This window comes from Methylobacterium sp. Leaf87 (genome assembly GCF_001422775.1).
In the GTDB taxonomy this organism is placed as follows: domain Bacteria; phylum Pseudomonadota; class Alphaproteobacteria; order Rhizobiales; family Beijerinckiaceae; genus Methylobacterium.
Genome location: NZ_LMMI01000002.1, coordinates 109,074 through 166,744 on the forward strand (window position 1 = coordinate 109,074; position 57,671 = coordinate 166,744).

At 69.6% G+C, this 57,671-nt stretch carries 47 protein-coding genes (2 of these 47 cut by a window edge); 28 read left to right on the forward strand and 19 right to left on the reverse strand.

Translation table 11 applies throughout. The annotated features are described in order from the left end of the window. Both ASF22_RS02425 and ASF22_RS02430 read left to right on the forward strand, forming a co-directional pair. Window positions 1-530, forward strand: the 3' portion of a protein-coding gene (locus ASF22_RS02425) for an MFS transporter (RefSeq protein WP_056167557.1). 946 nt of this gene lie to the left of the window's left edge; 530 of the gene's 1,476 nt are visible here — the last part of the coding sequence; its start codon lies off the left edge, out of view; it ends in the stop codon at window positions 528-530. A gap of 91 nt (window positions 531-621) precedes the next feature. After that, a complete protein-coding gene (locus tag ASF22_RS02430) occupies window positions 622-924 on the forward strand; it encodes a hypothetical protein (RefSeq protein ID WP_056261073.1) in 303 nt (100 codons plus the stop codon). A gap of 2 nt (window positions 925-926) precedes the next feature. Here the strand turns inward: ASF22_RS02430 and ASF22_RS02435 are convergent, their stop codons facing one another. Beyond that, window positions 927-1,403, reverse strand: coding sequence for a nucleoside deaminase (locus ASF22_RS02435; RefSeq protein WP_056261076.1), 477 nt, complete (start codon window positions 1,401-1,403; stop codon window positions 927-929). 194 nt (window positions 1,404-1,597) lie between these two features. Between ASF22_RS02435 and ASF22_RS02440 the strand changes: the two genes are divergently transcribed. The 3 genes from ASF22_RS02440 (at window position 1,598) to rsmD (ending at window position 4,763) form a co-directional block, all read left to right on the forward strand. Continuing rightward, window positions 1,598-1,801 (forward strand): CsbD family protein, encoded by a 204-nt coding sequence (locus ASF22_RS02440; RefSeq protein ID WP_056167761.1) that lies wholly within the window; start codon window positions 1,598-1,600, stop codon window positions 1,799-1,801. Window positions 1,802-1,962: 161 nt separating this feature from the next. Further along, entirely contained in the window at window positions 1,963-4,209 is a 2,247-nt protein-coding gene (locus ASF22_RS02445) for a pseudouridine synthase (RefSeq protein ID WP_056261078.1), read from the forward strand. Next, window positions 4,206-4,763, forward strand: coding sequence for a 16S rRNA (guanine(966)-N(2))-methyltransferase RsmD (rsmD, locus tag ASF22_RS02450; RefSeq protein ID WP_056261080.1), 558 nt, complete (start codon window positions 4,206-4,208; stop codon window positions 4,761-4,763). The genes ASF22_RS02445 and rsmD overlap by 4 nt, the downstream gene beginning before the upstream one ends. Before the next feature lie 54 nt (window positions 4,764-4,817). Here the strand turns inward: rsmD and mutL are convergent, their stop codons facing one another. Next, window positions 4,818-6,797: a DNA mismatch repair endonuclease MutL gene (mutL, locus tag ASF22_RS02455; RefSeq protein ID WP_056261084.1), complete on the reverse strand. Its 1,980-nt coding sequence runs from the start codon at window positions 6,795-6,797 to the stop codon at window positions 4,818-4,820. 107 nt (window positions 6,798-6,904) lie between these two features. Between mutL and ASF22_RS02460 the strand changes: the two genes are divergently transcribed. Next, window positions 6,905-7,966 carry a glycosyltransferase family 61 protein gene (locus ASF22_RS02460; RefSeq protein WP_162239519.1) on the forward strand — a complete coding sequence of 354 codons (1,062 nt, stop codon included), beginning with the start codon at window positions 6,905-6,907 and terminating at the stop codon, window positions 7,964-7,966. 101 nt (window positions 7,967-8,067) lie between these two features. Here ASF22_RS02460 and ASF22_RS02465 read toward each other — a convergent pair whose 3' ends face one another. After that, a complete protein-coding gene (locus tag ASF22_RS02465; RefSeq protein WP_244472918.1) occupies window positions 8,068-9,024 on the reverse strand; it encodes a KpsF/GutQ family sugar-phosphate isomerase in 957 nt (318 codons plus the stop codon). Between the two features lie 329 nt (window positions 9,025-9,353). Between ASF22_RS02465 and ASF22_RS02470 the strand changes: the two genes are divergently transcribed. Further along, window positions 9,354-11,075, forward strand: a complete 1,722-nt coding sequence (locus ASF22_RS02470) for an outer membrane beta-barrel protein (protein WP_056261092.1) — start codon at window positions 9,354-9,356, stop codon at window positions 11,073-11,075. Between the two features lie 10 nt (window positions 11,076-11,085). Here ASF22_RS02470 and ASF22_RS02475 read toward each other — a convergent pair whose 3' ends face one another. The 4 genes from ASF22_RS02475 to ASF22_RS02490 all read right to left on the reverse strand — a co-directional run bounded on the left by ASF22_RS02475 (window position 11,086) and on the right by ASF22_RS02490 (window position 14,584). Continuing rightward, window positions 11,086-11,688, reverse strand: a complete 603-nt coding sequence (locus tag ASF22_RS02475; RefSeq protein ID WP_056261258.1) for an AprI/Inh family metalloprotease inhibitor — start codon at window positions 11,686-11,688, stop codon at window positions 11,086-11,088. 168 nt (window positions 11,689-11,856) lie between these two features. Next, entirely contained in the window at window positions 11,857-13,104 is a 1,248-nt protein-coding gene (locus ASF22_RS02480) for a cytochrome P450 (protein WP_056261094.1), read from the reverse strand. Further along, window positions 13,101-14,381, reverse strand: a complete 1,281-nt coding sequence (locus ASF22_RS02485) for an FAD/NAD(P)-binding oxidoreductase (RefSeq protein WP_056167526.1) — start codon at window positions 14,379-14,381, stop codon at window positions 13,101-13,103. The genes ASF22_RS02480 and ASF22_RS02485 overlap by 4 nt, the downstream gene beginning before the upstream one ends. Then, window positions 14,378-14,584 (reverse strand): ferredoxin, encoded by a 207-nt coding sequence (locus ASF22_RS02490; RefSeq protein WP_244472917.1) that lies wholly within the window; start codon window positions 14,582-14,584, stop codon window positions 14,378-14,380. Before ASF22_RS02490 ends, ASF22_RS02485 begins: the two co-directional genes overlap by 4 nt. A 363-nt stretch (window positions 14,585-14,947) precedes the next feature. Between ASF22_RS02490 and ASF22_RS02495 the strand changes: the two genes are divergently transcribed. Next, the gene (locus tag ASF22_RS02495) at window positions 14,948-17,062 is read left to right on the forward strand and encodes a TonB-dependent receptor (RefSeq protein WP_056261261.1); all 2,115 of its coding nucleotides are present in this window, start codon (window positions 14,948-14,950) and stop codon (window positions 17,060-17,062) included. 4 nt (window positions 17,063-17,066) lie between these two features. Here ASF22_RS02495 and ASF22_RS02500 read toward each other — a convergent pair whose 3' ends face one another. Then, window positions 17,067-17,501 carry a hypothetical protein gene (locus ASF22_RS02500; protein WP_056261101.1) on the reverse strand — a complete coding sequence of 145 codons (435 nt, stop codon included), beginning with the start codon at window positions 17,499-17,501 and terminating at the stop codon, window positions 17,067-17,069. A 255-nt stretch (window positions 17,502-17,756) separates the two neighbouring features. Here ASF22_RS02500 and ASF22_RS02505 point away from each other — a divergent pair, with 255 nt between their 5' ends. Continuing rightward, entirely contained in the window at window positions 17,757-18,932 is a 1,176-nt protein-coding gene (locus ASF22_RS02505) for a VWA domain-containing protein (RefSeq protein ID WP_056261104.1), read from the forward strand. Further along, complete coding sequence (locus ASF22_RS02510) at window positions 18,929-19,381, forward strand: VOC family protein (RefSeq protein WP_082483467.1); 453 nt, start codon at window positions 18,929-18,931, stop codon at window positions 19,379-19,381. Before ASF22_RS02505 ends, ASF22_RS02510 begins: the two co-directional genes overlap by 4 nt. Here ASF22_RS02510 and ASF22_RS02515 read toward each other — a convergent pair. Both ASF22_RS02515 and ASF22_RS02520 read right to left on the reverse strand, forming a co-directional pair. After that, window positions 19,372-19,692, reverse strand: coding sequence for a 2Fe-2S iron-sulfur cluster-binding protein (locus ASF22_RS02515; protein ID WP_056167511.1), 321 nt, complete (start codon window positions 19,690-19,692; stop codon window positions 19,372-19,374). The two genes, ASF22_RS02510 and ASF22_RS02515, sit on opposite strands and share 10 nt — an antisense overlap. A gap of 196 nt (window positions 19,693-19,888) precedes the next feature. Further along, complete coding sequence (locus tag ASF22_RS02520; RefSeq protein ID WP_056261107.1) at window positions 19,889-20,200, reverse strand: Hpt domain-containing protein; 312 nt, start codon at window positions 20,198-20,200, stop codon at window positions 19,889-19,891. 286 nt (window positions 20,201-20,486) lie between these two features. Between ASF22_RS02520 and ASF22_RS02525 the strand changes: the two genes are divergently transcribed. After that, window positions 20,487-28,490 (forward strand): hypothetical protein, encoded by an 8,004-nt coding sequence (locus ASF22_RS02525; protein WP_056261110.1) that lies wholly within the window; start codon window positions 20,487-20,489, stop codon window positions 28,488-28,490. A 57-nt stretch (window positions 28,491-28,547) separates the two neighbouring features. On the opposite strand, the gene ASF22_RS02530 is transcribed toward ASF22_RS02525, so the two are convergent. Beyond that, window positions 28,548-28,988 carry a DUF1489 domain-containing protein gene (locus ASF22_RS02530; RefSeq protein WP_056261113.1) on the reverse strand — a complete coding sequence of 147 codons (441 nt, stop codon included), beginning with the start codon at window positions 28,986-28,988 and terminating at the stop codon, window positions 28,548-28,550. A gap of 78 nt (window positions 28,989-29,066) precedes the next feature. Then, entirely contained in the window at window positions 29,067-30,068 is a 1,002-nt protein-coding gene (locus ASF22_RS02535) for a hypothetical protein (RefSeq protein ID WP_056261115.1), read from the reverse strand. 139 nt (window positions 30,069-30,207) lie between these two features. Between ASF22_RS02535 and ASF22_RS02540 the strand changes: the two genes are divergently transcribed. The 5 genes from ASF22_RS02540 (at window position 30,208) to ASF22_RS02560 (ending at window position 35,301) form a co-directional block, all read left to right on the forward strand. Beyond that, the gene (locus ASF22_RS02540) at window positions 30,208-31,434 is read left to right on the forward strand and encodes an MFS transporter (protein WP_056261118.1); all 1,227 of its coding nucleotides are present in this window, start codon (window positions 30,208-30,210) and stop codon (window positions 31,432-31,434) included. A 65-nt stretch (window positions 31,435-31,499) separates the two neighbouring features. Then, entirely contained in the window at window positions 31,500-32,624 is a 1,125-nt protein-coding gene (locus ASF22_RS02545; RefSeq protein ID WP_244472916.1) for an MlaE family lipid ABC transporter permease subunit, read from the forward strand. 121 nt (window positions 32,625-32,745) lie between these two features. Next, a complete protein-coding gene (locus ASF22_RS02550; RefSeq protein ID WP_244474187.1) occupies window positions 32,746-33,468 on the forward strand; it encodes an ABC transporter ATP-binding protein in 723 nt (240 codons plus the stop codon). A gap of 62 nt (window positions 33,469-33,530) precedes the next feature. Next, the gene (locus ASF22_RS02555; RefSeq protein WP_056261123.1) at window positions 33,531-34,613 is read left to right on the forward strand and encodes an MlaD family protein; all 1,083 of its coding nucleotides are present in this window, start codon (window positions 33,531-33,533) and stop codon (window positions 34,611-34,613) included. Window positions 34,614-34,716: 103 nt separating this feature from the next. After that, entirely contained in the window at window positions 34,717-35,301 is a 585-nt protein-coding gene (locus ASF22_RS02560) for an ABC-type transport auxiliary lipoprotein family protein (protein ID WP_056167489.1), read from the forward strand. A gap of 68 nt (window positions 35,302-35,369) precedes the next feature. On the opposite strand, the gene ASF22_RS02565 is transcribed toward ASF22_RS02560, so the two are convergent. The 3 genes from ASF22_RS02565 to thiE all read right to left on the reverse strand — a co-directional run bounded on the left by ASF22_RS02565 (window position 35,370) and on the right by thiE (window position 37,637). Then, window positions 35,370-35,999, reverse strand: a complete 630-nt coding sequence (locus ASF22_RS02565) for an XRE family transcriptional regulator (protein ID WP_056167485.1) — start codon at window positions 35,997-35,999, stop codon at window positions 35,370-35,372. Window positions 36,000-36,092: 93 nt separating this feature from the next. Then, window positions 36,093-36,899, reverse strand: coding sequence for a bifunctional hydroxymethylpyrimidine kinase/phosphomethylpyrimidine kinase (thiD, locus tag ASF22_RS02570; protein ID WP_056261127.1), 807 nt, complete (start codon window positions 36,897-36,899; stop codon window positions 36,093-36,095). Between the two features lie 27 nt (window positions 36,900-36,926). Further along, on the reverse strand, window positions 36,927-37,637 hold the full coding sequence (gene thiE, locus ASF22_RS02575; RefSeq protein ID WP_056167479.1) for a thiamine phosphate synthase: 711 nt from the start codon (window positions 37,635-37,637) through the stop codon (window positions 36,927-36,929). A 136-nt stretch (window positions 37,638-37,773) separates the two neighbouring features. Here thiE and ASF22_RS02580 point away from each other — a divergent pair, with 136 nt between their 5' ends. From ASF22_RS02580 to ASF22_RS02605, 6 genes are all read left to right on the forward strand, one after another. Next, the gene (locus ASF22_RS02580; protein ID WP_056261128.1) at window positions 37,774-38,340 is read left to right on the forward strand and encodes a sugar O-acetyltransferase; all 567 of its coding nucleotides are present in this window, start codon (window positions 37,774-37,776) and stop codon (window positions 38,338-38,340) included. Between the two features lie 89 nt (window positions 38,341-38,429). Further along, a complete protein-coding gene (locus ASF22_RS02585) occupies window positions 38,430-39,443 on the forward strand; it encodes a hypothetical protein (protein ID WP_244472915.1) in 1,014 nt (337 codons plus the stop codon). 132 nt (window positions 39,444-39,575) lie between these two features. Beyond that, a complete protein-coding gene (gene nadA, locus ASF22_RS02590) occupies window positions 39,576-40,598 on the forward strand; it encodes a quinolinate synthase NadA (RefSeq protein ID WP_056261131.1) in 1,023 nt (340 codons plus the stop codon). After that, complete coding sequence (locus tag ASF22_RS02595; protein WP_056261134.1) at window positions 40,595-42,121, forward strand: L-aspartate oxidase; 1,527 nt, start codon at window positions 40,595-40,597, stop codon at window positions 42,119-42,121. Before nadA ends, ASF22_RS02595 begins: the two co-directional genes overlap by 4 nt. Before the next feature lie 37 nt (window positions 42,122-42,158). Then, entirely contained in the window at window positions 42,159-43,022 is an 864-nt protein-coding gene (gene nadC, locus ASF22_RS02600; protein WP_056261138.1) for a carboxylating nicotinate-nucleotide diphosphorylase, read from the forward strand. A gap of 199 nt (window positions 43,023-43,221) precedes the next feature. Further along, window positions 43,222-43,890, forward strand: a complete 669-nt coding sequence (locus ASF22_RS02605; RefSeq protein WP_056167464.1) for a L,D-transpeptidase — start codon at window positions 43,222-43,224, stop codon at window positions 43,888-43,890. 68 nt (window positions 43,891-43,958) lie between these two features. Here the strand turns inward: ASF22_RS02605 and ASF22_RS02610 are convergent, their stop codons facing one another. Then, the gene (locus ASF22_RS02610) at window positions 43,959-44,303 is read right to left on the reverse strand and encodes a DUF6460 domain-containing protein (protein ID WP_056167460.1); all 345 of its coding nucleotides are present in this window, start codon (window positions 44,301-44,303) and stop codon (window positions 43,959-43,961) included. Window positions 44,304-44,508: 205 nt separating this feature from the next. Here ASF22_RS02610 and ASF22_RS02615 point away from each other — a divergent pair, with 205 nt between their 5' ends. The 3 genes from ASF22_RS02615 to pdeM are packed head-to-tail and all read left to right on the forward strand — an operon-like array spanning window position 44,509 to window position 48,816. Then, window positions 44,509-45,471, forward strand: coding sequence for an alpha/beta hydrolase (locus ASF22_RS02615; protein ID WP_056167456.1), 963 nt, complete (start codon window positions 44,509-44,511; stop codon window positions 45,469-45,471). A gap of 23 nt (window positions 45,472-45,494) precedes the next feature. Beyond that, window positions 45,495-48,065, forward strand: a complete 2,571-nt coding sequence (locus tag ASF22_RS02620) for a ligase-associated DNA damage response DEXH box helicase (protein WP_056261274.1) — start codon at window positions 45,495-45,497, stop codon at window positions 48,063-48,065. 37 nt (window positions 48,066-48,102) lie between these two features. Further along, complete coding sequence (gene pdeM / locus ASF22_RS02625) at window positions 48,103-48,816, forward strand: ligase-associated DNA damage response endonuclease PdeM (RefSeq protein ID WP_056167453.1); 714 nt, start codon at window positions 48,103-48,105, stop codon at window positions 48,814-48,816. A gap of 75 nt (window positions 48,817-48,891) precedes the next feature. Here the strand turns inward: pdeM and ASF22_RS02630 are convergent, their stop codons facing one another. Further along, a complete protein-coding gene (locus ASF22_RS02630; protein ID WP_056261142.1) occupies window positions 48,892-49,344 on the reverse strand; it encodes a DUF3429 domain-containing protein in 453 nt (150 codons plus the stop codon). 129 nt (window positions 49,345-49,473) lie between these two features. Further along, a complete protein-coding gene (locus ASF22_RS02635; protein WP_056261144.1) occupies window positions 49,474-52,749 on the reverse strand; it encodes a tetratricopeptide repeat protein in 3,276 nt (1,091 codons plus the stop codon). A gap of 291 nt (window positions 52,750-53,040) precedes the next feature. Between ASF22_RS02635 and ASF22_RS02640 the strand changes: the two genes are divergently transcribed. The 3 genes from ASF22_RS02640 to ASF22_RS02650 all read left to right on the forward strand — a co-directional run bounded on the left by ASF22_RS02640 (window position 53,041) and on the right by ASF22_RS02650 (window position 56,796). After that, entirely contained in the window at window positions 53,041-54,828 is a 1,788-nt protein-coding gene (locus ASF22_RS02640; protein WP_056167443.1) for an acyl-CoA dehydrogenase C-terminal domain-containing protein, read from the forward strand. Between the two features lie 163 nt (window positions 54,829-54,991). Continuing rightward, window positions 54,992-56,200 (forward strand): acetyl-CoA C-acetyltransferase, encoded by a 1,209-nt coding sequence (locus tag ASF22_RS02645; protein ID WP_056261147.1) that lies wholly within the window; start codon window positions 54,992-54,994, stop codon window positions 56,198-56,200. Window positions 56,201-56,313: 113 nt separating this feature from the next. Beyond that, window positions 56,314-56,796: a hypothetical protein gene (locus tag ASF22_RS02650; RefSeq protein ID WP_056261150.1), complete on the forward strand. Its 483-nt coding sequence runs from the start codon at window positions 56,314-56,316 to the stop codon at window positions 56,794-56,796. Between the two features lie 93 nt (window positions 56,797-56,889). On the opposite strand, the gene ASF22_RS02655 is transcribed toward ASF22_RS02650, so the two are convergent. After that, window positions 56,890-57,671 carry the 3' portion of an EAL domain-containing protein gene (locus ASF22_RS02655; RefSeq protein ID WP_056261153.1) on the reverse strand. The gene runs 43 nt beyond the window's last position, so only the last 782 of its 825 coding nucleotides appear in the window; its start codon lies off the right edge, out of view; the stop codon is at window positions 56,890-56,892.

The following is a 57,671-nucleotide window of genomic DNA, read 5'->3' on the forward strand; positions in this document are numbered from 1 at the left end:
AGCGCTTTTACGGCGTTCCGGGCGATCATGTCGGTTGGTACCTGCTCCCCTTCGCGCTGGGCTCCTTCCTCGGCCCGCTGCTGCTGGGACGCCTGTTCGACACCTGGGGCCGCCGCCAGATGATCGCCTTCACCTACGGCATCTCGGCGGTGCTGCTGACCATCACCGGTTACCTGTTCAAGATCGAAGTGTTCGGCCCCGTCGGCCAGACGGCGGCCTGGATGGTGGTGTTCTTCTTCGCCTCCGCCGCCGCGAGCGCGGCCTACCTCACCGTGGCAGAGACCTTCCCCCTGGAGATCCGGGCGCTGGCCATCGCGGTGTTCTACGCGCTCGGCACCGGGATCGGTGGCGTTTCAGGGCCGCTCCTGTTCGGCGCCCTCGTGGAGACTGGGTCGCGGGACAACGTCCTCATCGGCTACGCCATCGGTGCAACGCTCATGGCGATCGCAGCCATCGTCGGGGGCATCTGGGGCACGGCCGCCGAAGGCAAGTCGCTGGAAGACGTCTCGAAGCCGCTTGCCGCGGCGTGAGGTTTCGTGATGCTGGGGGAGCTGCAACCGGAGCTCTCACACGGTGTTGGTGGAGTACGGATTTTCGGAACTCTGAGCAGGACCCCCATCGATGCGCAGCTTTCTCCTGACGTCCACAGCCCTCGTCTTCGCAACCTCGGCTCTCGCACAGGGCACCGGCCCCGCCGAGATCCGTCAGCCGGGGCCGCCCCGGATCACGACGCCCGGGACATCCGATACGCCGGTGGTGAAACCGGGTGGGATCGACAATGGCGGCCCGGGCTCGATCGGCTCGGTGGCCCCGGGCGCCACGGGCGCGGAGACCCGCTCGAACAATTCCGGCGCCAGCGGCAACGCCGAGCAGAACACGAAGCCGATCGGCAACACCGGCGGCGGTGGCGGCGGCGGAAGCTGAGGCTACCCTTCTCCGTCGCGGCGCGCCTGGAAGAACCCCCGCAGGAGTGCGGCGGCTTCGGCCTCGCGAAACCCGCCGTACACCTCCGGTGCGTGGTGGCAGGTCGGCTGGTTGAAGACCCTCGGGCCATGCTCGACACCGCCGCCTTTCGGGTCGTAAGCCCCAAAGTACAGGCGGCGAATCCGGGCGAACGATATCGCGCCCGCACACATCGGGCAGGGCTCGAGGGTCACGTAGAGATCGCAATCCGTCAGACGTTCCGTGCCGAGCGCCGTGCAGGCGGCGCGGATCGCAAGAATCTCCGCATGCGCCGTCGGGTCCTTGAGGGCACGGGGACGATTGTGCGCCTTGGCGACCACCCGACCGTCCAGGACCACCACCGCGCCCACTGGCACCTCCCCTTCCAGCGCCGCATGACGGGCAGCGTCGAAGGCGTGTCCCAAAGGATCATCGGTGTCGAAAGGAAAGCGCACAGACATCCATCCCGTACAGTCGGGTCGACGCGACCCGAACCAATGCATCCCGTCCAGTCGGGTCGCCGCGACCCGAACAAATGTTGGCTTTTATCGCGCCCCGTGTGGTTCTGCCGAGCGTGAGATGGGAACAACAGTCGAGCTGGTACCGTTTGATGTGCAACGCGGCCGAGCCGCCCGTTTCGAAAGAGGGTCTCACGATGAGCAGCACCACCGACAAGATCAAGGGCGTCGCCAACGAGGCCATCGGCAACATCAAGCAAGGTATCGGCAACGCGACCGATAATGACAAGCTCAAGGCCGAGGGAAAAGCCCAGGAACTGAAGGGTGAGACCCAGAAGACTGTGGGCGATGCCAAGGACGGCATCAAGAATGCCGCCGACACGGTGAAGAGCAAGATCTGAACCTTGTTTTGGCGTGAGCGTCCCAGCAGAGGTTGGTGACGCAGAAATCCGGAAGGGCGGCCTTTGGGCCGCCTTTTCGCGTTCGTGCGCCTGCACGGTCGGGAAGCGGCTGTCGATCGGGATATCTCGCAACGGCGCCCCTGCTCTGTTATGGGGGCACGATGAGCGACAACATCGACGACAAGACGGGCGGGTCCGACGACACGCCCGCCACACCTTCCGTATCGACGCAGGCCGAAGCAGCCCCCTGGTCACCCGCAACCGATGCCGGCGTACCGGGCCCCTCGGCCGAGGAACAGCCGAAGGTGCGCAAGGCCGCGATGCCTTCGCGCGGCGGCGACGCGCCCCTCCGGCGCAAGCCCGTGGCGCCTGCCGCGGCAAAGCCCGCCGGTAAGCCGGCTGCGGGAGAAGCCGACGAGCCGGAAGGTACGGCATCGACCCATGAGGGTGAGCGCATCGCCAAGGCCATCGCCAGGGCCGGCATCGCGTCGCGCCGGGACGTCGAGTTGATGATCGAGCAGGGCCGGGTGACTCTGAACGGCAAGATCCTGACCTCGCCAGCCATCAACGTGACCGCCGCCGACGAGATCACCGTCGACGGCGATCCGCTGCCCGAGCGCGAACGCACCCGCCTGTGGATCTACCATAAGCCGCGCGGTCTGGTGACGACGGCACGCGATCCGGAGGGGCGCCAGACGGTGTTCGAGGCGCTGCCGGAGGATCTGCCTCGGGTCGTGGCCATCGGCCGTCTCGACATCAACACCGAGGGCCTGCTGCTCCTCACCAACGACGGTGGTCTCGCGAAGGTCATCGCTCACCCTGATACGGGTTGGCTGCGCCGCTACCGCGTCCGGGCCCACGGCGACACGACCCAGGCCGAACTCGACAAGCTGCGGAAGGGGGTGACCATCGACGGGATGGATTACGGCCCCATCGACGCGGTGCTCGACCGGGCATCCGGGGACAATCTGTGGCTGACGCTGGGCCTTCGCGAGGGAAAGAATCGCGAAGTCAAACGGATCCTCGAGCACCTCGGGCTCGCCGTGAACCGGCTGATTCGCCTCTCCTTCGGGCCGTTTCAGCTCGGAGACCTCGAAGCCGGCCTGACCGAGGAAATTCGCACCAAGGTCCTGAAGGAACAGCTTGGCCCCGGCCTGTCCGAGCAGGCGGGTGTCGATTTCGAAAGCCCGGTTCGCGAGCCCATCGCGCCGTTCGGGTCGCCAAAACAGCAAGCGAAGCAGCCCGCGCGTAGCGCTTCGGCCGCCCAGCAGCGTGAACGCCGCGACTTCGACGACGGCGAGGCGCGGCCTCAGCGCAGCGCCGATCGTGGCGCATCGCGGGGGGGCGACCGCCCCATGTACAAGCCGACCGCACCCGCGCGCGTGCCCACCGGCGGCAACAGCGCCGGCCCGCGCCGCTCCGTCTGGCGCGCCGAGGAAGAGGCTCCGCAGGACGATGGCCCGCGCCGGGTGAAGATTCCCCGCCGGGGCGCCGATCCGAAGGCCGAGCGGGAGGCCGCTGCCGCACGGGGCCGCGAGCGTGTCGGTTCCATCGGCACGGGCGATCGCCGCGTGCTGGTCGAACGCCTGAAGGCCAGTCCGCAGGAGCCGGCGCCCGAGCCGCATCGCCGCGATCGCGGTGCCCGTCGCGACGATGCGGCAACCGGTGAACGTCCGGTGCGTACGGTTCGTCAGGCCGATGCCCGTGCCGCGCGCCAGAACGAAGCCGCCGAGCGCCCACAGCGCCGTTTCGACGCCGATGCCCGGCCCCAGCGCCGGGACGACGCTCCCCGCGGCCAGGGTGCGCCCCGTCCCTTCGCCCGACCGGACAATGCCGAGCGGCGTGGTCCTCCCCGGGGTAGCGACGAACGTCCGCGCACCTTCAAGCCACGCGATGGCGGAGGATTCGCCGAGAGAGGCGAGCACCCGGCGTTCAACCGAGGCGCGCCGCGAGGCGACAAGCCATCCGGTTTCCAAGGCGACAAGCCCGGCGGATTCCGGGGTGGCGACGATCGTCCCGGCGGGTTCCGCGCGGGTGGGGGCAAGCCTGACGGCTTCAAGCCCGGCGGCTTCAAGGCGGGTGGCTTCAAGGGGGGCGAACGCTCCGGCGGCGGGGATCGCGACATCGGTGGTGAGCGCTCCGGGGCCGATCGCGGCGGCTTCCGTCCCGGGGACAAGCCGGGTGGATTCAAGGCCGGCGGAAAACCCGGCGGTTTCGGCAAGCCTGGCGGTTTCGGCAAGCCCGGTGGCGGCAAGCCCGGCGGCAGCGGTGGCAAGCCGGGTGGGTTCAAGGCCGGCGGCGCGGGTCGCGTCGGCGGAGCCAAACCTGGTGGCTTTGGCGGTCGCGGTGGCTCGGCCGGCAAGCCCGGCGGCGGCGCGGGTCGCCCGCCGCGCGGCGGTAGCCGGTGAGGATCGTCGGCGGCGACCAGCGCGGTCGCCGCCTCGCCACCCCGAAAACCGAGGCCATCCGTCCGACATCGGACCGCCTGCGGGAAGCGGTCTTCAACGTGCTGACGCACGCCTACGACGACGCGGTCGTGGGCGCGCGAGTTCTCGATCTCTTCGCCGGGACGGGGGCACTCAGTTTCGAAGCCCTGTCACGGGGGGCCGCCTATGCGCTCCTCGTCGACGAGGGGGCGGAGGCACGCGGCTTGATCCGAGAGAATATCGAAGCGTTCGGCGCTGAGGGGCGGACCCGGCTGTTTCGCCGGGACGCGACCCGCCTCGGGCCCGTCGGCACCAGCGGCACTTTCGGGCTCGTCTTCTGCGATCCGCCGTACGGGCGTGATCTCGCTCCCGCGGCCTTGGCCTCGGCGGCCTCCGGGGGGTGGCTCGTCCCCAACGCCCTGGTGGTGGTCGAGGAGACCGCGAGCGTCACCATCACGCTGCCGCCGGATTTTCGCGAGCTGGAACGCCGGGTCTACGGCGACACCGCCGTGGCTTTCGTCCGCTTCACCGGCTGACGCTTTTTAGCGGGCCTCGGCTTGTTCGAAGGGCGGCATCCCCAAGCGGTGAGCTCAACGCCGGCCGAACAACCGCTCGATGTCGGCGAGCTTCAGAGCAACGTAAGTCGGGCGACCGTGGTTGCACGTGCCCGACAGGGGCGTCGCCTCCATCTCCCGCAGGAGCGCGTTCATCTCCTCCGGACGCAGGCGCCGGCCCGCGCGGATCGAGCCGTGGCAACTCATGCGGGACAGGATGGCATCAAGGCGTCGGCTGAGGGGACCACCGCCCTCGTCGCGTCCGTCGAGGCCGCCGTCCTCCAGTCCGCTGCCCGCCAGGGCGTCGAGGATATCGATGACGAGGGTTCGGGTCGAAGCGCCGGCGAGGGCCGCCGGCACTTCGCGGACGAGCACGGCTCCGGTGCCGAAGGCTTCGAGGGTGAGCCCGAGGCGCTCGAGGTCCGGCGCGGCGTCGAGGAGGCGGGCGGCATCGTCGGGCGCCATCTCGACCACATCGGGAATCAGCAGGCCTTGGCGGGCGATACCGCCACCCGCGCGCTCGCGCTTCAGCCGCTCGTAGACGAGGCGCTCATGCGCGGCGTGCTGATCGACCAGCACGAGGCCGTCCCGGGTCTGGGCGACGATGTAGGTTTCGTGAAGCTGAGCCCGCGCTGCGCCGAGCGGATGGTCGGCGGCGGCCTCCGCCTCTTCGAGATGTGCCGCGCCCTCACGGCGCAGATCGGCGCTCGGCGGGGCGAAATCGTGGGTGAAGGCAGCCTGGGGTGCCTCGTCGAAACCGGCCCGGAACGGCGTCCCGTCCCGGGCCGCTGGGAAGCGCCCCGGGGCACCGAACGACGGCAGGCCACGCGGCAGGGGCGGCGATGCGGACGGCCGCGCACCCCACCCCGTATGCGCCTGCAGCGAGCGCCCTTCGTTCGGCAGGCCGTGGGCCGCCTCGGAACCCGTCGGCAGTGGCTCCGATCGGAGGGCGTCGAGGGTGCGCGCCGCCGTCGTCGTCGCCGTACGGGCGCCGGCACGGCGCAGCGCCTCGTGGATCGCGCTGACGATGAGACCGCGCACGAGGGCCGCATCGCGAAACCGCACCTCGGTCTTGGCCGGATGGACGTTCACATCGACGAAGGCCGGGTCGCACGTGATCGACAGGGCGAGCACGGGATGGCGATCGGAACTCATGGTGTCGGCGTAGGCGCCCCGCACGGCACCGAGCAGCAGGCGGTCGCGCACGGGCCGGCCGTTCACGGTGAAATGGATCTGGTTCGCGTTGCCCCGGTGGAAGCTCGGCAGACCGACATGGCCGGAGAGCGCGAAACCCTCCCGCGCCATGTCGAGGGGGATCGCGTTAGCGCCGAACTCCAGACCGAGCACCGCCGTCAGGCGTCGCAGCACGGCGGCGGGTCCGCCTTCGCTCTCGGCTGGGAAGACAATGGGGCTGCCACCCTCCGCGCGGAGAACAAGGCGAATGCCGGGCTCGGCCACGGCGAGGCGCCGCAGGCCCTCGCTGATGGCCGCCGTCTCGGCCCGGTCGGATTTGAGAAACTTGAGGCGGGCCGGCGTCGCCGAGAAGAGGTCCGCGACTTCGATACGGGTCCCGCGCGGACTCGGCGCCGGTCGCACCTCACCGCGCACGCCCGCATCCACCGTGAGGCTGTGCCCGGTCTCGCCTTCCGCCGTGCGGCTCGTGAGGGTCAGCCGGGCCACCGCGCCGATGGAGGGCAGCGCTTCGCCGCGAAAGCCGAGGGTGTCGATCCGGGTGAGGTCGCCGTCTGGCAGCTTCGAGGTGGCGTGGCGCTCCACCGCCAGGGCGAGATCCTGGGCATCCATGCCGGCGCCGTCGTCGACCACCCGGATGAGGCGCCGACCCCCGCCCTCGATGGTGACTTCGATGCTCCTCGCGCCCGCATCGATGGCGTTCTCCACGAGTTCCTTCACGGCGGAGGCCGGACGCTCCACCACCTCGCCCGCCGCGATGCGATCAACGAGGATGGGATCGAGGCGGCGGACCGGTGCGAGGGGGCGGGATGGCGCGAGGGGCATGGCGGGACTATACGACCGCCTGCCGGCAGCCGGAAGGTGAACGGCCGACTCCCGGCGCGCTCTCCCGCATGGACCGAGAGAATGTCCTGACGGCGACGAGGCATGGGGTGACGGATACGCTGGAGCGCTGCCGTGTGGTTTGGGGGCGGACCGACCGCATCGCCGCCCCGCCGGCCCTACGTGTCGTGACCGATGCGATCTACCGTCCGGACATCGGGACAGCGCCCTGGAACCTGACCGGTCCGGATGGCGCTCTCCTCGAGGGCGCCGGCGGTTCGCAAGCGAAAGCGGAAGCCTGTGCCGACGCGGTTCCGCACCTCTATCTCGGCGCCCTCGCCGCGCATTACGGGCACTTCCTCGTCGGCACGCTCGGCCGACTCTGGCCTCTCCTCGACTGGCGCGGCCCGCCCCCGCGCTTGCTCTGCCACGCCACCGGCGATCCGGCCGCCCTACCCTTCCTGGCCCCGATCCTGGCAGCCTTCGGCCTGACCCCGGACGCTGTGATCCGTTTCGATCGGCCGACCCGCATCCCGCACCTCGTCCTGCCGGCACCGAGCCTGAAGGAACAGGCCTTCGCACACGCGGTCCATGCCGGCCTCGTCCAGGCCATCGGCCGCCCGTTCTGGCAAAATACCGTGGTGGATGGTACGGCGCGTCCCGCCTACCTGTCGAAGGCCAGGTTGGTCGTCGGTATCTCGCGCCTGCGCAACGAGGCGGCGCTGGAAGCGGCGCTCGCCCGGCGCGGTGTCGATATCGTCTATCCGGAGAAGCTCGAACTACCCGACCTCGTGCGGCTGTTCTCGGAGCGTCGGGTGGTGATGGGCACGACGGGCTCGGCCTTCCATACGGCGGCCTTCGCCGCGCCAGGCCGGCGCATCCTCGGCCTCAACTGGGCCCCGCACCTCAATGCGAACTTTCCCCTGCTCGACGCCCTGAACCACACGCGGGGGCGGTATTACCATCCCGTCGGCACCGAATCCGGTCCGGACGAGGGGTTCCATTTCGGATGGTGGGTGCCTGACCCGGACGCGGTCGCCGAGGATCTCGTGCACCGTGCCGCCCATTTCGACGATCTCGACGCCATCGATGCGGACCAGGACGCGGCCCGCCGCCGGATCGCACAGGGCCCGCTCGCCGAACGGGTCGCGCGCTGGCTCAGACGCCGCTAGGGCATCGTCCTGCTTACCGTCTCCGCGACGACGCCCGAACCTGTCGTTGTACCGGTTCCCCGGGTAGCCCGTTTCCACCCTGCGGGCCGATGCTCTCGCCGTCAGGCGACGCCGGCGCGCAGAAGGTCGTGGTAGTGAACGAGGCCCACGGGGCGACCGTCCTCGATCACCACCAGGGTGGTGATCTTCATCGATTCCTGGATCTCGAGGGCCTTCGCCAGAAGGGTTTCCGGCACCACCGTGCGCGGCGTCCCGCTCATCAGGGCTTCGACGGCGAGGCTGTCGAGGTCGCTGCGGAAGACATTGCGGCGCAGGTCGCCGTCGGTGACGATGCCGGCGAGTCGCCCTTCGTGATCGACCACGAGGACCGAGCCGAAGCCCTTGGCGTCGATTTCGCGGATGGCCGCGCGCATGGGCGTGCCGCGCGGAACCACGGGCAGGCGCTCTCCCGTGTGCATCACCTCCCGGACCTGACGCAGGGATGCGCCAAGGCGGCCGCCCGGATGGTAGATGCCGAATTCACGGGCCGAGAAGCCGCGGGCTTCGAGCAACGCGACGGCCAGCGCGTCGCCCAGTGCCAACTGCATGGCCGTCGACGTGGTGGGGGCGAGCCCATTGGGGCAGGCCTCGCGGGCTTTCGGCAGGGTCAGGCAGACATCGGCCTCCCGTCCGAGGGTTGAGCCCGGATTGGCCGTGATGGCGATGAGGCCGACACGGTAGCGACGGGCGTAGCCGATGATGTCGGCGAGTTCCGTGGTCTCGCCCGACCACGACAGCGCCACCACGACGTCCTCGGGCTGGATCATCCCGAGGTCCCCATGGCTCGCCTCCGCCGGATGAACGTAGAGGGCCGGCGTTCCGGTGGATGCGAAGGTCGCGGCGATCTTGCGTCCGATATGACCGGACTTGCCCATTCCCGTAAGGATCGCCCGGCCCTTGGCACGGCTGAGGCGAGCCACTGCCGCCGTGAACGGATCGCCGAGACCGTTGCCGATGGCCTCCATCAGGCACGCGAGCCCATCGCGCTCGGTTCCGATGGTGCGCAGGGCGGAAGCCATGGCCGGCGTCACACCGTCGATCGCACCATCAATCGCCGACGCCCCGTCCAGGGCCGTGTTCGCTGGCGGCATTCCACCCCGTCTCCTTGAACCCGAGGCCGTCCGGCGGTCCTCCATGCCGCGCCTATGGCGCGCGAATGTGGTCGCACGGCGGCCCGGGCGCCGAGGACGGCGCCCCGTCGGGAAGCACCGTTGACGCCGCATTAACCCTGTCGGTTGTAGCGGTTTTAACCATGATCCACCCGTTTCCAACGGGACGATCCCCCCGAGGCCGGGGCGCTCCCGGATGTGGGGACGTCCGGCTTCGCCTCGAAGGACGATGGTCCGTGATGCGTGTGCGGCCGACGGGTGAGTGGCGAAAGCGGAGCCTGCCCGGCCTCGCCCTGACGGCGGTGGCCGTCCTCGCCGGCACCGGCATCGTCGCGGCGCAGGTCTCGCGCGGCAACACGGCTCCGAGCTTCGGCACCACGGCCCAGACCGACCCCCTCGCCGACGCAACGGCAACCGACGCTGCCTCGCCACGCATCCCGCCGGCTTCCGATAGCGGTGCGGGTGTAGCGGGAAGCGGCGATGCAGCGGGGGGAGAGTCCGGAGCCGGACTGCGGATCCCGAACCGCGCGGCCGGCGGTACGCGGGTGTCCGGTGCGTCGAGCGGACCGAACAACCGTGACCTCGGCGCCGTGCTCCGTCGTCGAGCGGCGCCGGCCCGCCGTTTTGGATCGGCCACGACCCGGATCACGCGCCAGATCACTCAGACATCGCCCACCGATCTCCGGCTCACCCCGGTCATCCGGACGCCCGTGGTCGGCGTCCCCCTCCCGACCTCCCTTCCCACGCTTCTGCCGCTCGCCGGAATCCAGACCCCGGGCTTCCTTTTCGGCGGCAGCCTGCGCCAGCCGTTGGCCGTCGACCCGGCCTATGCCCCACTCGGGATCAAGCTCGGCACCTTCACGTTCCTGCCGGGCTTCGAGCAGAGCTTCGGCTACGACACCAACCCCGATCAAACCACGCGTCAGGCCGTCAGGCCGTCGGTGGCGCTCCGAACGGAAGCGGATCTCGCCTTTCGCAGCGACTGGTCGTCGAGCCAGTTGACCGGCGAGTTGCGCGGCTCGTACCTCGAGTTTCCGGACAACGACGCGGCGAGCCGGCCCAACGGCCTCGGCGTGACCCGATTGCGGATCGACGCCAACCGCGACACCCGCATCGACGTCGAAGGCCGCTTTCTCATCGAGACGCAACGCACCGGCACGCCCGACCTCAACATCGGCGCGGCGACGCGCCCCCTCGTCATGAGCTACGGAACCACGGTCGGCGTGACGGAGGTGTTCAATCGCGTCCAGGTCTCGCTGCGCGGCCTCCTCGATCGTTCGCAGTTCGAGGATGCCCGACTGACCGATGGCACGATCATCACCCAGAGCGACCGCAACCTGAACCAGTACGGCCTGCAGCTCCGGGCCGGCTACGAGATCTCGCCCAGTCTCACTCCGTTCGTCGATGTTCTCGCCGACACCCGCGTCTACGACCTGCGGGTCGATTCCACCGGCACGCGGCGCGATTCCGATGGGCTGACCCTCTCGGCGGGCAGCAGCATCGCACTGACGCGCTTCCTCGCGGGCGAGGTCTCGGCCGGGTTGCAGCACCGCACCTACAACGACCCGAACCTGCGCGACCTCACCGCTCCGGTCCTCAACGCATCCCTGCTGTGGACGGTCAGTCCCCTCACGGCGGTTCGTCTCAACGCGACGGCGGGGATCGTCGAGACGTCCGTCGCGGGCTCCAGCGGCGTGCGTACCCAGGCCGTCACACTGGAAGTCCAGCACGATCTCCTGCGCAACCTCTCGCTCATCGGCGGGCTCACCTTCGTGGCCAGCGACTACGACCGGGTGAACATCTCCGACCGTGGATTCTCCGGTACGGCGCGGATCGACTACCGCTTCAACCGGTGGCTGACCATGCGCGGCACCTACGTCTACCAGCAGGTCGACAGTTCGATCGCCACGTCGAGCTTCCACTCCAACACGTGGCTGCTCGGTCTGCGGGTGAACCCCTGACGCGCCGGCTTCAGCGCACCATCGCCAGGGACGCGCCGGACTTCGAAAGCGCCCCATCGAGGGCGCCGCCGCCCTGACGCAGGCGGGCCGTCACGGTGCCGCCCGGCTGATAGAGGTAGACCTCACCGTCGCGGTAATCCCAGGCGGTCACCTTGGACAGATCCTTGTTCGGACAGGCGGCGGCGCTGGCCTTGTAGAGATCGAGGGCCGGGGCGCTCGACAGGGACACCCTGCAGCTCGCGCCCGTCGCGTCCTTGGCGGTCCAGTTGCCGACCACGGAGGATCGCCCCGAAGCCACCACCACGGGCGGCGGAGCCGGCGGGGCGACGGACGCCACGCTCGGCTCGGGCGCGATGACGGGGGTCGCGGGTGCCACTGCGACGTCCGCACCGACGGGCGGAGGGGCGTCCACGGCGGCGGCTGCCCCCGGCGGGGGTGCCAGAGGCGCGGACGTGATGGGGGCGGAGGGCATGGCCGGCACCGACATGTCGAGGGCAGCCTGAGGCCCGAGCCCACGGTTGCGGGGCTGACCTTCCAGGCGCGACGAAGCGCAGGCGCCGAGGCCGGCAGTGAGCGCCAGGACGGCGACGGTCGACAGGAGCGGACGCGGCATCTTGTGGCAAATCCCGAACATCTCGGGGTCGTGGACACGGCCCCTGTGCTGGGTGCCTCACCGTCAAATGCGATGGCCGCAAGGCACGCCTATCTCGGTCGTGGGGATTCCCGTGCGGGGCGGCGAGTTTGCGCCCCGGTGTGGCCGGGACGCCTCAAGACTGTCGCCTCAGGACGGGGCGATGCCATCGATGGCGAGCCTGAGGTGTTTCGGCCCGCGCAGGGCCGAGCCGGGCCGGTATGGAGGCGGATCGGCCGAGAGGCGTGGGTTGCGGAGGCGGCGAGCCAGGGCTGTCAGAGCGGCCTCCGCTTCGAAGCGGGCGAGCGGTGCCCCGACGCAATAGTGCAGTCCCCCGCCGAAGCCGAGATGACGGACTCCGCTCCGATCGGGATCGAAGCGATCGGGCTCCGTGAACACCGCCGGATCGCGGTTGCCCGATGCGAGGAGAAGAACGATGTCAGCGCCCTCCGGGATCGTGACGCCGCCGATGGCGATATCCGTGAGGGCCCGTCGGGTTCGGAATTGCACGGGCGGATCGTAGCGCTGGACTTCCTCGATGAGGCGCGGCGCCCGGGCGGGGTCGTCGCGCAGGCGCACCAGCTCATCGGGGTTCCGCAGGAGCGCCAGCATGGCGTTGGTGATCAGGTTCACGGTGGTCTCGTGACCCGCCACGAGCATCAGGATCGACGTCGCGATGAGATCGTAATCCCCCATCTGCGGCACACCCTGAACGCCCGCGACGGCAAGCCCCGACAGCATGTCGTCCTTGGGATGCCGGCGCTTCTCCTTGATCAGGCCCGTCATGTAGTCGGAGATGGTCTCGAAGGTCCGGCTGTTCTCAGAGCGGGCCTCCTTGTCCGCCATGGTGTCGGGTTCGAGCGCCGTGGCGAGTTGCGTCGCCCAGCCGTGAAACTGCGGTTCGTCCTCCGTCGGGATCCCGAGCAATTCGCAGATGATGGTCACCGGCAGCGGATAGGCGAGATCGTCGACGATATCGAAGCTCCGCGACCCGGCATGCTTGTCCAGGATCTCATCGACGAGACCGTGCGACCGGTCGCGCAGCGCCTGGACGCGCGCCTGCGTGAACTCGTGCATCACCGCCCGGCGCAGGGTGTCGTGGTCGGGCGGATCGCGGAAGATGAACGGCCGGTGCGTATCGGTGATCCGATCGCGGATCGGCTTGACGATCCAGTCGGAGATCGGATTGCCGGTCTTCGGCCGGTCGGCCGGCGGCAGGGTCTCGGAGCTGACGCGCGGATCGTGCAGCAACCGGGTGATCGCCGCGTGTGTCGCGGCGACGTAGGTGCCGTCGGATTGACGCGATACGGGGGTCTCGCGCAGGCGGGCGAACAGCGGATAGGGATCGACGCGGTTGGCCTCGTCCTTGACCTGTTCGAACAGGGTCGCGTCGCTCATCGATCGTCCTCTCCGGGAAACCCCGGCGTCAGCATGGTCAGGCCACCCTGGTCCACCGCGCCCCCAGGGGGCGGAAACGGCGCCCGGGACGCCACCATCTCGGCATAGGCCGGAAGCCAGCGTACGGAATCGAAGGAGACGGCCGCGATGCAGCGACCTGCGCGGCCGTATAGGGCGAGAAACCGGCCGGTCTTCGGGTCGCCCTGGGCGATGACGAGGCCGTCCGCCCCCTCCGTCAGTCCGACGGACTTGATCGTCAGTCCGCCCTGAGAGGACCAGAAGGCCGGTACCTCGGCGTAGGCTTCGCCGGTCCCGCGTCCCACGAGCAGACGTGCGGCGTGGGCGCCTTGCGCCGCGGCATGCCCCCAATGCTCAAGGGCGACAAAGCGCCCGTCGTAGAGGGGGTGGGGAAAGCGCGCCACGTCGCCAGCGGCCGCGATCGCCCGGTCGGGGCGACCTTCCGCGTCGAGGACGTATCCGTCCGCGTCGCAATCGACTCCCCCCTCGTCGAAGGCGAGGCCCGAGCCGGCGAGCCATTCGGTGTTGCGGATGGCCCCCAAGGCCACCACCACGCACCCTGTCTCCAGCGTCCGTCCGTCCGCGAAGCGCGCACGCACCACATGGCCGGTGCCGTCGTCCTCGAACGCCTCGACCTCGCTGCCGAAGCGCAGATCGACACCGCGCGCCTCGTGCAGTGCCGCGACGACGGAGCCGAGGTGGACGCCGAGGATTGCCGCCAGGACCGTCGGGCCGGTCTCCACCAGGGTGACCGGCAGATCGAGGTCACGGCAGGCGGCGGCGACCTCACAGCCGATGAATCCGCCGCCGACGACCAGGACACGCTCGGGCCGTGCCGCGAGCGCGGAACGCAGGGCCGCCGCGTCGTCCCGCCCACGCAGGGTATGAATCCCTGCGAGATCGTTTTGCGCCGCGTCCGGCCAGGGTCGTGGCCGGGCGCCCGTGGCGATGAGGAGGCGATCGTAGGCGATGCGCTCACCGCCTTCGAGATCGATGGTCCGCCCAATCCTGTCGAGGCTGGTGACGGCCGATCCCAGACGCCACTCGGCATCGAGCGGTTCGAGGATCGGAAGGGTCGTGGCACCGGGCGCCACCGAACCGCCGAGGACCTGTTTCGACAGGGGTGGACGGTCGTACGGCCGGTGGGGCTCCGCGCCGACGATGGTGAGGCGGCCGGCAAAGCCTGCCTTGCGGGCGGCTTCCGCCCCGCGCAATCCGGCCAGCGACGCACCCACGACGACGAGGTGATCCTGGCTCACGAGCGGCCGCTTCCGGCATCCTCGACGAGGATCGCCTGGACCGGGCACGCGACGCGGGCGCGCTCGATGGATTGGCGCGCCGCCGCCGACGGCGCCGGATCGTAGTGAAGCGCCTCGGCCCCGTGCAGCACGAAATGCTCAGGCGCCGCGTAGCAGCACTGAGCATAGGCTTGGCACAGATTCAGATCGACGCTGACCCGCAGCCCGCCGGCTGCGCGCGAGGGATCGGGGCTCGGCGAGGTGCCGATGCGGTCGTGGTTCGAGTCGGGCATGCAGGCGCAATGCCCACGGTGGTTCACCGGTTCCGCACTGCACGCGCGTCACAGCGTCCGACGCATGATTCCGGCTACCGGCGCTTGTGCGGAAAGGGCCGAATCTACGATCTCGAGCCGGCATGCAGTGTCGAAAAGGACCCTGCCGCGTCGGCAGCTGATGCATCGGTGCAACAGATGGGCGACGCTCGCCGAGGGTGACCACGTTTCTCTTGTAACGTTATTCCGTTCGCGCAATGAAACAACATAACATTTGTCGTGCGGGGCGTGATGCGGTCCGGTTTCTCGAAGAGCATGCTCGCAGGAACGGTCATCGCCGGTGCTGGCCTCGCGTCCTCCGGTGCCATGGCCCAGCAGGCCGAGACGACGCTGTCCGAACTCAGCGTCACATCCCCGAGCCCCATCGTCCCCCTTCGCGGCAACGGCTTGGCTACCGCGCCGCCGGTCGGGATCCTGCCGGTGGCGACCAACACCTTCTCGCCCGTCACCGTGGTGACCGCCGACCAGATCGCCCGCGATCAGCCTCGGACCCTGGGCGACGCCCTCGCCGACCGGCCCGGGATCTCGGCCTCGACCTACGCGCCCGGCGCCGCGAGCCGTCCGATCATCCGCGGCCTCGACAACAACCGGGTCCGGATTCAGGAAAACGGCGTCGGCATCCAGGACGTCTCGGAACTCGGCGAGGATCACGGCGTCCCCATCAATCCGCTGGTGGCCAATCGGATCGAGGTGATCCGGGGGCCGGCGTCCCTCCGGTTCGGCTCCCAGGCCATCGGCGGGGTGGTCAGCGTCGAGAACAACCGCGTCCCGACCTTCGTCCCCGAGCGCGGCATCTCCGGGTCGGCAACCACGGGGTATTCCACCGTCGACAACGGTCGTCTCGGCGCCGTCACGGTGGATGCCGGAGCGGGCAACGTCGCGGTTCACGCCGACGGGTTCAGGACGGCGGCGGACAGCTACGCCACGCCGCTCGGCATCCAGCGCAACTCCGCCAACGAGTCCCAGGGCGGCTCCGTCGGAATGTCGTTCATCGGCGACCGTGGCTTCGTCGGCCTGTCCTACAGTCACTACGATGCGCTCTATCAGATCCCCGGCGGTTCGGCGGCGGAGAACCGCACGCGCCTCGATCCGCGGCAGGACCGCCTGCTGGCCCGCGGCGAGTTCCGCCCCCTCGACGGTCCCATCGCGGCGATCCGCTTCTGGGTCGGCGGGTCCGTCTATCGCCACGACGAAACCGGGATCGGCGAGGACGGCCGCGACGGCATCCAGGCCACCTTCAAGAACCGGGAAGCGGAGGCCCGGGTCGAGTTCCAGCACGTGCCGGTCTTCACCGCCCTCGGGACCCTGACGGGGGCGCTCGGTCTGCAAGCCGGACGCCGCACCCTCGGCACCGCCGGCGAGGCGGGTGGCCTGCTGGCGCCGACGGATTCACGCAGCAACGCCGTGTACCTCTTCGAGGAATTGGCCGTGGGCAACGGCCTGCGCTTCCAGGCCGCCGGCCGAATCGAGGGAGATCGCTCCGCGGGCACCGCCACCCAGTTTCCCGGCGACTATCAACCGATCGAGGGCGAGGACCCGCTGTCCTACGGTCGACGCCGCCGATTCGCACCGAAAAGCATCAGCTTCGGTGCGCTGCAGGATCTGCCGTACGGGTTCGTCGCCAGCCTGAATGGGAGCTTCGTCGAGCGTGCGCCGACGGCCTTCGAGCTCTATTCCCGCGGGGCCCACGATGCGACGGAGACCTTCGAGATCGGCAACGCCGCCCTGAAGAAGGAACGTGCCCGAACCGTGGAAGCCAGCCTTCGCCGGGCCGAGGGGCCGCTGCGTCTCGACGCCACCGGCTACTACACCCGCTACACCGGCTTCATCTACAAGGGCGACACGGGACGCCGCTGCGGCGACGATTTCGCCTCATGCGGCAGCGACGACGAGCTGCAGCAGATCGTCTATTCCCAGCGCAACGCGACCTTCTACGGCGCCGAGATCGGCGCGCAGCTCGACCTCCTGCCCGTGGGCAACGGCTGGGCCGGCCTCGACGCCCAGTACGATTTCGTCCGCGCCCGGTTCGACGACGGCACCTTCGTGCCGCGCATCCCGCCCCACCGTGTCGGCGGCGGCCTGTTCGTGCGCGCCGACGGTTGGTTCGCCCGGGTGAACCTGCTCCACGCCTTCGCTCACACGGAGGTCGCCCCCATCGAGACGATGACGCCGGGCTTCGACGACCTGCGCGCCGAAGTGAGCTACACCAAGCCCCTCGATCCCGTCCTCTACGGTGCCACCGAGGTGACCCTCGGCCTCCAGGGGCGCAACCTCCTCGACGATCGGATTCGCAACTCGGCCTCGTTCAAGAAAGACGAGATCCTGTTGCCGGGCCGCAACCTGCGGATCTTCCTGACGGCGCGCTTCTAATCGATCAGAGGAGTTGTCCCTGACCCTGGTCGGGCATCGTCGGCACCGGTGTCAGGGCTTGATGCGCCGGATCGTGTTCGGCCGGCGGGTCGGACACATCGTCGTCCGAAGTGTATCCGCAGCGATAGACGATCTCGTCGGGCGGACCGAGGCCGGTGTGGAGGGGGATCGCCACCGTGTCGTCGGAGAAGCGCCAGTGACGGGTGCCCCGATCCCAATAGAGCCAGATCGTCGTCGGGTGCCCTTGTACCCCGAACACCGCCGCCTTCTTCGACAGGGCCTGGACCGTGCGCGGCGCGTACATCCCCTTCTGACGATAGGCCTCCCGCAGGGCGGGGCCCTGACGGTCCATGAAGGTGTTGCGCACGACCTGAATGGTCGCGCCGGGCTCGGCGAGGAAGCGCTTGAAATCGCCGAGGGAGTGCAGGACGAGTGCCATGGCGGTCACCCTCGATGGAGCCGTGGAAGTTTCGCTCCGACACCGTGTCCGAACTCATCCGCGATGCTGCAGGGCAAGTGTTCCGTTCCTGTGACGCGACATGTCCCCCTGCATGGGGCCAGGTCCGGGTTACCCACAGAAATCGCTGGTTCTACCCATACTTCTCGGCCGGCTGTGGATGCCGCGCGCCGCCGACAATTCGTTCGACCGTAACCAAGCCTTGACCCGAACCAAGCCTTGCCGCGTTGTCGCGGCATGCTGCTCCAGTTCTTCACCGCCCTGCGCGAGGCCAAGGTTCCTGTCACCTTACGGGAATTCCTCACCCTCCTGGAGGCCCTCGACCGCGATCTCGCGGAGAAGCGGGTGGACGCGTTCTACCTGCTGGCCCGGACGGCCCTTGTGAAAGACGAACGCCATCTCGATCGGTTCGACCGGGTGTTCGGCACGGTCTTCCAGGGGCTGGAGACCGTAGGCGCCGCGACGGAGCCCTCCACGATTCCGGAGGAATGGCTGCGCAAGCTCGCGGAGAAATACCTCACCGACGACGAGAAAGCCGAGTTGAAGGCACTCGGCTGGGACAAGCTGTTCGAAACCCTGAAGCGGCGCCTCGCCGAGCAGAAGGAGCGTCACCAGGGCGGCTCGAAATGGATCGGCACCGGCGGGACCTCGCCGTTCGGCGCCTATGGCTACAATCCGGAAGGCATCCGCATCGGCCAGGACGGCAACCGCAACTTTCGCGCGGTCAAGGTCTGGGACAAGCGTGAATTCCGCGACCTCGACGACGGCGTCGAACTCGGCACCCGCAACATGCGGGTGGCCCTACGGCGTCTCCGGCGCTTCGCCCGCACCGGGGCGGCGGAGGAACTCGATCTCGACGGCACGATCCGGGAGACGGCCGCCAAGGGCTATCTCGATGTGAAGTTGCGGCCCGAGCGGCGCAACGCCGTGAAGGTGCTGCTCTTCCTCGACGTCGGTGGGTCGATGGATTGGCATATCGGTCTGGCCGAAGAACTGTTCTCGGCGGCCCGGTCCGAGTTCAAGCACGTGGAGCACTACTACTTCCACAATTGTCCCTACGAGCGGGTGTGGAAGGACAACCGCCGCCGCCACGACGAGACCCTGCCGCTGCTCGAAGTGCTGCGGACCTATCCGGCGGATTACCGGGTTGTGATCGTCGGCGACGCTTCCATGAGTCCCTATGAGATCGCGACGCCGGGCGGCTCCGTGGAGCACTGGAACGACGAATCCGGAGAGGTCTGGCTTGGGCGACTGCTGGAACGGTTTCCGAAGGCGGTGTGGCTGAATCCGGTGCCCGCGGAACATTGGGGCCACACTCAGTCCATCACCATGATCCGCCGGATCCTCGGCGGGCGCATGTACCCGCTGAACCTTGAGGGGATCGACGCCGCCATGCGCGAACTGGTGCGTTGACCCGCGATCGCCTTCCCCACGGCGGGTTCGCCGCACTGGTCCCGGAACTCGACGTTTTCGACCTCGGGCGGAGCCTCGCATTCTGGTGCGATGCCCTCGACTTCTCCGTTGTCTATACGAGGCCGGAGGATGGGTTCGCCTACCTGGAACGGGAGGGTGCCCAGGTCATGCTCAACCGGGTCAACGGCAACTGGTCGGTCGGCGACCTGAAGCGACCGCTCGGCCGAGGCCTCAACCTACAGATCACCGTCGCGGCCCTCGTCCCCGTGCTCGAACGGCTGGCGGCTCAGGACTGGCCGCTGTTCCGGGACGTCCATGACGCCTGGTACCGGGTCGGCGACGTCGAGGCGGGCCTCCGCCAGGTCTTGGTTCAGGACCCCGACGGTTATCTCGTGCGTCTGTGCGAAACCCTCGGGGTCCGGCCGATCGGCCCCATTGTTCAGCCCTGACGCGCCGGCGTCGTCACCGTGAGGCCGTCGAGTTCCGGCTTGATCCGGATCTGGCAGCACAGGCGCGAGGTCGCACGCACGTCCGAGGCGAAATCGAGCATGTCCTGCTCCATGTCCTCTGCCGGCCCGACGATGGCGGCCCATTCGCCGTCGACGTAGACGTGGCAGGTGGCGCACGCGCAGGCGCCGCCGCATTCCGCGTCGATCCCCGGCACGTTGTTTCGGATCGCCGCTTCCATCACGGTCGATCCCACGTCGGCTTCCACGGTCCGGGCCGTGCCGGCATGGTCGACGTAGGTGATCTTGGGCATCGATTGGGGCTCCGGGCTCGTACAACGCGTGTGTGGTCGGTTGTGCGGCGCGAGGTCTGCCTTGAAGGGGCAGGCCTCGGAATGCAAGCGTTCGCCGACACCCGGCGATCATTCCCTCGCTGGCGCCGGCGACCTTTCGCTTACGCGGGACACGCCGTGCCGTTCCATGCCGGACACTGCGGCGGGTTCGCTCGGCTCACACCTCGGCGATCGCCCGCAGGGCCGCGGCGACGGCTCCGGCCAGGGGCGCCAGTGCCGGATCGCAGTCGCTCCGCAACGCATCCTCGACCATCGCGCTCGCCGCCGCTACGGACACGGCGCCGATGCCGAGGGCCGAACCCTTCAGGGTGTGGGCGAGGTCCGCGCGCTCGGCCCGTGTGCGGGCCGGATCGCCGATCTCCGGCAGGAGGCGGTGACACTGACCGGCGAACAGCATCAGGAGTTCACGGGCGAGTTCCGCGTCGCCGAACGTCTGCCGGGTGAGGTGATCGTGATCGATGGGCGGCACGGGCACCTTTCGATTCGTCTGCGGCGGCGATGGCCGGGCTTCCCTATCCACAGGCGCGGACGCGGGTTTGGTTTGCGTTTAAGCATTGCGGGCCCATGGATAAAGCCGACGGCGGGAAGCCGGCCCCGGGGCTTGGTAACCATTCCGTTAAGGTTTTTGCGGCGGACGCAGGCGGTCGGGTATCGGCCCCCGGCGCCGGTGTCTAAAGTTCGTTTGATAAATTGGTAAAAGTGTCTCCTTCGCCGGGTGCGGCCGACGCGGGAGAATACGGGTAACGAGGCGTTGCATGGCCACGGAAAAGAAGCTCAAGGATCCGGCGGAGGCAGCCCTGTCCGCGATCGAGCAGGCCCTCAACCTGGACATGCTCACGCCCGACGCGTCCGAGAACCGCGTCGAACCGCGCCTGCCCGACGTCGGTGACGGCGATCCGCTCCTCGATCCGAGCGGACGTAACCGCCCGCCCCGCCTCGACGAGCCTCTGGCGTCCGACCTTCCGCCGCCGGACCGCGCCCGCCCGCGCCGCGAAGGTGGACTGCTGCCCCCGGACCGCTCGCTGGTCGCCAACGACGATCGCCAGAACATCGGCATCCTGCAGCAGACCCTGCGGGTTCGGCCTTCTCCGATGCCCTACGTCGTCGCGGCCGTCGCATCGGCCGTGTGGTTCGCGAGCCTTCTCGCCCTGGCTTGGATCCAGTCCGGCGGTGATCTGAAGACCTACGCGCAGGGCCTCACGGCGCTCCAGTCGGCGGTGGCGGCCACCGCCCTCGTCGGACCCGTGGTCTTGTTCTCGATCATGGCGATGCTGGCCGTGCGGGCGCAGGAGATGCGTCTCGTCGCTCGCGCCGTGGGTGAAGTCGCCATTCGCCTGGCCGAGCCGGAGAACTTCTCGACCGACGCCGTGCTGACCATGTCGCAGACCGTTCGCCGCGAAGTGGCGGCCGTGGGCGACGGTGTCGAGCGGGCGCTTGCCCGCGCCGGCGAACTCGAGACCCTGGTGCGTGGCGAGATCGCCACCCTGGAGCGTGCGTACTCGGAGAACGAGATCCGCATCCGGTCCCTGGTCGACGAGCTCGTCGCCCAGCGCGAATCCATCGTCGCCAACGCAGAGCGCGTCCGCGGAGCCATCACGGGCTCGCACCAGAACCTGACGCAGGAACTCGACGGGGCCGCAGAGCGCATCGTCGCCGCCGTCACCGGCGCCGGCGAGCGCGTCACCGGCGCCCTCGATGCGCGCGGGCACGCCATCACCACGGCACTCGGCGACCGCGGCGACGCCATCACGTCGGCGCTCGCCCTGGCCGGAGACCGCGTCGTCGGTCTCGTGACCGATCGGGGCGACGACCTCGTCCAACGCCTCGCCGCCACCAGCGAAGGCGTGCGCGGCAGCCTGACGGATGTCGGCAACACGCTGACCCAATCCCTGGAGAGCCGAGCCGAGGAAGTCACCCGCGCCTTCGAGCGCACCGGCGGGCTCCTCACCACGACGCTGGCCACCAACGCCGGCGATGTCGCACGCACCCTCGCCCAGACCGGTGCCGAGGTGATCGAAACCCTGAACCGCGAGGGCAGCGAGGTCCGCAGGACCTTCGAGGAATCCGCCCGCGGGCTCGAGAGCGCCTTCCTGGCGCGCGGCGGTGAGCTGACCGCTCAGTTCTCCACCACCGGCGGTGAGATCACCGCCCGCTTCGCCGAGACCGGCGACGCCTTGCGCGCACACTTCGCCGCCACGGGCTCGACCCTGACCCGGGACATCGCGACCATCGGCGATGGCGTGTCCGATGCCATCCTGGCGCGCGGCCGTGAGGCCGAGGAGCGTCTGGCCCAGGCGACCGGCGGCGTCATCGAGACGTTCGGAGCGCGGGCCGACGCCCTGCGCGACGGCCTGGTTCGTTCCATCGAGGAGGCGACCGCCCTCGTCGACCGCAACGGCGGCGCTCTGGCGGAGCGCATCGATACGGTCACGGGTCGGCTGCGAGAGACCTTGGCGGTCCAGGGCACCGGCATCGCGGACCTCATCGAGGCCCGCGGCCGCGATGCCGAGGCCGGGTTCGCCCTGACGGCCAGCGGCCTCATCGAAACCCTCGATTCCCGCGCCGGATCCGTGCGCGACAGCCTGGCCCGCGCGGTCGAAGGCATCACCGGCGACCTCGACGCGCGCGGCGGCGCCCTCGCCGAGCGCATCGAGACGGTGACGGGACGCCTGCACGAAACCCTGGCGGTCCAGGGCGTCGGCGTCGCCGAACTCATCGAGACGCGTGGTCGTGAGGCCGAAGCGAGCCTCAACCGGAGCACCGATGGCCTGATCGAGGTCTTCGATGCCCGCAGCGAGACCCTGCGCCAGCGTTTCGTCAGTTCCGTCGACGGCCTCGCGGCCGGCATCGACGCGAGCGGCGGCGCCCTGGCCTCCCGGATCGAGGCCGTGGCTGGCCGCCTGCACGACACCGTCACCGTTCAGGGTGGCAGCCTCGAGAGCGCCCTTGCCCTCGCCGGTGATCGGGCCGGCGGTCTCATCACCGAGCGGACCCACGCGGCGACGGCCGAAGTCGAGCGCCTCTTGGCCGAGCTCGGGCACGCCCTGGAGGCCCGCACCGGTCAGACGGTTTCGGCACTCCAAGCCACCGCCGCGACACTCGATGGCCAGTTCGGGGCCCAGACCCTGGAGGCGACCGAGACCCTGCGCCGCAGCGCCGAAGAGATCACCGTCGCGCTCGGCGCCTGCGCGGCCGAGGCCGCACAATCCCTGCGCCGCTCCGCTGCCGGCGCCACGGGCGAACTCGAAGCCCGCACCGTGGAGGCCGTCGAGATCTTCGAGCGCCGCCTCGCCGCCAATGCCAATGCGCTGTCGAGCCGGACCGAACAGGCCGCCGCCCTGCTCGGCCAGCTCGCCGAGGGCACCGGCGACACCGTCGCCGGCCGCACCGAAGCCTCCGTGGCGGCCCTGCGCCGGACCCTCGAGGAAATTAACGCCGAGTTGGCCGCGCGCGCCGACGAGGCCGCCGGCGTCATCGATCGCGCCGCTCAGGGAATCGGTGGCAGCCTCGACGCCCGCGTTCGCGACGTCGAAGTCGCCTTCGGCAACCACGGCCGAACCCTCGGCGAGCTCATCGCCGCCCACACGCACGACGCCCATTCGCAACTCACCCTGGCCGGCCGCGACATCACCCTCGCCATCACCGCCCAGAGCGCACGGGTCAGCGAGGCCCTCGGCGCATCGGGCGAGCGCTTCGACGAGACCACGAAGGCTCGGGCCGACGCCATCGAAACGGTCTTCACCGATCGCCTCGCCGCGCTTCAGGACACCATCGCGCGGGGTGACATCATTGCGGAGCGCATCGCCCGCGATACGACGTCCCTGTCGCAGAGCGTCGGCGGCCAGCTCGAGGAGATGGACCGGATCATCTCCGTGCGCGGCCAAGCCGTGGCCGAGACCATCGCCGAGCGCACCCGGGAGGCCCGCGAGGCAGTGGAGACCCAGCTCGGTGCCCTCGAGGAGCGCGGCATCAAGCGCACCGCCGAGATCGGCGAGACCTTCTCGCACCTCATCACCCATATCGACGGCCAGCTCGGCTCGCGTGCCACCGCCCTCAACGAAGCCTTGATCCTGCGCACGGCCGAGATGGCGCGGATCATGACCGAGGGTGGACGCGACCTCGTCGAGACCCTCGACGCCCGCGCCGATACCATGGCGCAGGACATCGCCGCCCGCAGCCTCAGCCTCGGTGATACCCTCGGCGCGCGCGCGACCGAGATCACCAGCCACCTCGACGTCCAGACCCGGGAACTGGTCCAGCGCCTCGATGACGGCGCGACGCGCTTCGATTCGGGCATTCTGACCCGCCTCGAAGTGATCAGCGCCACCCTGGAAGAGCGCGGCCGCCTCATCGACGAAGCCTTCGGCACCCAGGCCCTGGAGGCGATCCGCCTCATCGAGAGCCGCACCCGCGCCGTGGACGAAGACCTCGCCGCCCGCACCCGCGAACTCGTCGACATGATCGTCGAGCGCACGGGTGGAGCCAATGCGGCCCTGTCCCAGCAGGCCCAGAGCCTCCGCGACGCCTTCTCCGAGCGGACCGATCACCTCGTCAGCCTTATCGACGAGCGCACCGCCGCCATGGGCAGCGAGCTCGACGAGAAGGGCCGTGCCGTGTTCGGAGCCCTCGGGGGTCGCATCACCGAGCTCGCCCGCCTGCTCGATTCCGGCACCAACGCCCTCGGCACCCTCCTGGAGACCCGCGGCGAGACCATCCTCGCTCGCCTGCGCGAAGTCGTGGCGGAAGCGGACCGGCTTCTCGGCGAAGGCGAAAACCGTCTCGGGCGCACCCTCGACGGGCGCACCCTCGACATCAGCTCGCTCCTCGACGAGGGCGTGCGTACGGTCCACCAGCTCCTCGACGATCGCACGGGCGAGATCCGCGCGCTTCTCGACAGCCATGCCCAGGTCCTCGGCACGAGCTTCGAGGATCGCCTGGCGCCCTTGCAGGACAACCTCGACCAGCGCGGCCGCCGCCTCGTCGAGACCATCGAGGCGAGCCTCGGCAGCGCCGCGGGCGCCGTGGATGCCCGGACCCAGGCCATCGCGGCCCTTTTCGACGAGCGTATCGGCCATCTGGACGAGGTCGTGGAGCAGCGCGGCGCAGGCCTCGCCGATGCCGTCGAGGCCCGCACCCAGGCCCTCGCGACGACGTTCGACGCCCGTCTCGGCCAGCTCAACGCCATCGCGAACCAGGACGACTCGAGCCTGATCGCGGCCGTCGAGCAGCGCATCGCCGCCCTCGGCAGCCTGTTCGACAGCCGCATCGGTGAGCTCGACAGCCTGGTCGAGCGCCGCACCGGCGGCTTTGCCGAGTCGGTGGACGGCCGTGCCCGCGATCTCGCCGCGCTGTTCGATCACCGCATCGGTCTCCTCGGACAGATCGTCGAAGGACGTGGCGCCCAGGTCGCCGACGCCATCGACGCCCGTACGAAGACCATGGCCACGCTCCTGGACGAGCGTCTCAGCGGCCTTGATGCCCTGGTGGACGGACGCGGCGCGCAGGTGTCCCAGGCTCTCGACGAGCGCACCCGCGCCCTTGCGAGCCTGTTCGACGAGCACCTCGGCGGTCTCTCGGATCTCGTGGACGGTCGCGGCCGCCAGATCGGTCAGGCCCTCGATACCCGCACGGAGGCGCTCGCTGCTCTGTTCGACGGCCGGATCGAGCAGATCAACGCCCTGGTCGCACAGGATGCCGGCGGCTTCGCCACGGCACTCGAGGGGCGTGTTCAGTCCATCTCCGCCTTGTTCGACGCCCGGATCGGCGAGCTCGACACCCTCGTGGAGCGCCGCAGCGGCGGCCTCGCGGAGAGCGTGGACGGCCGGACCCGCAGCTTGGCAGCCATGTTCGATCACCGGATCGACCTCCTCGCCCAGATCGTGGACGGGCGCGGCGCACAGGTCACCGACGCGATCGACGCGCGCACCCAGGCGCTGACGACGCTGTTCGACACCCGCCTCGGACATCTCGACGACCTGGTCGAGGGACGCGGCACGCGCTTGGCCGAGGCCGTCGACAGCCGGACCCAAGGCCTGCGCGCCCTGTTCGACGAGATGCTCACCGCCCTCGACGGTCTCGTCGACAGCCGCGCCGAGACGCTGACCGATCGGATCGATGCCCGCACCCAGGCTCTCGTCGGACTGTTCGACGAGCGCATGAAGGCCCTCGACGGGCTGGTCGGTGAGAGTGCCGGTTCGCTCACCGATCGGGTCGAGGAGCGCACCCGCACCCTCGCGGCCCTGTTCGACGAGGGCCTCGCCCGCCTCGATGGAGTTGTGGAGAGCCGTTCCGGCGCCCTCACCCTCCAGGTGGATACCCGGACCCAGGCCCTCGCGACGGTGTTCGACGAGCGCCTCGGCGCCCTGGATTCGCTGATTTCCGGTCGTGCCGCCGGCCTGGCCCGGACCATCGAAACGCAGGGCGCGGCCCTCACCCAGGCCGTCGATGCCCGCAGCGAAGCCTTCACCAGCCGTATCGACAGCCGCATGAAGGTGTTCGCCTCCCTGGTCGCGTCGCGTGGCGACGCCCTGGCCGCTGCCTTTGACGATCGTCAGGACGCCTATGCGACCCTGGTCGACGAGCGAAGCGCCGCCATGCTGTCCGCCTTCGACGAGCGGGTCGGTCGTCATGCCGCCGCCGCCGAAGCCCATGCCGCCGCCCTTGCCTCAGCACTGGATCAGCGCAACGAGGCCGTCGCGGCCCTCATCGACGGTCGCAATGCGACGATGACGGAAGCGTTCGACCGCCGTTCCACGGCGCTCGCCGCCCTCGTCGAGGCGGGGGGCCAGTCCTTGGCCCAGCGCCTCGCTGCGAGCGCCGAGACCATCACCCGCGCCATCGAGGAGCGCGGCGGCAGCCTCGTCGAGACCCTCGACGGACGCGGTTCGCACGTGATCGAGGCTCTCGCGGCACAGTCCGATCGCCTCCGCGCCGTCGTCGATGGCCCGGCCGCATCGTTGGTCGAAGCTCTGTCCGAGCGAGGCCAAGCCCTCGAGCGGGCCCTCGCCGAGACCGGCACACCCCTCGTGGAGGCGATCCGCCAGCGTACGGACGAACTCGAAGCCCGTTCGCAGGCCTCGGCCGAAGCTCTGCTGGCGACCATCGACGGGGGCGCCTCGCGCGCCATCGCCACCCTCACGCAGGCCAACGACGCCCTGCGTCACGACGTCGGCAGCGTCCTGCAGCGTGTCGAGGGCGCCAATGCGGCCCTGGCCGAACTCCTGGCGGGGGCGGGCGAAAACCTCGGCGCCATCGAGACGGGTCTCGCGGCCCGCATCGAGCAGGTCCAGGAAGCCCTGGGCGCCATCGCCAGCGAGACCGAACGGGCGAGCCGCGGCGTCGCCGAGCAGGTCGACGAGCTCAAGTCCGTCGCGCAGGGTGCCCTGCGTGATGCGGCCGAACTCGCCGCGTCGCTCGACGCCAGCGGCCGGTCCCTGGGAGATCTCGGACGGACCCATGCAGCGGCCCTCACGGGCGCGGCCGGATCCCTTGAGACGGCCGAAGGTCGCCTCTCCGAGGTTCTGGCGGCGCGCGGCGGCGCCATCGAGGGCGTGCTCGCCCGGATCGACGAACGCTCGGGTTCCCTGGAAGCCGAGACCGCCCGTTTCGATGCACTGATCGAGCAGACCCTGCGGACCGCGGAGGAGCGAGCCCGCGCCATCGGCACCGGTCTGGCCGAGACTGCGAAGGGCGCCGGCGCCCGTGTCGTCGAGGCGTTCGAGGGCCTGCGGTCTGGCGCCGACAGCGAGGGCGAGCGGACGGCGCAGGGCGTGCGTGCCGCCATCGACGCGGCGTCCCGCGAGATGACGGCGGTGTTCGAGACGGCCTCGGGGCGCTTTGGTGATTCCGTGGCCGGCCTGCGCGAGATGGCGAGCGAAATCCGCCGCGAGCTCGACGCCACTCGCGCCGAGATCCAGCGCGGTGTCCTCGACCTGCCGCGCGAGACGCAGGACGCCACCGGCGAGATGCGCCGGGTCGTCTCGGATCAGATCAAGGCCCTGGGCGAGCTGACCACCCTCGTCGCCCGCACCGATCGCGGTGTCGATGTCGCCCGGCCGTCCGCGGCTCCGCCCGCTCCGGCGCCGGTTGCCCCAGCCAAGGCACCGGTCTCTCCCGCACCGGTCGCCCCCGCTCGGACACCCGCTGCGGCCGCGCCGAAGCCGGGGCAGACCATGACCATCGTGCCGGCACCCGCCGGTCGGCCCGTCAACGTTGCCGCCCGCACGGGCGAGGCACAGCGTGCGCAGGCCAACGGTGCCAAGGCGGGAGACCGTGGTTGGCTCTCGGACCTCCTGACCCGAGCATCCCTCGATGATGATGGCGACGAGTCCGAATCCGAATCTCAGGCCACCGCCGGAACCAAACCTTCACCGGAGAAGGGGTCCCCCGAGGCCAAGGCGGCGGCCGAGCGTGGGCGCACGGCTCTGGAGACCATCTCGGCCGACATCGCCAAGATGATCGACCACCGCACGGCCGTGGATCTGTGGGAGCGCTATCGCCGGGGTGAGGCGAACCTGTTCGACCGCCGCATCTACACCGCGCAGGGGCGCCAGACCTTCGAGGAGGTCCGCCGCCGCTACGCCGGGGATGCCGATTTCCGACGCACCGTGGACCGCTACGTCGCGGAGTTCGAACGCCTGATGGCGGACGTTTCCAAGAACGACCGCGATTCGAAGCGCGCCGACGCCTACCTCACCTCGGAGACCGGCAAGGTCTACACGATGCTGGCCCATGCCAGCGGACGCTTCGACGGAGCGTAGGGCACCGGACCCCCTTCCCCCATTCTGGGGCGGAGGGGGCTCGGTATCCCGACGGCGTCAGATGAGACCGAGGCTGGCCAGTTCGCGGCGTAGTGCATCCGGCATTTCCGCCAGACCGTCGGCCGTCGCTGCGTCGAGATCGGCCGGAGCGTCGTTGGCCTTGAGATAGCGCCAGCCCTGGAATGGGCGGCACGGGCGCGGCGAGACCGGAACAACCACGGGATCGAGGACGAGGCGGCAGCGGCCGATACCGTCGGCACCGGTGAACGGTGCGATCGCCGCGATGGTCTGCCGACAGGCGAGTGTGCCCTTGATCACCCAATAGATCGAACCGCCGCCGAGGATCTCGGACATGCGGGTCGGAACCATGCGGGTGACGTGGGCGGGTGCCGGGTCGCGCGCCTGTGCCAGGGCGTCGGCGCGGGTCTGGGCGATCCGGGCTTCGAGCTCCGCGATGGAGGCGGGACCGACGCACAGCTTCAGGAGGTGGAGAGCCATGCCCGCTCTCCTAATCGGATCCGACGGTTCGTGAACCCTGGTTGGGACGAGAAAAGCCGTGGTCGCGACGCCGCACCCTCACGAGAACAGTGCGCGCTTCTCCTCGTCCGAAAGGCTGTCGATATCGGCGAACGCGGCGGCGATGTCCTTCTTCGGGGCCCCGTCTACGACGCGCTCCTCCTCGGGGATCTCGTCTTCGGGGATCTCGTCTTCGGGGATCTCGTCTTCGGCGGTCTCCTCCACGAGGATTTCGTCCGACGGATCAGCCATTGCGTCGCCTTGCGTCGCGTCGGCGGCCGTCTCCGAAGAGGGCGTGGCGGCAGCGCTTTCGGCCATTGCCGTCGGTTCAGCGGGGACCTCGGAAACGGATTCCGCGACCGCTGCGGGGGCAGGCTGCGCGGCGACCGGCTCATCGATGAAACGGTCGACGTCGCTCTGCGACAGATCGAGGGGCTCGGCAGGATTGGACTCACCGGGGGCGGGCGGCACCGCCTCGAGACTATCGCCCCAAATCGCCATCATCGCGGCGACCCGCTCTTCGAGGTAGCGCAGGGTGTGGATGATGCGTGCCGTGCGCTGCGCCGTGAGATCCTGGAACGAGCAGGCCGTGTAGATCTCGGTGGCGCGCTGGTCCAGCGCATCGCAGAGCGCCGCGTCGGAGCCCGATTCCCGCAATGTCCAGGCGGCCTCCTGAACGTCCTCGGCAGCGCTCAGGATGTCGGAGGTCGCCCGCTCCGTGGAGCGCACGATGGCGTCGAGGGCCACGGAGGCGATGCCGAGGCGGCTGTTCTCGTGGTCCGGCGTGCCGAGGGCGACGATCTCCGCCTTGGTGCGGGCGATGGCGTTGGCCATGTCGAGGAGGTCGCCGCGCATGCGCCCGACCTGGGACCCGTCGCGCTCCTGGGTGACGACGGCTTCGAGGCGTGCGATGGCGCCCAGGACGGACTGAGTATCTTCGCCCCGCGTGCGCCGGGCGTATTCGTCGAGGAACCAGCGCCCCCGTGCGCTCTCGGACATCGCCGTCTCGATGCGATCGTATTCCGAAACGTCGATGGACGTCAGCGAGCGGGAACGCGACATGTAGATCCGGGTCCTCGGGTTGCTGCACCCCCGGTGTTCGATCGGGGCCACAGACATTCCGAACGATTGACACGATGGTTTTAACGCGGGCTTTACGGGTCCGATCTGTCCCCACATCTTCTCGCGGCCCCGAGCCAACGTGCCCCACGCCACCGCCACGCCACCGGAGCCGAACCCGTTCCGGCTCGCGAGCCTCTACGCCGTGGTCTTCGTCGAGATCGGCATCGCCATGCCGTTCATGCCCGTCTGGCTCAACGCCCTCGGCCTCGAGGCCGGGATCATCGGCGTTCTCCTCGCCCTGCCCATCGCGGTCAAGATCGTCGCCACCGCCCCCCTCGTCGGACTCATCGACCGGGGCGTCGGTGCGCGCGCCCTCCTGGTGGCGGGAAGTCTCGCCTTGGCGGCCACCTACGCCCTGATGCCGGCCGGCGCGGCGCTCGGCTGGCCGGTGCTCGCGCTCCTCATTGCGCTGAACGCGACGGCCGGCGCCCCCCTGGTGCCGAGCATCGACTACCTGACGCTCGCCGCCGTTCGCCGCAGCGCCCGCCTCGACTACGCCCGGATCCGCATGGCCGGTTCCATCGCCTTTCTCGCCGCCAACCTCGCCGGTGGCGCGGCCTTGGGGTTTCTCGGCGAGCGGCTCGCCGTGCCGCTCCTCACCACCGCCCTCGCCCTGCTGGCGGCGGCGGTTTGTGCGGGTGTCCGCCTCGAACTTCCCACGGCGGCCGTCCCGCGTACGAAGGCGACGCGTGTTCCCCTGCCCCGCCTTCTCTGGCTCACCATCGCGGCCGGAGCGGCGATCCAGGCGAGCCATGCCGCGCTCTACGCTTTTGCCAGCATCCACTGGAGTCTCAGTGGGTTTCCCGTGGCCTGGATCGGAGCCCTGTGGGCCATCGGCGTGCTGGCCGAGATCGTTCTGTTCGCCGGCATCGGTTTGTGTCCGGCGGGGTGGCGAACGCCGTTCCGCCTGCTCGGCCTCGGGGCCGCCGCGGGTGCCGTGCGCGCGATCGGCATGGCGTTCTATGGCGATACCCTCGGGGCGGTCGTCGTCCTGCAGACCCTGCACGGCTTCAGCTTCGGTGCGACCCAGCTCGGCGCCATGGCGGCGGTGTCGCGCTTCGCCCCAGAGGGCGCGCGCGGACGGGCGCAGGGGACGCTCAGCGCCACCAACGCCCTGGCGTCGGCCTGCGCCACCCTCGCAAGCGGGCTCGCCTACGGGCATGGCGGTGGACCCCTCGCCTTCGGCCTCATGGCGCCGCTGGCGGTGATCGGCCTGTGCCTGACGGCACGCGCCGCGCGCCTCGCGCAGCGGCAGCGTCTTCACAGCGCCGCCTTTGTGGGCCAGCACTCGGATACGATTGCGTAACCCTAACCTGTGAGGAACGGGGAACGCGAGTAACGGAGTGGCGTGTCGTGCCGACCGCTGAGACCCTGCCGAACCCGGACGTCGCCGACGCCTCCGCCCTCACGGGTGGACGCATCGCCCTGCGCGGGCGCTGGACCGTCGACCAGGGCAACGCCGTGGAGGCCGCCGCCGCGGGAATTTTTCGCGATGCCGAGAGGGGCTCCGTCGTCGTCGACCTGACGGGGGTGACCCGCCTCGATACCCTCGGGGCCTGGGTCCTGGAGCGGACCCGGTCGGAGATCGAGGCCGCGGGCGGGCGCCTCGCCTACGCGGGTGCCAGCCCCGAACACCGAATTCTCCTGGGCGAGGTCAAGCTGCCCGCGGCCGAGCCCGTGTTGGCACGGCGCGGCCGGATGTTCGGCTTCCTGCACGACCTCGGCAAGCGCGTGGTCGGCGCCCGCTCCGACCTCGTCGCTGGCCTCGCCTTCTTCGGAGAAGTCGTCACCGCCTGTATCCGGGTCGCGGCCCGGCCCGGGACGTTCCGCGGAACCGCCTTCGTCAATCAGCTCGATCAGGTCGCCTTCCGGGGCGTGCCGATCATCGTCCTCATCTCGTTCCTCGTCGGCGGCATCGTCGCCCAGCAGGGCATCTTCCAGCTCCAGCGCTTCGGGGCGCAGAGCTTCGTCGTCAACCTCATCGGGCTCCTCATCCTGCGCGAGCTCGGCGTGCTCCTCACCTCGATCATGGTGGCGGGCCGCTCCGGCTCGGCCTTCACCGCCGAGATCGGCTCGATGCGGATGCGCGAGGAGGTCGACGCCCTCCGGGTCATGGGCCTCGATCCCATCGAGATCCTCATCGTCCCGCGTATCCTCGCCCTCGTGGTCGGGCTGCCGATCCTCGCCTTTCTCGCATCCCTCGCAGCGCTCGCCGGCGGCGGCCTGACGGCGGCGCTCTACGGTGGCATGACCACGGAAGCTTTCCTCGCCCGGCTGCAGGTGGCGGTGTCGTTCCACCACGTCGCCGTGGGGCTGATCAAGGCGCCGTTCATGGCACTGATCATCGGAATCATCGCGACCATCGAGGGCTTTGCCGTGGAAGGCTCGGCCGAATCCCTCGGGCGCCACGTCACGGCCTCAGTCGTGAAGTCAATCTTCATGGTCATCGTCCTCGATGGACTCTTCGCTGTTTTCTTCGCGGCAATCGATTTCTGACCCTGTGCAGACCGAACGCGCCCAGGCCGAGCGGCCGACCCGTGAATACGTAGCCGGCACAGAGCCGGACGCGATCATCCGCGTCCGCGACCTCGTCGTCGGGTTCGGCTCGAAGGTCGTCATGAAGGGCCTCGACCTCGACATTCGCCGGGGCGAGATCCTGGGCTTCGTCGGACCCTCGGGCCAGGGCAAGTCGGTGCTGACCCGGACCATCCTCGGTCTCGTACCCAAGCGGTCGGGCCGGATCACCGTGTTCGGCGAGGACGTGGACGGCCTCACCGTCACCCGGCGCCGGCAGATCGAGCAGCGCTGGGGCGTACTGTTCCAGCAGGGCGCCCTGTTCTCGGCGCTGACCGTCAAGCAGAACATCCAGATGCCCATGCGCGAGCACCTGAACCTGTCCGAGCGCCTGCTCGACGAGTTCGCGCGTCTCAAGATCGAGATGGTTGGTCTCAAGCCCGATGCCGCCGACAAGCTTCCGTCGGAACTCTCCGGCGGCATGATCAAGCGCGCGGCCTTGGCCCGCTCCCTGGCCCTCGACCCGGAGATCCTGTTCCTCGACGAACCGACCTCGGGCCTCGATCCCATCGGCGCCGGCGAGTTCGACGAACTCGTCGCCACCCTGAAGCAGACCCTGGGCCTGACCGTGTTCATGGTCACCCACGACCTCGATAGCCTCTACACCGCCTGCGATCGCATCGCGGCGCTCGGCGACGGCCAGATCATCGCGCAGGGCACCATTTCCGAGATGCTGGAGAGTGACCATCCGTGGTTGCGCTCCTACTTCCACGGCAAGCGCGGCCGCGCCGTCATCCCCAACGGCACGCGCCATGCGGCGGCCTGATCCCCTTCACCGTGTGGTGACGCACCGCGCGTCCACCCCGAACCCGGGCAATCGCTGATCCGATGGAGACTCGCGCGAACTACGCCCTGATCGGCGCCTTCACCCTCGCCGTGCTCGTCGCGGCCTTCGGCTTCGTGTTCTGGCTGCAGGGCGGCTCGCGCAGCCAGGCCCGTCAGGCCGTGCGGATCGTCTTCTCCGGCAGCGTCGGGGGCTTGGCCAAGGGCTCGACGGTGGCGTTCAACGGCATCAAGGTCGGCGAGGTCACGGACGTGCGCCTGCTGCCGCAGGACCCGCGCCGCGTCGTCGCCATGGTCGAGGTCGAGCGGACCACGCCTCTCCGCGCCGACACCCGCGCGCGCCTCGATTCGGCGATGCTGACCGGCGTCTCCACCATCTCGTTGTCCGGCGGCAACGCCGATGCACCGGCCCTGGGCACCGGTACGGGCGACCAGATGCCGACGATCTTCGCCGATTCGTCCGACATCCAAGACATGATGGCGGCGGCCAAGCAGATCGCCCAACGGGCCGACGACGTACTCCAGCGCCTCGACAAGGTGGTGGCCGGCAACGAGGGCGCCATCAACCGGACGCTGGCCAACGTCGAGGCGTTCTCGAAGACCCTGGCGGATGCCGGACCGGCCGTGAGCGGCTTGGTGAAGGCCATTGATGGACAGAAGCTCAACCGCGTCATCGACAATGCGGATCGCTTCTCGGCGGCGCTGGCGGCCGGCAGTCCCGACATCGAAGGCGCCATCAGGGACGCGCGCGGGATGATGGCCAAGCTCAATACCTCGGCCGACCGCGTCGACGCCGTACTGAAGGGGGCCGAGGGCTTCCTCGGTTCGGCCTCGGGTTCCGCCGGGACCAGCACGTTCACGGAGGTGCGTGAGGCCGCTATCTCCGTTCGCGACGCGGGCAAGGCGTTCCGCACCCTGTCGGAGAACCTCGACAAACGGACGTCGAACATCGCAACCAGCTTCAACCGCCTCAGCGGCACGGGTCGGCGCGAGGTCGAAGCCCTGTCCACGGACGGGCAGCGCACCCTCAACACCCTCAACCGCACGGTGAAGAACCTCGAGCGCGACCCGAGCCAGGTGATCTTCGGCGGCAAGCCGTCGTTGCCGGAATACAACGGTGGTCGTTGAATGCTGTTTTGCCGGGATGAGGGTGTCCCGGCGCACGGCACGAAACGAGCTTTGCCGTAGTTTGTCCCTCGCAGCCTGTCGCGCTGCGAAGTCCGGATCGCGTATGACCCACTTTTCACCGGCCCTCGCCCTCGGCGTGAGCCTGCTCGCCGTGGCCCTCGGTGGCTGCGGCGGCGCCGTGCCGCTCACCTTCGACCTCGCCGCGCTCCCGCCCTCGGGTCGGGTCAGCGCGTCCGCGCGCTCCGTCACCGTGGCCGAGCCCGTCGGTATCCAGCCGTTCGAGGCCGACCGCATCATCGTGCGCGAGCCCGGCGGAGCCCTGTCCTTCCTCGGCGGCGCCCAATGGGCCGACCGGCTGCCGCGGCTGATCCAGACGCGCCTGATCCAGAGCCTCGAAAATTCCGGTCGCTTGAAGTCCGTGAGCCGGCCGGGCGACAAGATCGTCTCGGATTTCCAGCTCATCTCCGAGATCCGCGCCTTCGACATCGCTGCGGGCTCGGGCGAGGCAGTGGTGGACCTCTCCGCCAAGATCATCGCCGAGGGCACCGGAAAGGTCGTTGCCGCTCGGGTGTTCACGGCCCGCATCCCGGTGGCGAAGGTCGATGTCGCCTCGGCCGCCGTGGGGCTCGACGCGGCGCTCGCGCGGGTGCTCGGCGAAATGGTCGTGTGGGTGAATTCCGGCCGCTGAGGCCTTCGGACGGATGATCGTTCGCGGACGTAGCGCTCATTCCCGAGAGCGGTGTGTCCACCAAACGATCATTCCATCACGGCCGCCTTCATGATCACCACCATGATGGCGCGGGCCGGCTCCGGACCGATGCAGCGCACCGTGTGCGGACGGTCGCAGCGATAGCGCAGGGTCTCGCCCGCGCGGGCGCGCTGGACCGTGCCGGCGACTTCGACTTCGAGCTGCCCCGTGGTGACCGTGAGGGATTCGACCGAGCCGCGCTGGTGCGGATCGGAATCGAGGATGCCGCCGGGATCGGCCGACACCTCGTACCATTGCAGCCACTCGACGGTCTTGATCCACCCGACGATGGCGAGCCGCACCTTGCCGTCGTCCGAGACGAGGATCGGCGTGTCGGCGCGCGAGGTCTTCTCGATGAACGGCTCTTCGTCGCTGGTCGCCAACACGCGCTCGATGGACACGTCCAGTGCCTGGCTCAAGCGCCAGATGGTGGCCAGGGTCGGGTTGGTCTCGTTGCGCTCGATCTGGGAGATGATCGACTTCGCGACCCCCGATTGCTCCGCGAGTTCGGACAGCGAGAGGTTGTAGGCCTTGCGCAAGCGCTGGATCGTCTTGCCGAGCTGACCCGAAAGCAGTTGGGCGCCCGTCAGGATATCCCGCTGCCGCCCGCGCTCGGGGGTCGTCACCTGATCGTCCATTGTCCCTGTAACCCGCCGGATCGTTCCGTACATCGAACGAACGTGCGGTACTTCAAACGCAAAATTCGAACACGCGCAAGGCGGGCAGTGGTCTCAGGTCCACAGGGCGTGGAAGTGATGAACCGGTCCGTGTCCTCGCCCGACCTGCATCGTATCGGCCGCCTGGAGGGCGGCGGTCAGGTAGCGTTTGGCGTCCCTGACCGCTTCGACGAGGGGGCGCTTGTGCGCGAGCCCTGCCGCCACCGCCGCCGACAGGGTGCAGCCGGTGCCGTGGGTGTTGCGGGTGGCGACCCGGGGAGCGGCGAACCGGCGCAACGTTCCATCGGCGCACAGCAGATGATCCACGCTTTCGTCGCCCTCCCCATGGCCGCCCTTCACCAGAACCGCCCGGGCTCCGAGCGCCAGGAGTTGCCGTGCTTGCGCCACGGCTTCGTTCTCGCTCCTCGGCGCTGCGGCGCCGATCAGCGTTCCGGTTTCCGGCAGGTTGGGGGTGACGAGATCGGCGAGCGGAAGGAGGAGGTGGCGCAGGGCCTCCACCGCGTCCTCCGAGATGAGCCGGTCACCGCTAGTCGCTACCATCACGGGATCCAGCACGATGGGAATATCCCGGGCATGCCGGCGCAAACCCGCCGCCACGGCCTCGATGGTCGCGACCTGCGATAGCATTCCGATCTTCACCCCCGTCACCGCAAGGTCGCCGAAGACGCTGTCCATCTGCGCCGCGACGAAGGCCGCCGGTACGTCGTGGATGCCCTGGACGCCCTGTGTGTTCTGGGCTGTCAGCGCGGTGACGACGCTGGCGCCGTAGACGCGCAGGGCCGCGAAGGTCTTCAGGTCCGCCTGGATGCCGGCGCCCCCGCCCGAATCCGAGCCCGCGATGGTGACGGCGATGGGGGTCATGGCGTGCCTTTGCGTCCTGCGACGACCTTACGGAACCGCGGCGCGGGCGGCGAGGGCCGAATCGACCCGGTGGCGCAGGTCGCGCGCCCGCGCCTCGACATCGTCCCCGGCGAACAGGGCGGAGATGATCGCGACTCCGTCCGCTCCGGCCGCGATCACGGCCGCAGCGTTGCTCGAATCGATGCCCGCGATGGCCCCGAGGGGGAAGTTCTGCCCCCGCGCGAGGCGGCCCCGGAACAGGATGCGGCCGAGGCCATCGAGGCCGACGGGCGGGTCGGGGTTGTCCTTGCTCGCGGTGGAGAACACACCGCCGATGCAGGCGTAATCCACCGGCAGCCGGTAGAGCTCGTCGGCCTGCGCACCGGTCTTCAGGGTCAGGCCGACGATGGCCGAGCGCCCGAGGAGGCGGCGCGCATCGGCCGGATGGAGATCGGACTGGCCGAGATGCACGCCCTCGACGCCCGCGGCGAGGGCGAGGTCGACGCGATCGTTCACGAGGAGCGGGACATGGCTCCCCGCGAGGGCTTCGTGGATCGCCCGGATGCGGGCCAGGGCGGCACGGGCATCGTCGATGGTTTTTTCGCGATACTGGAGGAGGGTGCAGCCGCCGCGCGCCGCCGCGCTCGCCAGTGCCGCGAGCCGCCCGACATCGGTGCCGCAGAATCCCGTGTCGAGGATTCCGTAGAGGCGCAGATCCACCGGCACCGTGCGCCCCGGCGCGTCGTCCCGTCCGATCACAGCGTTCTCCCCGGTCAGCCCCGTCCCATTCGTCTTACGGGCTGGTGCCCATGCCGCAAGGGCCCGCGAAGGTGGAAGCTCGGGAGCTTGACCGGTGGGGCGGCGTTGATGGGGCGAACACAACTGGGGGATCCGCATGGACCGTACGCCGAAACAGAAGATGCTCGCGGGCGAGCTCTATCATCCCGACGACCCCGAGATTCAGGCCGATGCCGGCGCCTGCAAGGCCTGGATGGTGCGCTACAACGCGGCCCTCGGTCTGTCGCCCGGCGACCGGCGCGCGCTCCTGCGCGAGCGCTTCGCGGCCGTCGGCGACGAGTCCGTCATCCGGCCGCCCTTCCACTGCGATTTCGGCCTTCACATCACTCTGGAGGACCATGTCTTTCTCAACTTCGGCTGTGTGATCCTCGATTGTGCCCCGGTCCATATCGGCGCGCGCACGCAGATCGGACCCGGGGTCCAGATCCTCACGGCGGATCATCCCCGCGATGGCGCTTCGCGCGAGGCCGGTTTGGAGTTCGCGCGGTCGATCCGGATCGGCCGCAACGTCTGGATCGGCGGCGGCGCCCTCATCCTGCCGGGGGTGACCGTCGGCGATCACGCGATCGTCGGCGCCGGCAGCGTGGTGACCCGGGACGTGGCCGAGGGGGATACGGTGGTGGGAAACCCGGCCCGGCCCTTGCCCCGGCGGGAGGAAGCCTGACCCATAGGCCATGCCGTTTGGCCGTTCATCACGGCGGCGCGATGTGCCATGAGCACGCGGCACGATGTGCAGAAGGCACGCGGTGCGAGATGGAGGCTGACCAGGTGACGACGGTGAAGGACTCGCAGGGGCGCGACAACGCCTCGCTCGTCAACCCGTCCGCCGTGGGGCTCGTCGCCGTCATCATCGCCGCGACGGACGGCGAGCCGCGGGCCCTGACGGTGCAGGTCGAGGGGCAGGCGCCGGGCCGTTCGGACGGACTGCCCGCCGGGCCCCTCGTGCCCGAGCACCCGACCCTGGAACGTGGGCTGCGAGCGTGGGTCGAGCGCCAGACCCATCAGCGCCTCGGTTACGTCGAACAGCTCTACACCTTCGGCGACCGCGACCGTCAGGGCGACGAGAGTCAGGGCCTGCATTCCCTGTCGGTGGCCTATCTCGCGCTGGTTCGCGAGGTTCGACCCGGCGGTCTCGCCGAGGCTTCGTGGCGCAACTGGTACCGCTACCTGCCCTGGGAGGATTTTCGCGAGGGCCGGCCAGCGGCCCTGGCCGAGATCGAGCCGAAACTCCTCGCCTGGGCCGGCGGGACCGGCGACCCGAAGCTGAAGCGCCGGCGCGAGGATCGCCTCAGCCTCACCTTCGGCCTGTGCGACGGCACCTGGAACGAGGAGCGGGTGCTGGAGCGCTACGAACTGCTGTTCGAGGCCGGCCTGATTCCCGAGGCGCAAGGCCAGTCGGGTGCCGCGAGCCCCGCCGACCTCCCGGTGACCGGACAACCCATGGCGTTCGACCATCGCCGGGTGCTTGCGACCGCCATCGGGCGCCTGCGTGGCAAGATCAAGTATCGGCCCGTTGTCTTCGAGCTGATGCCGCCGACCTTCACGCTGTTCCAGCTTCAGCGCACGGTGGAGGCTCTGTCGGGGACCAATCTGCACAAGCAGAACTTCCGCCGGCTCGTCGCTCAGCAGGGTCTGGTCGAAGAGACCGATGGGGTCACCAGCGGTGCCACCGGCAGGCCAGCCCGCCTCGTTCGGTTCCGGCGCGAAGTCCTCCTCGAACGCCCTGCCCCGGGCTTCCGCCTCAGGCCGGCGAAACGCCCCACCTGACAGCCGCGGCGCACCATCGAGGGTGCGCCGCAAAAACGTTATGCTCAAGTCCAGCATATCTAGACAAGTGCGGATTGGGCCCCTACGTTAGTCGGCACAATGCTCATTTTGAGCATAAGTGAGGACGCATCCATGGCGGCCACCAGTCTTCCGATCGCTCCGGCGCCCGCGGTTTATGCCGGCCTGCCTCTGCCCGATATCTACGCGCGGGTCGCCCGGCACGTGCCCGCCATCGAATGGCCGGCGCTCGCCGATGACGTTGCGGCGATCCTGGAACTGAAGAAGACACGCAACGCCGTCATCCTCGCCCACAACTATCAAGCGCCGGAAATCTTCCATACGGTGGCGGACATCGTCGGCGACAGTTTGGCGCTGGCTCGCGAGGCCGTGACGGTGGATGCCGACGTGATCGTGCTGGCCGGCGTGCATTTCATGGCCGAGACCGCCAAGCTCCTCAACCCGGGCAAGACCGTCCTCATTCCGGACATGGCCGCCGGCTGCTCGCTCGCCGATTCGATCACCGCCGCCGACGTGCGGGGGCTGCGCGAAAAGTATCCCGGCGTTCCCATCGTCACCTACGTCAACACGTCGGCGGCCGTTAAGGCCGAATCCGACCTTTGCTGCACATCCGGCAATGCCGTCGACGTGGTTCGGTCCCTCAACGCGCCCCGCGTTCTTATGATTCCCGACGAGTTCCTCGCCCAGAACGTGCAGGCCCTGGTGCCCGAGGTGGAGATCCTCACCTGGGCCGGTCATTGCGAAGTCCATGAACTCTTCACCCCGGCGGATATCCACGCCGTGCGCGAGAGCTATCCGGGCGTCACGGTCATCGCTCATCCCGAATGCCCGCCCGACGTGGTGGCCGAAGCCGATTTCTCCGGCTCGACGGCGATGATGATGAACTTCGTGACCGAGAAGCGCCCCCGGCAGGTGGTGCTCGTGACCGAGTGCTCGATGGGCGACAACATCGCGGCGGCCAACCCGGACATCGAGTTCATCAAGCCGTGCAACCTGTGCCCGCACATGAAGCGCATGAGCCTGAAGAACATCCGCCGCGCCCTCGAGACCCTGACTCACGAGGTCACGGTCGAACCCGAACTCGCCGACCGGGCGCGCTTGGCGGTGGAGCGCATGCTCGCGGTGCGGCCGCGATGAACGCGCACGCACCCTTCTCCTTCGCGACGCCGGACCGCGTCATCGTCATCGGAGCCGGCGTCGCCGGTCTCGCGACGGCGCTTCGCCTCGCACCGCGTCCCGTCACACTGGTCACGGCGAGTCCCCTCGGGCTCGGCACCGCCACGGGCTGGGCGCAGGGCGGCATTGCCGCCGCCATGGGTGAGGACGACGCACCGGCCCTTCACGCCGCCGACACCCTGGCGGCGGGCGCGGGCCTGAGCGAGCCGGAGGTCGCCGAACGCGTCGCGGCGGCCGGCCCCGGCCTCATCGAATGGCTCGTCGGCCTGAATGCCCCGTTCGACCGGGATACCGTCGGCGCCCTCGCGCTCGGGCTCGAGGCTGCCCATTCCCACCGTCGCATCGTGCGAGCCGGCGGCGATTCGACCGGTCGTCTCGTCCTCGAGACCCTGGTGCGGGCCGTGTCCGTCACGCCGTCCATCGACGTGGTCGTGGCGCGGGCGCGTCACCTGATGCACGACCGTCAGGGGGCGATCGCGGGCGTTGTGTGCGAGCGCGGCGGCACGCGGCTGCGCCTGGCGGCCCGCGCCGTGGTGCTCGCCACCGGCGGGATCGGTGCGCTCTACGCATCGACGACCAATCCGCGCGGCGCCACCGGGGCCGGCCTTGCCCTGGCGGCCCGGGCCGGTGCCAGCCTGCGCGACATGGAGTTCGTGCAGTTCCACCCCACCGCCATCGCGGTCGGCGCCGATCCGATGCCGCTTGCCACCGAAGCCCTGCGCGGCGAGGGCGCGCGGCTCGTCGACAGACTGGGTGCCCCGATCATGGCCGGCATCGCGGGTGGGGATCTGGCGCCCCGGGACGTCGTCGCCCGGGCGATCTTTCAGGCGCAAGCACGGGGCACGCAGGTGTTCCTCGACTGCCGCGGCGCCTTGGGCGCTCGCATGGCCACGCGGTTTCCCACGGTCGCCGGTTTGTGCGCGACGGCCGGCATCGATCCGCAGCACGAGGCGATCCCCGTGCGGCCGGCGGCGCACTACCACATGGGCGGCGTGAGGGTGGATGGCAGCGGCGCCAGCACCGTACCGGGGTTGTTCGCCTGCGGCGAGGTCGCGTCCACGGGCCTGCACGGCGCCAACCGCCTCGCCAGCAATTCGCTTCTCGAAGCCATGGCGTTCGCGCCCTGGATCGCCGAGGCCATCGAGGCCGTTCCGTTCCCGGGGGCCGCGCAGGCGGTGCCGGAGCAGCCCCGTCCGGCGTCGGATCTGCCGACGATCCGCGCCATCATGGAGCAACGCGTCGGCGTCGTGCGCGATGCGGACGGCCTCGCGGAGGCGGTCCGTCGGCTGATGCCAGCAGCCGAGGCCGGCTGCGACGCCGCCCTCGTCGGGCTCGTGGTCGCCACATCGGCCCTGTCGCGTCGGGAGAGCCGGGGGGCGCACTGGCGCAGCGACTGTCCCGATCAAGCTCCGGTCCGGCACACCGAAACGACCTTGGCCGAAGTCCTGAGCTCTTCGGCAGTCGACGCACCCGCCTTCGCCTGATTCCGGCCCACTGCCCGAAACGCCCGGGAGGGCTTCCATGACCGACGATCTGCACCTCGTCCCGCTGCCCCGCCTCATGGTCGAGCCCATCGTGCGGGCAGCCCTGCTGGAGGATCTCGGCCGGGCCGGCGACATCACCACCGACGCCATCGTGCCGGCATCCTTAACGATGAACGCCGTCATCACCGCCCGCCAGGACGGCGTGATCTCCGGCATCGACGCCGCCGTCCTCGCCTTCGGCCTCATCGATCCGGCCGTGGTGGTGACGGTGGTGCGCGGCGACGGCGCCACCGTGGCGCCGGGCGACGTGGTGATCCGCCTGTCCGGCCCGGCGCGGGCGATCATCACCGCAGAGCGGGTGGCCCTCAATCTCCTGTGCCGTCTTTCGGGTGTCGCCACGGCCACGGCGGGCCTCGTCACGGCGGCGCGGCCGCACGGCAGGGCCAGCATCGTCTGCACCCGCAAGACCACGCCGGGCCTCCGCGCCCTCGAGAAGCATGCGGTCCGGGCCGGCGGCGGCTCGAACCACCGCTTCGGCCTCGACGACGCCGTGCTCATCAAGGACAACCACGTGGCGGTGGCCGGCGGCATCGTCCCGGCCATCACCCGGGCGCGGGCCCATGTGGGCCACCTCGTCAAGATCGAGTGCGAGGTCGACACCCTGGCCCAACTCGAAGAGGCCCTCTCCGTCGGCGCCGACGCCGTGCTCCTCGACAACATGAACCCGGATCAACTGCGCGAGGCCGTGCGGATGATAGACGGGCGCGCCATTTCGGAGGCCTCGGGCCGGATCACCCGCGAGACCGTCGGGGCGGTGGCTGCGTCTGGCGTCGATCTGATCTCCTGCGGCTGGATCACCCACAGCGCGCCGATCATCGATCTCGGTCTCGACGATGCTTGAAGGTTTGGCCTGAAACCGAAGGACCTTACGGCCAAGGCGCCACACTGTGGCCATGGAGTCACGACGTCGCGGCAAGCGATGCTGCACCGCGGATAGAGCTTGGCTTTGAAACCCCAGCGTTTACGTCTTGGGCATTCTTCGCGCGGTACCGTGCGTCGAGCTGATCGCCGTGATTTCCGACTGCCCTCGAGAGGCCCCGATGCGCCGTTTCGCCCCCGCCCTCACCGGGCTCGCCTGTGCGCTTGGCGCGTGGGCATCGCCCGCTGCCGCCTACGAGATCGACCCTCTAACCCGCCAGCCCCTGGACAACGCCCTGGTCCTGCGGGTGCGCCCGCAGGCCGAGCCGGTGGCCGTCGTCGCCGTGCCGACCTCCAACGCATCGCTGTCGCCGGCCGACCCCATGGCCTCGGCCGTGCCGCAGATGTCGGCGATCCAGCGCGAGCAGGTGGCTTATTCCGGCAATTACGCCCCCGGCACCATCGTGGTCTCCACGGCCGAGCGTCGCCTGTACTACGTGCTCGGTGACGGCCAAGCCCTGCGCTACGGCGTCGGTGTCGGCCGGCCCGGCTTCACCTGGGGCGGCGTTCAGACCATCACGATGAAGCGCGAATGGCCCGATTGGCGTCCCCCGGCCGAGATGCTGCGTCGCCGTCCCGATCTGCCGCGCTTCATGAAGGGCGGCCTTGAGAACCCCCTCGGCGCCCGCGCCATGTATCTCGGCAATTCGATCTACCGCATCCACGGCTCCAACGAGCCGGAAACCATCGGCACCGCCGTCTCGTCGGGCTGCATCCGCATGACCAACGACGACGTGGCCGACCTCTACACCCGCGCCAAGGTCGGCGCGAAGGTCATCGTGGTTCGCTGAACGGTTCGCTCACGAGCGGGCATTCGAGAAAGGCCGGTGGAAACGCCGGCCTTTCTTCGTTCTTGACCTCACTTCGAAACGGCGAAGAATCGCGACAGCAGCCAGAGGGGCACCACAACCACGGCGCCGGCCAGGATCCAGCGTCCGAAATCGTGGAAGGTGTCGAGGCCGAGATCGACGAGGGCTCGAACGGCATCGTAAGCGTGCCAGAACAGAAGGCCCGGCGTCACCCCGAGCATGGCCATGACGGCGCCGACCAGGATCGACAGGAACAGCAGTTTGGCGAACACCGCCGCCGGCGAACCGCCGAGGAAACGGCGAAGGGCCGAGCGACGACCCGGTTCGGGATAGGCGCCGGCATAGGGCTGGCCGGGAAACGGCTGCGGGCGGCGCGGATCGTGATCGAGGCTCATCGGGCGAGGGTTTCCTTGCGGCGCGCGGCGAATGCGGTCTCTCAACCCCCCGAAGCCGGCGGAAGCGTGACCGAATCGACACACTTTGGCGAAACCGGACGGACGCTCGGGCGTTAGGCGGGTTGCTGTCGATAGCCCAGGTGGCAATGCCGGCTGCGCGGTCCAAGTTGGAACGACCTCTTTTTACGATGAAACGAAACGATTCATGATCGACCACGCCCTGTTCGACCCGGCGACGATCGATCCGGACACCAAACGGCTCAACGCCGAGATCATCGCGGCCCATGCGGCCCAGGCCGACCCGTGGTCGATCCCCATCGCGGCGGTCCGCGAACGCCGCCGCCAGGGCACCAAGGCCTCGCCGGCCATGCCCCGCAGCGTACGAGCCGAAACGGTGACCATCGACGGGCCGGGCGGTCCGCTCGCGCTTCGCATGATCCGCCCCGATGCCAGAAAGTGGCCGAAGGCGCGCGGCGCCTATCTGCACATCCATCGCGGCGGCTGGGTCTGGGGCGCTGCCGACGAGCAGGACCCGTGGCTTGAGCGGATTGCCGACACCTGCGGCTTCGTCTGCCTGTCCGTCGAGTATCGGCTCGCGCCCGAGCACCCCTATCCGGCGGCCCTGGAGGATTGCGAGGCTGCCGCCCTGTGGCTCGCCGGTCCGGGTCGGGCGGAACTCGGCATCACGGCCCTCACCATCGGTGGCGAATCGGCCGGCGCCCATCTCGCCGTGATGACCCTCCTCCGCCTGCGTGACCGGCACGGTCTGCCGCGCGCTTTCCGGGGTGCCAACCTCAATGCCGGGTTCTTCGACCTCGGCCTGACCCCGAGCGTGCGCAATTGGGGCGACGAGCGCCTCGTGGTGAACACCAAGGATCTGACCACTTTCGCCAACGACTACGTTCGGGATGGCATCGATCGCCGTCGCCCCGACGTGTCGCCGCTCTACGCCGACCTCGCCGGACTGCCCCCGGCCCTGTTCACCGTCGGCACCCACGACCCCCTCCTCGACGACACCCTCTACATGTCGTCGCGCTGGGCCGCTGCCGGAAATGGCGGACATACGGCGATCTATCCCGGTGGATGCCACGTCTTCGTGCGCTATCCCGGTGCCCTGACGGAGCGGGCCCTGGAGCTCATCGATCGTTTCCTCATGGCCCTCGCCTGAGCGCCACCCCCCCGCACCGTGCGCTGCCCGAGGTCCTGCCCGACCGGTTCGCGGATTGGTTCACCGCGCGGGGCTGGACACCCCGCCCGCACCAGCTCGACCTTCTCGCCATCGTGCGCGCGGGTCGCTCCGCCTTGCTGGTCGCCCCCACGGGCGCCGGCAAGACCCTTGCGGGCTTCCTGCCGAGCCTCACGGCGCTGGCGGAACGTCCGCCGGCAAAGAAATCACGAGGCCTGCACACCCTCTACATCTCGCCCCTGAAGGCGCTCGCCGTCGACATCGCCCGCAACCTCGAAGCACCGATTGCCGAGATGGGCCTGTCGATCAGTGTCGAGACCCGCACGGGCGACACGCCGTCCCATAAGCGCACCCGGCAGGTCGAGCGACCGCCCGACATCCTGCTGACCACGCCCGAACAGCTTGCGCTCCTCATCGCTCACCGCGAGGCGTCCGAACTCTTCTCCAATCTGTCCTGCGTCGTGCTCGACGAGTTGCACGCCCTGGTGACGTCGAAGCGCGGCGACCTCCTGTCCCTGGCCTTGGCGCGGCTGCACCGGCTCAGCCCGGGCCTGACGGCGATAGGCCTCTCCGCCACCGTACGGGAGCCGGACGATCTGCGGCGGTATCTCGTGCCGCAGCGCCACGCCTCGGCGGACGAGCGCGGGTCCCCAACCCTCTCCCTCCAGGAGCGGGAGCACGGTGGTGCTGACGAAGCCGGCGTGCCCGAGCCTCCCATGGCCGACCTCGTCGTCGTACGGGGCGGCGCGGCGCCCGACCTTCACATGCTCGACACCGGGCTCACGCTCCCGCTCGCCGGTCACACCGCCTGGCAGGCGATGCCGGCGATCTACGATCTCATCAGTCGTCACCGCACGGTGCTGGTCTTCGTCAACACCCGGCTCCAGGCCGAGTACACCTTCCAGGAACTCTGGCGGATCAACGAGGAGTCGTATCCGATCGCGCTGCATCATGGCTCCCTCGACGCCACCCAGCGCCGCCGGGTCGAAGCCGCCATGGCGGCGGGCCAGTTGCGCGCCATCGTCTGTACCGCGACCCTCGACCTCGGCATCGATTGGGGCGACGTCGATCTCGTGGTCAACATCGGCGCGCCGAAGGGGGCGAGCCGGATCATGCAGCGCATCGGCCGTGCCAACCACCGCATGGACGAGCCGTCGAAGGCCTATCTCGTGCCGGCCAACCGCTTCGAGATCCTCGAATGCCAGGCGGCCCTGGACGCCGTCGAGGCCGCCGCGCAGGACACGCCGGATGCGCGCCTCGGCGCCCCGGACGTGCTCGCCCAGCACATCCTCGGCATGGCCTGTGCCGACGCGTTCGACCCGCTCCGGCTCTACGACGAGATCGTCTCGGCCGCCCCCTACGCTACCCTGAGTTGGGAGGATTTCGAGGCGGTGGTCGATTACGTCGCCACCGGTGGCTACGCGCTGCGGGCCTACGAACGCTTCGCCAAGATCCTGCGCGGTCCCGACGGGTTGTGGCGGGTGCGCGACGCCCGCACGGCGCAGCAATACCGGATGAACGTCGGCACCATCGTCGAGTCGGCCAAGGTGAAGGTCCGCCTCGCCCGGGCGAACCGGGCACGCCCCGGCGCCGTGCTGCCGCGCGGCGGGCGGGTCCTCGGCGAGATCGAGGAGGATTTCGCCGATACGCTGACCCCCGGCGACACTTTCCTGTTCGCCGGCGAGGTCCTGCGCTTCGAAGGCCTCACGGAGGACGAGGCGCTCGCCACCCGTGCCGGACCCGGCACCGACCCGGCGATCCCGTCCTATGCCGGGGCTAAGTTCCCGATCTCGACCTTCCTCGCCGCGCGGGTGCGGGCGATGATCGCCGATCCGTTCGAGTGGGACCGCCTGCCGAAACAAGTCTCGGACTACCTCGTCCAGCAGCGCACCCGCTCGGTGCTGCCCGGCCCGACGGGCCTGCTGGTCGAGACGTTTCCGCGCTCGGGGCGCTACTACCTCACGGCGTTTCCGTTCGAGGGGCGGCTCGCGCACCAAACCCTCGGCATGCTCCTCACCCGCCGCCTGGAGCGCGCACGGATGCGGCCTCTGGGCTTCGCCGCCAACGATTACGGCATCGCCATCTGGATGACCCGCGATCTCAGCGCGCACATCGCCACCGAGTCGGACTTCCTCGAAGCCTTGTTCGCCGAGGACATGCTCGGCGACGATCTCGAGGCATGGCTCGACGAATCGGCGATGATGAAGCGCACATTCCGGCAATGCGCCGTCATCGCGGGGCTCATCGAGCGCCGTTATCCGGGGCAGGCCAAGACCGGGCGCCAGGTCACCATGTCCACGGATCTGGTCTACGACGTCCTGCGCAAGCACCAGCCCGACCACCTGCTCCTGCGCGCGGCGCGGCAGGATGCGGCAACCGGACTCCTCGACGTGAAGCGCCTCGGTGTGATGTTGAGGCGCATCCAGGGGCGAATCGTCCATAAGGCCTTGGACCGCGTCTCGCCCCTGTCCGTCTCCGTCATGCTCGAGATCGGGCGGGAGAAGGTCTACGGCGAGGGCGCGGACGAGATCCTGGCCGAGGCCGAGGCGCAGCTTCTCGAAGAGGCGCTCGGCTGACGTGTCGCCCTGCTCACCCGATGACGAGGATGCGGTTTTGGCGCTCGGCGCACGACTCGAGAAGACCACGAAGGCCCCCGGCCTGACGCTTGCCGGCGAACACCTCACCCTCGACCTGTGCGGCGGCCTGTGGCTGGCCGCCCACGGCACCCTCATCGTCTCCGATCTCCACTTGGAGAAGGGCTCGGCGTTCGCGGCGCGCTCGGGCCAGTTCCTGCCGCCCTACGACACCCGCGAGACCCTGGCCTGTCTACACGAGGTGGTGGCCCGCCTCGACCCGGCCCGCGTCGTGGCTCTGGGCGATTCGTTTCACGATGCGCGCGGGCCGGATCGCATGGAGCCGGGCGACCGCGCCATGGTGGCGGCCCTGCAGGAGGGGCGCGACTGGGTCTGGATCGCCGGCAACCACGATCACGCCGTGACCGAGGGGGTGGGCGGGCGCTACGCCGAGATCCTGACGCTCGGCGGCCTCACGCTCCGCCACGAGCCGACCCCCGACGCGGTGGACGGCGAGGTGTCCGGTCACCTGCATCCGTGCGGCAAGGTCGCCATGCGGGGTCGGGCCGTGCGTCGCCGCTGCTTCGTCACCGACGGTCGCCGCCTCATCATGCCGGCCTTCGGCGCCTATGCGGGGGGTCTCAACGTGCGCAATCCGGTGTTCGAGCCGCTGTTTCCGGCGGGCTTCACCGCGCATCTCCTGGGGGATGGGCGGGTCTTCGCCATCGGGAAGTCCATGCTGGCGAAGGACTGATCGTCAGGGTACGCGAGGCACCGTTTCTCCGATCGGCTCTGGCGGAAGCCGACGACAAGCTCTCGCGCCGGAGTTCTACGCCGCGACGAGGAGGGACGCCCCGGCCACGACCGACAGGACGAGCCGGAGACGGCCCAGCCACACGGGCACGAGGCCGCGGCGGGGAAGATCCTGATCGATGAAGCCCCAGGCCAGGACGAGGGAGCCGAGCGTCCGCAAGTCCCATGGGGCCGGCATGGCCAAGGCCGCCCAGGCCAGGAGGGACGGCACGATGGCGATGGCGTAATCGGCCCCGCCACCGCCGCGTGCCGCAGCGGCGCCCCAGCGGATTCCACCGAGGAACGAAGCGATCACCGCCCCGTAGGTGGACAACACCATGCGCGGATCGAGGCCGATGGTGCTCAGGCCCGCATTGCCACCGCTGACGGAGAGAAACGCGAAGCCGAGGAACGGGATCAGGCCGGCGATCCCGAGGATCACCGCCGCCGGTGGCACCGTCGTCACCCGCACCCTCGGCCCTCCCGTCATCCGTGAATCCCATTCGGGCCGGCCCCCGCCGTCCGCGAGAAAGCATCCGCCATCCAAACGCCTCGGGGCGCCCGAGGAAAGGCGGCAGATACCCGCACGCGCGACAGGATGGACGCGTTGTGACAATTCTCAGCTGCGTCGCGGCGGGGTGACCGGAGCCGGGGGCGTCGCCCCGAGCAGGGTCATCGTCCGAGGCGCAGCTGAAGCCGTGGGGGCCTCGTTGGTGGCCGGATCGGGCACCTTGGCCTTGAACGCGGCGACGAGGGCCCGCGCCGTGGCGAGGTCCTTCGGTTCGAGTTTGGCCGCCACGTCGTCACGCTTCTTGGCCGCGTCGGCATCACCCTGCGCACCGGCAGCGGAGAACCACAGGAAAGATTGCTGGAGGTCCTGTTGCACGCCGAGGCCGCGGGCGTAGAGCACCGCGAGATTGTACTGGCTGTCGCGCAGGCCGTACTCGGCCGCGCGCCGGAACCATTGCCCCGCCGTGGTGTAGTCCGGCTTGCCCGAGGCCGTGGGTGTCTCCGCGTGGATCACCGCGAGGTTGTGCATCGCCCGGGCATTGCCCTGCTCCGCCGCGCGTCCGTACCAGAGTTTGGCCTGGGCGAGGTCGCGGGGCACGCCGAGTCCCTTCTCATGGAGCCCGCCGAGCTTGTACTGGGCCGGCGCGTAGCCGGCCTGCGCGAGCTTGTCGTAGAGCTTGTGCGACAGGGCGAGGTCGCGCGTCACGCCGCGCCCGTCGGCAAAGCGCGCGGCGAGGTCGTAGACGGCCGTGCCATCACCCTCGATGGCGGCCTGACGCAGGGAGGCCAAGTTTGCCGGAACGGCGGTGAGATCGGGCGACAGGGCCGCCATCGCAGTCACCTGCGGGACGATCCGGTTCGTGCCCGATCGGACGGTTTCGGCCTTGGCACCATCGACCCGGGCGGGGTCGGTCTTCGCCGAATCCGTCTTCGTGGCGTCGGCTTTGGCCACCTCTTCCTTGAGCGAGGCCGAATCGGCGAGTGACTGGGTGGTGACCGGGTCCGGGAGGCCGGAGGCTGCGCCCGCGGGTGTTTCGGTCCTCGGGGCCTCCGCCGATGCGGCGACGGTCTCGCGGGCCGGGCCTCGGGTTCCGATGGCCTGAAGCGCACCGAGGGCGAGGATGATGGCGGCGAGCCCGAGAAGCAGGGGCTTGCGGCGGCGATCGAGTTCAGCGCGCAGGCGGGCGAACCGGGCGTTCACCGGAGCCGACGCGACCGCCTCGCTCGAGGAGGACGCATCGGAGCCGTGCCGGGCACGGGGCGCCTGCACGGTACCGGATGCCTCCGCCTGCGCCACCTGAGCGGCGCGACGAGCGGCGGCGATGAAGCTGGACTTGATGTCGCCGTCGAGGGCGGCGGACGCGTTGGGCTCCGCGTCCTCGGTGATCGGGTCGCGTCCGGGCCGCCGGGCCCCGGGCTCCAGGGGAAGGTCGCCCAGAACGGCGTCGGCGATGGGACGTTCCGTCGGGCGGGCGCTCGCTCGCGCGATCGGCTTGCCGGCGAATCTGGCTGCAGACTTGGTCGGGGGCATGCCACCGGTGCCGAGGAGACGCTCGGCCGGTGTTTGCGTCTCGGACGACATCGGTCCGGATTCGGTCGATCCGACCCGTCCGGCAAGGCGTTCGAGGATCGAGTGGACTCCGACCAGGGTCGATTGCAGGCGCTGCTCGGACGCGAATTGCTGGTCGCGCAGGTCGGCGAGGCCGGCCTGGAGGCGAACGAGGTCGTTCCCATCCGTCTGGGTCTCGACGGATCCGTGGCGGCCGGTCCGCTCGATCAGCGGCGCTTCTTCGCGCAGGGCGGAGACTTGAGCCAGCAGGTCACCCATGGTGCGTTCCAAACCGGCGAGGGCCGGGTCGCTGTCGCGGGTGTCGATACGGGCGGCGAGCGCCAGGACCTGATGCTCGAGGGAATCGAGCCCCTCCGCCGAGACGGTGTCCGACGTCCCCATGCGGTCGACCTTCACGGAAAGGTCGTGCAGCATACCGTGGATGGCCGCCAGGTCGCCGTCCGGCAACACGGGCCGGCGCAGGGTCGCGCCGAGGCCTTCGAGACGCTCGATGAGGTCGCCGACGGGGTTGACGTGGACGGCATCGACCTTCGCCGACAACGCATCGATCCGATGGATGATCGCGTCCGAGTTCGGACCGCCATTCAGGGCGGAGCCGTCGCGCAGGGCGTCGAGCTTCGCCGCCATGGCGTCGATCCGGTCTTCGAGGCCGCCCGGTGCGGGGCGGTTCAACCCCGACCGGATCTCCTCCAGCAGAGGACGCAGTGAGGCCACGCCCGAATCGGCCCCGACGCCGGTCTGGAGGCGGGCGATCTCGGCGCTGATCGCAGCGACGCCGGAGGCCAGGGTCTCGATGCGCTCGGGCGCGGCGAGCCCCGCGATTGCGGTGCGGATGTCGTGGAGTTCACGAAAGAGTTCGTCGAGGGCCTCGCGATCGGCGAAGGCGTCCGGGCCGTTGCTCAGGACGGCATCGACCCGCGCTCCGAGGGTCTCGAGGTCGGCGGCGAGGCGGGTCTGCACCTCACGGGCCGTGTCGCCGCACAAGCGGCCGACCTCGGCACGGATGCGATCGAGGGGTGCCGTCACGGCGGAGAGGTCGGCCTGTGCCGGGGCGCCGTCGACGCCCGTGGCGAGGGCGTGCATCGCCTCCTCGAGGACGCCGACCTCACGGCCCGTCGCCACGCCGTCGAGGGAGGCGCGCAGGCGGCTGGTCTCGCTGCGCAGTTCACCGATGACCGTGGCGATGGGGGCAGGGCCGGTATCGAGTTCGCGCTGGCGCTGGCGGATCTCGCTCACCGCATCCCGAACTTCGAGGGCGGCCGAACGGCCGCGCCGACCGATGGGACGGGGCGCGACGACCTGCTCGCCGAGTTCCGCCACGCGTCGTTGGAGGTCGGCGATGGTGCGGCTGGCCGCCGCCTGCGTGGCCGTCTGCTCCTGAGCGATCCGTCGATCGATGGCATCGAGGCGCTGCATCATCTCCGCAAGCGCCTGCGCCGTCGCGTCGGGCGTCGGCGTTGCGGTCGCGGGCGCCTCGGAGCCCGCTTCGGCGGCCTCGGAGCCGGGAGCCGGCTTTGCGTCGGGGAGTGGCGCCGGCGGCGCGGTCTTCGGTGCCGGCTTCGACGGGTTCTCGCGACTCGCCTTCGCAGTCCCCTGTCGGGGTGCTTTGGCGGGGGCCGCGCCGGGCGGTGTGGCGGGGGCTTCCCGGGTCGTTCCGGAAGAAGCGTCGCGTTGCGGCGCGGCCACGTCATCCGGGGTGACGATGGAGGCGATCCAGGTCTCGACGGGGATGCCGGCCCGCCGGGCCACATCGCGCGCGGCGTCGAGGATGTCCGGGTCGAAGCCGTCGAGATCGATGGGGGCGGAGCGTGTCATCGTCTAACCTGATGCGGCGAGGTCCGGTCTCGATGCGCGGCGCCGGCCCCCGGCGGATGATGGCGCGGGTCCACGTCGGATCGTCTGACCCGACCTTTAACTTTCTTGGTAAATAGCGGGTTAACCGAAGCCGCTTCCGAAGCCGCGCCGCGGCCGACTTCGACATTCGGTTTCCCGACCGTTTCCTCTTTCCGCTCGCCTCAGGATGGTTTAGATATGAACCATCCATCGAGCGGTACCGCGATCCGGTCGGATGCGCGTGTCGCCGTGACCAGGGAAGGACGCTGTGCGATGCCGAGCTACAAGGCGCCGGTCGAGGACGTTCTGTTTCTTCTGAACGACGTTCTCGGGTTCCAACGCTACAGCAATCTCCGGGGCTTCTCCGATGCTTCGCCCGACGTGGTCGAGGCCGTCCTCGGCGAAGGGGCGAAGCTCGCCGAGGAGGTGTTCGCCCCCTTGAACGCCGTCGGCGACCGCGAGGGCTGTACCCGCCAGGCCGATTCCGGTGTCACCACGCCGAAGGGGTTCAAGGCCGGCTACGACACCTACGCGGCCGGCGGCTGGATGGGATTGTCCGTACCGGAGGAGTTCGGCGGACAGGGCCTGCCCCATACCCTCAACACGGCGATTTCCGAGTTCGTGTCCGGCGCGAACCTGGCGCTCGGCATGTATCCGGGCCTGACCCAGGGTGCCATGGCGGCGCTGCTCGTCCACGGTTCGGACGCACAGAAGGCGATGTACCTGCCCAAGATGGTCGAGGGCGCCTGGACCGGTACCATGAACCTCACCGAGCCCCATTGCGGCACGGATCTGGGCCTCCTCAAGACCAAGGCGGTGCCGAACGGCGACGGCTCCTTCAATCTCACCGGCACCAAGATCTTCATTTCGGCCGGCGAGCACGACCTGTCCGAGAACATCGTGCACCTCGTCATCGCCCGCATCGAGGGCGCACCGGCGGGCACCAAGGGCATCTCGCTCTTCGTGGTGCCGAAATTCCTCGTGAACGCCGACGGCTCGGTGGGTGAGCGCAACCCGGTCTCGTGCGGCTCCCTCGAGCACAAGATGGGCATCCACGGCAACTCGACCTGCGTGATGAACTACGACGGCGCCAAGGGCTGGCTCGTCGGCCAGGAGAACCGCGGCCTCAACGCCATGTTCGTGATGATGAACGAGGCCCGCCTCGCCGTCGGCGTCCAAGGCCTCGGCCAGTCCGAGGTCGCCTACCAGAACGCCGTGGCCTACGCGAAGGACCGCCTGCAGGGCCGGTCCCTCACCGGTGCCAAGGCCCCCGACAAAGTGGCCGATCCGATCATCGTCCACCCCGACGTCCGCCGCACCCTCATGGGGATCCGGGCCTTCAACGAGGCCGGTCGCGCCCTCGTGCTGTGGACCGCGCTCCAGGCCGATATCGGCCACCGCTCCGAGGACGCGGCCGAGCGGCAGCGCGCAGAGGACCACATGGGCCTGATGACTCCGGTGGTGAAGGGCGTGCTCACCGATCGGGGCTTCGCCAACGCCGTGGAGGCCCAGCAGCTCTTCGGCGGCCACGGCTACATCGAGGAATGGGGCATGTCGCAATTCGTGCGCGATGCCCGCATCGCCATGATCTACGAGGGCGCCAACGGCATCCAGGCCATGGACCTCATCGGGCGCAAGCTTCCCAAGGATGGCGGCCGCGCCATGATGGGCTTCCTGTCCGAGGTCCAGACCTTCCTCAAGGATCACGGCGAGGACGAGGGCATGAAACCCTTCGCGGCGCCGCTCCAGGCCGGGCTCGACGACCTGCAGGGCGCAACGATGTGGTTCATGCAGAACGCGTTCTCGAAGCCCGACAATGCGGGAGCGGGTGCCACCGACTACATGCACCTCCTCGGCCTCGTCGCCATGGGCTACATGTGGGCGCGCATCGCCAAGGCGGCGCTGGCCAAGCAGGCCGAGGCGGCGACCAGCCGCATGGCCGACAAGCTCGTCGTCGGGCGGTTCTACATGGAGCGGATGCTGCCCGAGACGGCCATGCGGCTCGTTCGAATCAAGGCCGGCGCCGAAACCACCATGGCGCTGAGCGCCGAGGCTTTCTAAGAAGGCGCCGTTGCCTCTCCTCTCTGCAGGAGAGGGTGGCCCGGCTGGAAAGGCCGGGTCGCTGGGGGGAGCGCCGTCCCTGGAGATGTCGCGCTCCCCTCGCCCGGCTCACTGACGTTCGCCGCCCTCCCCGCGGAGGGAGGATGGAAACAAGGAAGCGCGCATGCCCGAGGCCTATATCTACGATCACGTCCGCACCCCGCGCGGTCGCGGCAAGCCCGATGGCGCGCTGCATGAGGTGACGGCCCTGCGCCTCGCCGAGATCACGCTGCGTGCCCTCAAGGATCGCAACGGCCTCGACACCAGGCGCGTCGACGACGTGATCCTCGGCTGCGTCGATCCCGTCGGCGAGGCCGGCGGCGACATCGCCCGTGCCGCAGCCCTCGTGGCCGATTACGGCACCCACGTTCCCGGTGTGCAGATCAATCGCTTCTGCGCCTCGGGCCTCGATGCTGTGAACTTCGCCGCGGCCCAGGTGATGGCCGGCCAGCACGACATGACCATCGGCGGCGGCGTCGAATCCATGAGCCGCGTCGGCCTCGGCGCCTCGGGCGGCGCCTGGCCCGTGGACCCCGCCATCGCCATCAAGTCCTGGTTCATGCCCCAGGGCGTGTCGGCCGACCTCATCGCGACGAAGTACGGGTTCTCCCGCGCCGAATGCGATGCCTACGCCGTCGAGTCGCAGAAGCGCTCGGCCGCATCGTGGGCCGAAGGTCGGTTCGGCGATGCCGTCGTGCCGGTGCGCGACATCAACGGGATCACCCTGCTCAGCCATGACGAGCACATGCGGCCCGCGACCGACATGCAGTCGCTCGGACAGCTCAAGGCGTCCTTCGTCCAGATGGGGCAGATGGGCGGCTTCGACGCGGTCGCCATCGATGCCCACCCGGATGTCGAGGCCGTGGATCACGTCCACCATGCCGGCAACTCGTCGGGCATCGTCGACGGAGCGGCCGCCGTGCTCATCGGTTCGCGCGAGGCCGGCGACGCTGCGGGCCTGAGGCCGCGGGCGCGGATCCGTGCCTTCGCCAATATCGGCTCCGACCCGGCCCTGATGCTCACCGGCCCCGTCGACGTCACCCGCAAGGTGCTGGCGCGGTCGGGCCTGAGCCTGTCGGACATCGACCTGTTCGAGGTCAACGAGGCCTTCGCCGCCGTCGTGCTCCGCTTTCAGCAGGCGTTCGACCTCGATCCGGCGCGGGTCAACGTCTGCGGCGGCGCCATCGCCATGGGGCATCCGCTCGGTGCCACCGGGGCGATGATCCTCGGGACCGTCCTCGACGAACTGGAGCGCACCGGGAAGGAGCGCGCCCTCGTCACGCTCTGCATCGGCGCGGGCATGGGCACGGCGACCATCATCGAACGGGTGTGATGCCGGGTCCCGGCCACGGGGCGACAAACCCTTCGAAACACTGGTAGACGGCGGCGCCCGTCGCGTTCTTCGCGATGGCGCGCAAGCCTAGAACAATCGGGAGAAACGCCACGATGACGCGCCTGCTCGCCACCCTGTGCCTGACCACCGCCCTGTGCCTGCCGCTCAGTGCCCGCGCGGACGATGCCTCCGACCGCGTCGGGGTGGCCAAGGATCTGGTCCAGAAGACCCTGATCAAGAACCTCGAGACCGGGTTCACCGGCGCCCTCGAGAAGACCGTCGCGTCGATGCCCGAGGACAAGGCCGAGGCCGTGCGCAAGGAAGTGCGCGCCGAGTTCGACAAGCAGCGCGAGGTGATGATCGAGGGTTTGTCGAAGGCCTACGCCGAGAAGTTCACCCTGGATGAACTCAAGCACCTCAGCGGCATCTACGACGACAAGACCTACCAGAAGTTCCAGGCGGTCAACGCCGACCCGGCATCGAGCGTCACGGCGATTTCGCAGGCCTCGGTGACGAAGCTCCTCAACATGCTCGCCATCGCGCAGGCGGGGGACAGCAAGGCCGGCGCGCCGCCCCTGCCGATGCCGGTACGCTAGGACACGCCGGCACCCGTGTCGGCCTCGCCCATGACCGAGACCCCACGCCACCCGGGCGGACCGGATCGGGTTCGCCCAATCCGGTCGGGCGGCTCAGGCGACCATGTCTCGGGCGAACGCAACGTCTTGGGCGAACGCAAGTTCTTGGGCGAACGCAACGTGAGTCGGGAAACCGGCCACGGCCGGGAGGTGTTCGAGATGCGGCCGCGCGAAGTGGTAGCCCTGAAACAGCGTCGCGCCGAGGCCCCGGAGGGTCGCGAACTCGGCTTCCGTCTCGATACCCTCGGCGATCACGGCCAAGCCGAGGCCCCGGGCGATCCCGATGAGACCGCCGACGATGATCTGTCGACGGTGATCGGTATCGATGCCGCGCAACAGATCCATGTCGATCTTGATGAGGTCAGGCTGGAAGTTGGCCAGCAGGCTCAGGCCGGCGAAGCCCGCGCCGAAATCGTCGAGCGCCGTGAGGAAGCCCTGCTTGCGGTACTCGGCGACGATGCGGGTGACATGGGCCGTATCGCGGAACTTCTCGTTCTCCGTGAACTCGAACATGATCCGATCATGGGCGAACCCGGCCCGGCGTGCGGCCTCCAGGGACGAGCGGATGCAGGCTGCCGGTTCATAGACCGCGTTCGGCATGAAGTTGATGGACAGCTTGGTCCGGTCGTCTGCGGGGAACAGACGGCCCGCCAACTCGATCGCCTTGACCCGTGCCGCCTGGTCGAAGCGGTAGACCGTCTCCGGGGTCACGCGGGCCAGAATGGAACCGGCGGATTCACCGCCGGTGCCGCGAACGAGCGCCTCGTAGCCCCAGACGCGCTCCGTCTCGATGTCGAGAATCGGCTGGAACGCCATGGTGAAGGTGAAATCGAGCT

Excerpts from the sequence above, each read along its gene's own strand:
- ASF22_RS02610 (WP_056167460.1), bottom strand. The coding sequence starts at position 44,303 with ATGAGCCTCGATCACGATCCGCGCCGCCCGCAGCCGTTTCCCGGCCAG.
- ASF22_RS02560 (WP_056167489.1), top strand. The coding sequence starts at position 34,717 with ATGACCCACTTTTCACCGGCCCTCGCCCTCGGCGTGAGCCTGCTCGCC.
- ASF22_RS02465 (WP_244472918.1), bottom strand. The coding sequence starts at position 9,024 with ATGGCTTCCGCCCTGCGCACCATCGGAACCGAGCGCGATGGGCTCGCG.
- ASF22_RS02470 (WP_056261092.1), top strand. The coding sequence starts at position 9,354 with ATGCGTGTGCGGCCGACGGGTGAGTGGCGAAAGCGGAGCCTGCCCGGC.
- ASF22_RS02440 (WP_056167761.1), top strand. The coding sequence starts at position 1,598 with ATGAGCAGCACCACCGACAAGATCAAGGGCGTCGCCAACGAGGCCATC.
- ASF22_RS02515 (WP_056167511.1), bottom strand. The coding sequence starts at position 19,692 with ATGCCCAAGATCACCTACGTCGACCATGCCGGCACGGCCCGGACCGTG.
- ASF22_RS02445 (WP_056261078.1), top strand. The coding sequence starts at position 1,963 with ATGAGCGACAACATCGACGACAAGACGGGCGGGTCCGACGACACGCCC.
- ASF22_RS02565 (WP_056167485.1), bottom strand. The coding sequence starts at position 35,999 with ATGGACGATCAGGTGACGACCCCCGAGCGCGGGCGGCAGCGGGATATC.
- ASF22_RS02650 (WP_056261150.1), top strand. The coding sequence starts at position 56,314 with ATGACGCGCCTGCTCGCCACCCTGTGCCTGACCACCGCCCTGTGCCTG.
- mutL (WP_056261084.1), bottom strand. The coding sequence starts at position 6,797 with ATGCCCCTCGCGCCATCCCGCCCCCTCGCACCGGTCCGCCGCCTCGAT.
- ASF22_RS02475 (WP_056261258.1), bottom strand. The coding sequence starts at position 11,688 with ATGCCGCGTCCGCTCCTGTCGACCGTCGCCGTCCTGGCGCTCACTGCC.
- ASF22_RS02480 (WP_056261094.1), bottom strand. The coding sequence starts at position 13,104 with ATGAGCGACGCGACCCTGTTCGAACAGGTCAAGGACGAGGCCAACCGC.
- thiD (WP_056261127.1), bottom strand. The coding sequence starts at position 36,899 with ATGACCCCCATCGCCGTCACCATCGCGGGCTCGGATTCGGGCGGGGGC.
- ASF22_RS02430 (WP_056261073.1), top strand. The coding sequence starts at position 622 with ATGCGCAGCTTTCTCCTGACGTCCACAGCCCTCGTCTTCGCAACCTCG.
- ASF22_RS02435 (WP_056261076.1), bottom strand. The coding sequence starts at position 1,403 with ATGTCTGTGCGCTTTCCTTTCGACACCGATGATCCTTTGGGACACGCC.
- ASF22_RS02495 (WP_056261261.1), top strand. The coding sequence starts at position 14,948 with ATGCTCGCAGGAACGGTCATCGCCGGTGCTGGCCTCGCGTCCTCCGGT.
- ASF22_RS02580 (WP_056261128.1), top strand. The coding sequence starts at position 37,774 with ATGGACCGTACGCCGAAACAGAAGATGCTCGCGGGCGAGCTCTATCAT.
- ASF22_RS02525 (WP_056261110.1), top strand. The coding sequence starts at position 20,487 with ATGGCCACGGAAAAGAAGCTCAAGGATCCGGCGGAGGCAGCCCTGTCC.
- ASF22_RS02550 (WP_244474187.1), top strand. The coding sequence starts at position 32,746 with ATGAAGGGCCTCGACCTCGACATTCGCCGGGGCGAGATCCTGGGCTTC.
- ASF22_RS02630 (WP_056261142.1), bottom strand. The coding sequence starts at position 49,344 with ATGACGGGAGGGCCGAGGGTGCGGGTGACGACGGTGCCACCGGCGGCG.
- ASF22_RS02585 (WP_244472915.1), top strand. The coding sequence starts at position 38,430 with ATGGAGGCTGACCAGGTGACGACGGTGAAGGACTCGCAGGGGCGCGAC.
- ASF22_RS02505 (WP_056261104.1), top strand. The coding sequence starts at position 17,757 with ATGCTGCTCCAGTTCTTCACCGCCCTGCGCGAGGCCAAGGTTCCTGTC.
- ASF22_RS02530 (WP_056261113.1), bottom strand. The coding sequence starts at position 28,988 with ATGGCTCTCCACCTCCTGAAGCTGTGCGTCGGTCCCGCCTCCATCGCG.
- nadC (WP_056261138.1), top strand. The coding sequence starts at position 42,159 with ATGACCGACGATCTGCACCTCGTCCCGCTGCCCCGCCTCATGGTCGAG.
- ASF22_RS02500 (WP_056261101.1), bottom strand. The coding sequence starts at position 17,501 with ATGGCACTCGTCCTGCACTCCCTCGGCGATTTCAAGCGCTTCCTCGCC.
- ASF22_RS02535 (WP_056261115.1), bottom strand. The coding sequence starts at position 30,068 with ATGTCGCGTTCCCGCTCGCTGACGTCCATCGACGTTTCGGAATACGAT.
- ASF22_RS02615 (WP_056167456.1), top strand. The coding sequence starts at position 44,509 with ATGATCGACCACGCCCTGTTCGACCCGGCGACGATCGATCCGGACACC.
- ASF22_RS02555 (WP_056261123.1), top strand. The coding sequence starts at position 33,531 with ATGGAGACTCGCGCGAACTACGCCCTGATCGGCGCCTTCACCCTCGCC.
- ASF22_RS02640 (WP_056167443.1), top strand. The coding sequence starts at position 53,041 with ATGCCGAGCTACAAGGCGCCGGTCGAGGACGTTCTGTTTCTTCTGAAC.
- ASF22_RS02595 (WP_056261134.1), top strand. The coding sequence starts at position 40,595 with ATGAACGCGCACGCACCCTTCTCCTTCGCGACGCCGGACCGCGTCATC.
- ASF22_RS02635 (WP_056261144.1), bottom strand. The coding sequence starts at position 52,749 with ATGACACGCTCCGCCCCCATCGATCTCGACGGCTTCGACCCGGACATC.
- ASF22_RS02605 (WP_056167464.1), top strand. The coding sequence starts at position 43,222 with ATGCGCCGTTTCGCCCCCGCCCTCACCGGGCTCGCCTGTGCGCTTGGC.
- ASF22_RS02645 (WP_056261147.1), top strand. The coding sequence starts at position 54,992 with ATGCCCGAGGCCTATATCTACGATCACGTCCGCACCCCGCGCGGTCGC.
- nadA (WP_056261131.1), top strand. The coding sequence starts at position 39,576 with ATGGCGGCCACCAGTCTTCCGATCGCTCCGGCGCCCGCGGTTTATGCC.